Below are 57,671 nucleotides of genomic sequence, written 5' to 3'. Positions count from 1 at the left end.
GCATCCAGGCGCTGTCGCGCTCCTACTACGGCAAGATCATCCCCAAGGAGCACGCCAACGAGTACTACGGCCTGTACGACATCTTCGGCAAGACGGCGAGCATTCTGGGCACGTTCCTCGTCGCCACGACCACGTCCCTGACCGGCAACGCCTCGCTCGGCGTCCTGTCGATCGCGATCCTGCTCGTGGTGGCGTTGGTCTTCCTCACCCTCCAGAAGGACCCCACCAAGACGGTGTGAGGTTCGGCCCACGCTCCATTGCATTGCCCGTATCATGGAGCATAAAGGAGGTTGCAATGACGGAACGGGAATCTCGCGCGATCGGTGTAGCCGAAGTCATCCATTCCTCGCATCTGGAAGGCGGTGACGTCACGCCCGGTTTTCTCACCGACGCCCGCGACTATATCAAGGAGAAAATCGATGTACGGGAACTGCTCAATCGCACCCGCCGCCGCTACGGGTTGAATATCGCATGATCGATTAGGATGCGCAAAACCGCAAGTACACAGGTGTCCACCTACGCCCCTGCATCCGATTACGCGCCGATACGCTAGGAACCGTTTGGGGAAAAATCACCAATCCGACCGGAAGGCGGGGATGCCGATGCACGACGACACGAAGGACCGGCCGCGATACGGCCATATGCTCGGCGGACACCTGACGCTGGACGCGATCGTCTCGTTCCCGATCAGTCTGCTGGCCGCGTGGCTGGGATTGCGGCTCATCGCGCACGCCGCGTTCGACGCCGGCGAGCTGGCCGCATCACTGGCGATCACATGGCTGGGCGTCTCGCTGATCGACTCGCGTCTCGACTACGAACTGCGACGGGCGACGAACCGCACCGCACCGCCGATGCCGTGGCCGATGGTCGCCGTCAAGATGGCGCTGCCCTTCGCCCTGCCGTGGCTCGCGCTTCTCGCGACCGTATGGCATGCGGACATGGCGACCGTCGCGGCAGCGAGCGTCGCCGCCGGAGCGATCCGCCTGGCGGAGATCATCGGCCTCGAACGACCGTGGCGGGGCGAGGATCAGGAGACGGTCGACCGGCGGCGCCGGGAGCTGCAACGCATCACCCGCGAGACGGCTGAGGAGATCCGCGAGGAACGGCAATCCCGTACCGACACCTACGACCCCTATAACCTGCGCGGCAAACGGTGAATCGCCGTTCCTGCCCCCTCATACTTGGGATTCGTGAGAAAACGGCGAATCGACGCCCATGCAACCAACGGTTGCGCCGTGGTCGCGGCATTGTCCGGTTGCGTTTCACCATGGCAACCGCAAGATGGTGGCGAAAGCGGCGCCACCGTGCCACAGTGGGATCATCGTTCGGACACGACGATCCGACACCACCGACCAGAGGGGATGATGACGATGACTTTCCGCACCAATCTGCAGACTCTGCGTGCAAGGCGCAACATGACGCAGGAGCAGCTGGCCATGCTGCTCGGCGTTTCGCGGCAGGCGATCTCGAAATGGGAATCCGAGAAGGCGTACCCGGAAATGGACAAGCTGCTGGCGATCTGCGACCTGTTCGGCTGTACGCTTGACGATCTGGTGCTTGGCGACGTGGATCGGCCGGCGGCCCCCATGGGAACGACCGAGACCGCCCCGACCATCGCCGATGAGTCTCGCACGGTCGTACAACGGGAGGATGCTCCGACCGCCCCTCTGCCGAAGGACATCACCGGATACGACGCCCACCGCCTCCGATTCTCGATGCTGATCGCATCCGGCGTGACGGCGATCATCGCATCGGTCGGCGTCGCCAACCTGTTCGACCCGGAATATTCGATCATCGGCGTCAATCCGCTCAATGACTTCCTGATGTTCGTCTGCATCTGCGTGGGCGTGATCATCGGACTGGTTCTGTTGGTCCCGGGTGCCATGATGCATGCCGCGTTCAGACGGAATCACCCGTATGTCAAGGACTTCTACACCGAGGATAACCGCCGCAGGGAATCCCGGCTTCTGGCATGCGGCGTGGTCGCGGGCGTGGCGGCAATCCTAATCGGCATCGCGGTCGTCGTATACATGGACGAGGTGCGGGAGGTCACCGCGGGATGGCCGAACGCGGTCATGCTGCTGCTGTCCGCGGCCGCGGTGTTCGGATTCGTCTACTGCGGCATGCGGTACACCATGGTGAACATCGACGGCTACAACAAGGAAATCGAGCGGAGCCGGCGTCAACGTTCCGGTGACGCGCCGCAATCCGTGAAACTGTCCGGGGCGTTGAGCGGCATCATCATGCTCGTCGCCACGATCGTCGGTCTGACGCTGCTGTTCCTCGTCCCTGGGTCGCTGTTCTGGATGTCATGGGTGATCGGCGGTCTGCTGTGCGCCGTCACCGGAATCATCGTCGGCCTGTTCAAGGATCATGTCGACAAGTGAACGAACGGAAGCCACGGGCGGGACACTACGCATGGTGATGCTGTTCCTCCCCTCCCTTCATGAGGATCCGACGCAGGCCGGACCTCAAGGCGCCAACGGTACGCATTGCATACGTCATCGCGTTCCAGATTATACCGTCTGATGCCAATGATCTGTGTCCTGCGATACGGGATGCGAATACGGGGATACGGGGATACGGGGATACGGGGATACGGGGATACGGGGATGCTAACGATTAGTGGGTAGGTCGCAAAACAAAGTCACAGTACTGGCAACCTAGTGTCCGATAAGACACAACCCGATAAGACACAACACCGTCCATCTCCTGAAACGCGACGACAACCACTCAGCAGCCATCAATCGCGCCCTTGTTCATCGATGGCATCGATGAACAAGGGTCTTCGCCAGTCTGTGCGGCGAGAAGTCAGGCTTCGGCGTTGTTGCAGAGCCTTCCCATATGCGGGATATGAGAGAGAGTTCGCCTTGAGCGGGTTGGTTTCCATCACATGCCGGGTTCGAGCCCACCAACATACGCCTTCCCCCACCGCCATCAGTGTCTTATCAGACACCGGCCTGTCATTGGCCCCAAGAAGCATCATCACCATTCTCCGTAGCGGTTGGAAACACAAGCTTCTCGCAGCATTCATATCCATGAGCAATACGTAGGCAACGCCTTGCCGTTCCGGCACTACACTGGGAGGGACGGAACCGGGCGGGATACGCCGGCGCGATACGCGCGCACGATACCCTGTGGGGTTCCGTGAGTCGAACGTCAGTCATCAGTCATAAGGAGGCTGCCATGATCGATCATGTCGGATTGTTTGTCAAGGATGCGAACGAGCGCGCGGACTTCTATGAGAAGCTGCTGGCGCCGCTGGGATACGCGAAGAAGCACGAGTTCCCGGGCGCGGTGTGTTTCGAGAGCGCCGAGGACGGCGACAGCGTGTGGCTGGAATCGCCGAAGGACGGCGCCCCGGTCGTGCCGACGCATCTGGCGTTCCGCGCCGCGGACCAGGATGCAGTCAAGGCGTTCCACGCGGCCGGCCTCGAGGCGGGCGGCACGGACAACGGCCAGCCCGGTCCACGTCCGAACTACGGCCCGACCTACTACGCGGCGTTCATCCACGACCCCGACGGCAACAACATCGAAGCCTGCCTGCAGTAGGCACGGCAGGCATCCCACGGAAGCGGCGTATGAGACGGACGGATGCGCCCGTCCCATACGCCGACGATGCCGCCATCGGCACGTGAGCGCCCCCTCACCCGGGAACCGGATGAAAACCGGGCGAAAACCGGGCGAAGAGCACTCACTCCCACACGTCGAGGCGACGGTCCTTGTAGAAGTATTCACGGTCCTTCTCGCCGATCTCGCGCACGGCCTTGCACGGCACGCCGTACGCGACGGTGTTCGCCGGGATGTCGTGGCTGACGACCGATCCGGCGCCGATCACGCTGTTGTCGCCGATGGTGACGCCGGGCAGGATCGTCACGTTCGCCCCGACCCACACGTTACGTCCGATTGTGACCGGAATGCAGTACACGTAGTGGTGTTCGCGCAGGACCGGCAGCAGCGGATGCCCAGCGGTCGCAATGACGACGTTCGGCCCGAACATGCAGTAGTCGCCGATGGTGATGTCCGCGTCGTCGACGCAGGTGAAGTTCACGTTGCAGTAGACGCCCTTGCCCATATGGACGTGCGCGAACCCCCAGTTGGCATGTGCCGGCGTCTCGACGTGGCATCCCTCGCCGATCTCGGCGAACATCGCCTTGAGCAGCCGCTCCTTGCCGTCCACGTCGGTGGGATGGGTGCGGTTGAACTCCCACAGCTTCTCCTGGCATTCGAGCTGTCCGTCCATGATGTTCGGATCATCGTAGCGGTACGGCAGTTGCGCGGTGCGGCGCTCGGCGTTGGTGAGTTCGGTCATGACACTCCATTTTCCTTTATCGACACAGCGCAATAATCACCATGATGTTTGCGTTATCATTCTATGCCGCGCCGGAACGTCGCGCAATCCGGGAGGGGGCAACGGATACGGTCAGCCCCGGCATCGGGCACCGGCCCGACCGCGCGCCGCACACTCACGCACGGACGCCCGGACCATCGGACGCTCAGTCGCTCAGTCCAACGGCAGCACGGTGGTGGGCGATCCGGCATGCAGCGTCAGGCACCGGACCGGTTCGCCGTCAAAGGCGATGCGGAACACCGTCAGATCGTCCGACACCTCGTTCGCCGCGATGACGACCCGTCCGACCGCGCACAGATGCCGGGGGAGACTGCCCCCGCTGGACACGCCACGCCCACGCCATCCAGGCTTGCCGGCATCGGCGAGACGATGCAGTCGCGATCCATCCCAATGCAGCGCGACGATGCGTTCGGAACCGCGCAAACCCACGTAAACCATGCCGGATTCCGCGCCACGGTCCACGCCGGAGGCTCCGTCACGGCCCACACCGGCGATTCCATCAAGGTCCGCACCACCCCGGCCGTCACCGCCATCCGGCACGAAGGCCAGCGACGCGGCCTGATCGCCATCGTCGCCGCCCAGGTCGACGGTGTCGAGCACCCCGATGCCGCCCGTCTCCGGCTCGCCGCTGCACGGCCCCAGCACCGTGACCGTATCGCCCCATTCGCCGACGACGGCCACACGCCACGCGCCGTCACGCGAGGGCAGCAGGTGCATGTCTCTGGGACCAGTACCCGGTGCGAACACCACCGAGCCCACACGCACGAGCACGCCATCCCGCCAACGATGCACATGGATACGATCGGCGCCCAGATCGGTGCTCAGCACGCGGCCGTCGGGCAACGCGAGCGCCCAATGCGCATGCGGCCCCTCCTGCGCCGGCAGCGGACCATGCCCCTCGCCGTGCAGCACCTGCGCCACCTCGCCCAATCCGCCGCCGTCACCGATCGGGAACACGCAGACGGCCCCGCCGACATAGCATGCGACGATCGCGTGCCTCGCGCCGCGGTCGTCCACGGCGACCGTCACGTGCGTGGGCCCGGCACTGGGCACGGGCACGCGCGACACCAATTCGAGCCTCGGCTCGCCGCCGACGCGGGTCAGACGCAGCGCGGCGAGTTCATCGCTGTTCTCCAGCACCGCGTACACCATGTCGCCGTCCCGCTCCAGCCATGAGGGCGACGGCAGGTCGGACAGCAGTCCGGCGCGTTCCAGCGAAACCCCGGGCACATCGGCGGCCGCATGGATCGCAGGGCCCGCATATCCCGCCGAGTCGGCCGAATCCGCAGAATCCGTACGCCCCATATGTCCCGCACGCCCTACGTAATCCGCATGACCCGTATGTCCCAAGTGCAGCACATACCATTCGATCCCCGGGCTGTGGGACCCCTGCAGGGCGCCGAATCCGCCCACCAGCACGTCGATGTCTTCGCTCATGCCCTCCAGTGTAGGGACCGCCGGCGGCAGGATGCCCCTAGCCGACGCGTGCGAGATGCGTCGATCACGGCAGCAGCAGCGGACGCAGCGTCTCCTCGCCGACGAACCGGATGCCGGTCAGGCCGGACACAGCGGCGGCCGCCGCGTCCGCGTTGCGCTGCTTGTCGTCGACGAACGCCGCATGCGTCGGGTCGACGCCGAACCGTGCGATAGCGCGACGGTAGATCTCCGGGTCCGGCTTGTGTATGCGTTCGGCGCTGGAGACGACGACGCCCTTGAGGACGTCGAGTGCCGGGAACAGTTCGCGCGCCGCATCGACGTATTTGACGGTGAAGTTGGTCAGTCCCCAGCAGCGCACGCCGGCCGCGTCGAGGTCGCGCAGCAACCGCGCCATGCCGGGCAGCATGCCGGCGAGCGCGAGTCGCTGCCGCCGGAAGTACGTCGCGAACGCGCGCAACCGCACCGCCACGTCCGATTCATCCGATACATCCGATTCGCCAGATACGCCGTTCCCGCCGACGATGGCGCGTCGCGCCTCATCCCCGCCGACGCCATGATGTTCCGCGTAGTCGGCGAGGATCCGTTCCTCGTCCCAGCCCAGGTCGGACAGCTCGTCGTAGTGCCAGAATCCGTAGGGGTCGTCGCGGTCGAACAGCCGGTCGAGCACGTCGTCGGGGAACAGCCCCGCGACGGCCCGGCGCGGCCGCCAGTCGACCAGCACGTCGCAGAAATCGAAGATCACGTCGTCATAGGCGAACACGGCACTCATACGCGCCACTGTACGCCACGGCGTGTGCGCGAACGGACGGTCTCTCGGGAACCGGCACGGGAGGCCCTTCACTCGCCTGCGATTCCGCCGTTTTCGGCGCCTCCGTCCACGCACCCGCCCATATGAAGAGACCTGTCTCGAAAAGACGAGACGCGATGCTATGGTGTGATGCCGTCAAATACGGTGCCCGTCCCAAGTGATTCACGAAATCGACGGAGGGTCGCCACCTGAAATACCGCGTCTGCGGTCGACGTCGACCGGTCGAACCGTTTCGAACGCCGCAGCAACGTGGTGATAGTCCGGAACCACATCCGAAAACCGCATCATCCAAGGAACGAAACCATGAAATACACCGTCATCGGCGCGGGAGCCATGGGCCTGCGCTACGGCATCCTGCTGCAGGAGCACACCGACGCGCACGTCGACTTCATCGACACCTGGCAGCCGCACATCGACAAGATCCGCGAGCAGGGCGGCGTGTACGTCAGCCGCGACCATGAGAACCGCCGTCTCATCCCCATCAACCTGTACACCCCGGAGGAGTACGAGGGCGATCCGGACGTGTGGATCATCTTCATGAAGCAGATGCAGCTCGAGGAGATGCTGGGGCGCTGCGCCCACCTGTTCAAGGACCATCAGGTCGCGTTCAGCGCGATGAACGGCTGGGGCCATTTCGAGAAGATCGCCCAATACTTCCCCGAGGACCGCATCTACGGCGGCACCGCGCTCGTCGCCACCGTGCTCAACGGCCCCGGCGACGTGGACTTCATCGGCAAGTCCGGCGCCGGCACGATGCACATGTGCGCGATGACCAACGAGGTGACCGACATCGAGCAGGCCATCTTCGCCGACTTCCAGCAGGCGAACCTCAACCCGGAGATCGCCGACGACTTCAAGGGCATGTGCATGGCCAAAATCGTGTTCAACTCGGTGGTGAACACCCTGTGCACGATGTACCAGATCACTATGGGCCAGTTCATCAGCTATCCGGGCGCCCGCGACATGGCCATGCAGCTCATCAACGAGGCGTACGACGCGTGCGACCGCGCCGGCATCAAGCTCATCAACACGCGCGCCGAGGAGCTCGAGTCCGTCGACTACGTGAGCCGTACCGGCAACCCCCTGCACTACCCGTCGATGTACCAGGACATGAGCCGCGGCCGCAAGACCGAGGTCGACTACATCAACGGCTACATCGCCAAGCTGGGTCGTGAGAACGACTACGTGTGCCGCACGCACGAATTCCTCACCCACGGCGTGCATCTGGCCGAGCTCGCGTTCCAGTACCACCATCAGGGCGAGTGACGGCCTGACGTTCCATCCTTCCGATGGCGGACGAACCGGCCGCGCGACGGTCCGGTAATACGATGCGCGTACCATGCCGGACAATGGTCCGGCATGACCGTCGGACGTCAGGGAACGGAGGGACGACATGACGTATGCGCAGGCGCTGCTGGGGTTCGCGCTGGTGGCCGGTTCGATGGCGCTGCTGCCCGGACTGGACATGATGATGGTGGTCAACGAGACCATCAATTCGACGCGTCGACGCGGCATCGCCGCTGCCTGCGGCATTTCGTTCGGCGTGCTCGCATGGGCGGTGGCAGCCGCCGTTGGCCTCGCCGCGCTCATCAACGCGTTCCCGCTCGCCTACGATGCGATCCGCCTGTTCGGCGGTGTGTACCTGTTGTATCTGGCGCTCAGTCTCGTCCGCCGCCCGCGGAGGAAGGCGTCCGACGCCGCGGCTGCCGATGCCACGGCTGCGTCCGCGACGCGGACCGTCCCTCCCGTACGTTCCGTCGATGCGTCCGACGCGTCCGATGCATCCGATGCGTCCCGCGGCCGCCACGCGGGTTTCGGCACCCCCATCGTATCGTCGTTCGTGCGTGGGTTCCTCACCGACCTGTTCAACCCGAAGATCGGCGTGTTCTACATCGCCGTCATTCCCCAGTTCCTCGTGCCTGGGGTGGACCATCTGCGGATGGGCGTCTCGTTGGGGCTCATCCATTTCACCGAGAGCATGCTGGTGCTCATCACTCTCGCCTGCATGGCGGCGTTCTTCGCCGGCAAGCTCAGGTCGGAGCGGTCACGCCGCGTACTGAGCCTGGTGTCCGCCGGCATCATGGCCGTGCTTGGTGGCGTGACCATCGCCGACGCGGTGCGCAGTCGTCTCGCCGCGTGACCGTCTCGCCGCGGTCGCTTCGATTCCGCGGGTCCGGTCGTCGCCGTGCGGATACGCGAAGACCCGCTTCCGATTCATGTCCCGGTCAACGAGGCATTGTCGGATGCGGGTCTTCACACCGCCGGACGGTGATGCCGGAATCAGGCGTCCTTCTGGCTGATGAGCAGCAGCACGCCGCCGATGATGTTCAGGAAGATGAGGTCGCACACGCCGAAGGCCACGGTGTTGGGCTTCGTGCCCTTGTAGATGCCCCAGCTGCGCAGGGTCATCGGAATGCCCCATGCCAGCGGGATGAGCAGCCAGCACGTGGCGAGGACGCTCAGCAGGTTGAAGATGAAGGCGACCATGCGCAGCGTCTTGTCCGAGCTGGACATGGCGTACGTGGCGCCCGGGGCGATGGTCGTCGCCGGAGCGGCCTGCGCGTAGCCGGCCTGCGCGGGGGCGGCGGCCGGCTGCGGGGCGGCGCCCTGAGCGGGAGCGGTGTTGGCCGTCCACTGGTTGCCATCCCAATAACGAAGCTGCGAAGCGTTGCCGGACGGATCCGGATACCAACCGGGCTGTACTGCGGACATAAGAACCCTCCTTGAAGTACGACGCCCTCTTCTTCGGCGCCTGTTGTCACGTACGGCATTACGTATCTGTCGACGTAATGCATACTGTAGTCGCCGGAATGTCGCATTACCGTCTTTTTCCCATCCCGCAACGCCGAATTCATCCCACAACCGCGCTCAGACAGCGCGCCGCCCGCATGCCGATGCCGCGGACGCGTCCCACGCGTATACTGTTCGGGGCCGCGCAAGGCCGCCGGCCGCAACGAACGTGCGCAAGCAGGAGAAGACCAGAGGGAAGCATGAGCCAACCCGACCATGACACCGCATCCGTCGACGCGACGGACGAACCGAACCAGACCGCCGCCGCATCGCCGGCATCGACGACGGCATCGTCGAACACCCCGGACGCGACGTCCACGGACCATCCGGAACGCAGACACGCCCTGCACACGAACCTCAAACGCGGCATGGAATCGCGCCACCTGCAGATGATCTCCCTGGGCGGCGTGATCGGCACCGGCCTGTTCCTGAGCTCCGGATACACCATCCAGCAGGCGGGCCCCATCGGCACGATCCTCGCATACGGCATCGGCGCGCTCATCGTATACCTCGTGATGCTCACGCTCGGCGAACTGTCCGTGGCGATGCCGGTCACCGGCTCGTTCCACGTGTACGCGGAGAAGTTCATCGGCCCGGCCACCGGATTCGTCATCGCCATCCAGTACTGGCTCACGTGGACGGTGGCGCTCGGCAGCGAGTTCACGGCCGCGGGCCTGCTCATGCAGCGGTGGTTCCCGCACACGCCCACATGGATATGGAGCGCGGCGTGCATCATCCTCATCTTCACGGCGAACGCGCTGTCCGTGCGGTTCTTCGCGGAGGCGGAGTTCGTGTTCGCCTCCATCAAGGTGTTCGCGATCTGCGCGTTCATCGCGATCGGCCTGCTCGCCATCTTCGGCATCATCCCCATCGCCGGATACACGCATGCGCCCATGTTCGGCAACCTCGTCAAGGACGGCGTCTTCCCGAACGGCTTCATGCCGGTGTTCGCCACGATCCTCACGGTGAACTTCGCGTTCTCCGGCACCGAGCTCATCGGCGTGACCGCCGGCGAGACCCGCAACCCGGAGGTGGCGGTGCCGAAGGCCATCCACACCACGCTGTGGCGTCTCGTGCTGTTCTTCATCGGCTCGATCACGGTGATGTGCGCGCTGATCCCGTGGCGCCAGGCGGGCGTGGGCGAAAGCCCGTTCGTGCTCGTGTTCAACTCCATAGGCATCCCGTACGCGGCGGACATCATGAACTTCGTGGTGCTCACGGCCGTGCTGTCCGCCTCGAACTCCGGCCTGTACGCGTCCACGCGCATGGTGTGGTCGATGGGCAACGAAGGCATGATCCCCCGCTGGTTCGCGAAGACGAACCGTCACGGCGTGCCGATGCTGGCCCTGTGCGCGGCCATGGCCGGCGGCCTGCTCGCCCTGCTGAGCTCGGTGGTCGCGGCCTCCACCGTGTATCTGGTGCTGGTGGCGCTGTCCGGCCTCTCGGCCGTGGTGGTGTGGATCGCGATCGCGTACTGCCAGATCGCATTCCGCCGCAAATGGGTGGCGTCCGGCCACTCGGCGGACGAGCTCGTCTACCGCACGCCCGGATACCCGTACACCTCGTGGGGCGCGTTCATCCTGTGCACGGCCTCGTTCCTGCTGGTGTTCTTCGACAAGGAGCAGCGGTTCGCGCTGGGCGCGGAGCTCGTGTTCATCGCGGTCTGCTACGCGGCGTACTTCCTGCAGCAGTGGTGGCGTCGCCGTCACCCGGTGGCCGAAGTCCAGCTGCCATAGGGCGGCGGCGCATACGCGTTGTCCGTCACGATGTGCATCGCGCCGGACAACGTGACGGACACCATTGCGGGCAGCCGCATATGTAGCGCAGGATGAACAGCACGCGACGCTGCGATGAAATCCGTCACCCACGCGGAGAGCGGCCCGCGGACGCTCCGTACACTGGGGAACCGTGAACATCATCGCGCCACCGTCGCCCGCCGGAACCGACGGTTCCTCATCAGACGAGGCCGTCGGCCGCACGGAGGCCGACGCGACGTTCGGACGACGTCTCCTGCGCGTCCTCGTCGTCAGCGAATCGTCGCTGGAACAGACGAACGGCGTGTCCGGCAGCATCCGACACATCCTCGACCGGTTCGCCGAACGCGGGTTCGACGCGCGCGTCATCGCACCGGGACCGGCGCCGGAAGGCGGCGCATACGCGGGATATCCCGTCGAAGAGACGCCGTCGTTCCCGATCCAACGGTTCAACGTGGCGGTCACGACGAAATCCTCGGTGATCCGCGACATCCTCGATGGGCCGAAACCGGACGTCATCCACGTCGCCGCGCCGATCTCGAAACTCGGCCATGCGGCGCTCATCGCAGGCGACGAACTGCACGTGCCGACCGTCGCCATCTACCAGACCGACGTGGCGCAGTACGCGCGCCGGTTCGCACGCGAAGCGGTGACCGGCGAGAAAGGCGTGGACGGCACGGCACCGTCCGCAGCCGAGCGTTCCGCAGCCGACCGTTCCGCATCGAAGAAGGACGCCGACAGCGCCTGGCCCCGGCATACGAAATGGCTCCGGCGCATCGGCAAGGCGGCCGGGGAACAGGCGGAACGCATCGTGGCGGAACGCATGGCCCGCATGCACAATCTCGCCACCATGACGCTCGCCCCCACCGAGGATGCGCGCGACCGGCTCGAATCGTTCGGCGTGGACCCCGACCTCATCCGGCTGTGGGGCCGCGGCGTGGACACCACGCTGTTCTCCCCCACGCGCGCCGACGACCCGCAGGCCCGCGCATGGCATCGGGAATGGAGCGACGACGGGCGGCTGCCGGTCGTCGGGTACGTGGGCCGGCTCGCCCCGGAGAAGCAGGTGGAACGCCTCGTCGCGCTTGATGGGCTGCGCATGCGGCTGGTCGTGGTGGGCGGCGGCGTGAGCGCACGGGAGCTGCGCAGACGTCTGCCGCACGCGGTGTTCACCGGCATGCTGCACGGACGCGACCTCGCCGACGCCTACGCGGCGCTGGACGTGTTCGTGCACACCGGTGCGGAGGAGACGTTCGGCCAGACCATCCAGGAGGCGATGGCGAGCGGACTGCCCGTGGTGGCGCCGGCGAGCGGAGGCCCGCTCGACCTGGTGGACGAGGGCAGGACCGGACTGCTGTTCGACCCGCACGACGAGGACGACGCCGACCTGCACGACCGCGTGGGCAGGCTCATCGACGACGACGCGCTGCGGCACGGCATGGGGGCCGCCGGACTGGAAGCCGTCCAAGGACGCACCTGGCCGGCGATGGTCGACCGGCTCATCGACTACTATCATCTCGCCATGGAGCTGCGCATGGCGCAGGACGGATGACCGCGTTCCGCGGGGTTGGGAGGCCGATATGACCGGTCGGATCAGTGCATGCCGCTTCGGTGTGGTCATGCTGCGCATATTCTGGTGGACGACGCTGGTGTTGGGGCTGGCGTTGGCGGTCACGTTGGCGACGCTGCTGACGGTTTCATGGCCGACGTCGTGGGGCGACGGCTGGCCCGCATGGACGATCGCGCTGGTGCTGGTGTTCCTGATTGAATCGGTGGTGTTCTGGACCGGCATCATCACCGTGTATCTCACGTCGGTGCAGTTGGGGTTGAAGATTCGCGTGATCGGCATCCTGTGCGGCTGGATTCCGATCGCGAACCTGGTGGCGCTGCATCTCATCATCCGCACCGTGGCGGAGGAGGTGCGATTCGAATCGGCGAAGGAGCGTCTGGACCGTTCGCGTGCGGCGGCACGCGTGTGCGCGACCCGTTATCCGGTGCTGCTCGTGCACGGCGTCTTCTTCCGCGACACGAAGGCGCTCAACTATTGGGGCCGCGTGCCGGCGGAGCTGGAGCGCAACGGCGCGACCATCTATTACGGCGAACACCAGTCGGCCGCATCCGTCGCGGACAGCGCGCAGGAGCTGACCGCGCGCATCCGCGGCATCGTCGAGACGACCGGCTGCGGGAAGGTGAACGTCATCGCCCATTCGAAGGGCGGACTGGACATGCGCTATGCGATCGCCCGCTGCGGTGCGGGACGTTGGGTGGCGTCGCTGACGACCATCAACACGCCGCATCGCGGTTGCGGGTTCGCCGACTATCTGCTGACGAAGATCCCGGCCGGGGTGCAGCGGCGTGTGGCGTCCGCCTACAATGCGGCCGCCTCGCATCTGGGCGACAAGCAGCCCGATTTCATGGCCGCCGTGCATGACCTCACGCAATCCGGGTGCGCCCGGCTCAACGGGGAGATCGGCGACGGCGCGCTGCTGGCGCAGGGTGCGGCCGCGGCCGCCCGGCCCACGTTCCCCGGAACGCCGGCGGGCACGCCGACGTGGCCGGCACCCGGCACGGCCGTCCCTCAGGTCGTCCCGACGGCGGTCACGCCGGTCACACCGTCGTCCTCCATGACCGTCGGTTCCGCCGCGTCGCACGACGACCCGTTCGCCGGCATCGTCTGCCGCAGCGTCGGCTCGAAGCTGGCGCACGCCACGACCGGCAAGTTCCCGTTGAACTTCACGTATCCGCTGGTGAAATGGTTCGACGGCCCAAACGACGGCCTGGTGTCGTTGCCGTCGTTCCCGTGGGGCGAGAGCTTCACCTGGCTGGAGCCGAACGGCGTGCGCGGCATCTCGCACGCGGACATGATCGACCTGAACCGCGAGAACATCCCCGGATTCGACGTGCGCGAGTTCTACGTGCAGCTGGTGGCGGATCTGAAGCGTCGCGGATTGTAGGGACCGCGGGGTGCGTCGCCGTTCTCGGCACCGCCCCTTGTCGTCCGTCCGGTCCATCCGGGTTTCCTTGCGCTGGGAACATCTCAGCGCAACAAATCCCGGCAGTCGACCGGAATCCCCGGGATTCCTTGCACTCAATCAGTCTCAGCACAAGAAAACCCGGGGCTCTCGGCACAGGCAGAACGAACCTCGGTCTATGAACGACGCCGGAACGCAAAAGGCCACCGCTACTGCGGTGGCCTTGACGGGTGGGCGATGTAGGAATCGAACCTACGACCCCTTCGGTGTGAACGAAGTGCGCTAGCCGCTGCGCCAATCGCCCGTGCATATTGAATTGTCAGGTCGAAAAACAAAACCGGCAGTCACCTGCCGGCCGCTATTCGAGTGGGCGATACAAGATTCGAACTTGTGACCCCTTCCGTGTCAGGGAAGTGCGCTAGCCACTGCGCCAACCGCCCGGTTGTCGTCAGCCGGCGAACCGGCTTTCAGAGAGCGGACAACGGGACTCGAACCCGCGGTCTCAACCTTGGCAAGGTTGCGCTTTACCAACTAAGCTATGTCCGCAGTGCTTCGTGCGAAGCAACAGGTGGAAAAGATACGCGGTTTTCGTCGACCATGCAAATCGCGGCGCGTCGTCGGCGTGTCGCACACAACGAAACGCAACGGCACGACGGCTTCCGTCGCGTTATACCGCCATGTCACACGATTACAATGGGGCTGGTTGAAGCCTTGCACGACGGGGAGGTGACGATGGCCAACGTATTCGATTATGTGAAGCGCGAGACGCGGCAGCTCACCGACCCCGACGCGCCGTTCAACGAGGTGGATGCGCTCGTGTTCGCCTCCCTCGCCTACGAGGACGTGGCGCGCATCTCCCCCACGCTGTCGCTGGCGGACGACAAGGCCGTCTCGTTCGCCGCCCGTCTGCGTGCGTTCCGTCCGCGCCATCCATGGATGTGGGTCAAGGGCCTGGTCGACGAGCCGTTCCCCTCGATGACGCTCGTGGAGGCGAACGACGCGCTGCACCGCGGCGACGACGTCGCGCGCGAACCGTCGGACGACGACGCACAGGAACCGGAATCGGCCGGCACGGACCGACGGGCCGACGGCGCGGCGACGCACGACGTGGAGATGGTCGGACTCGCCGACCCCGAGGAGACGCACGCGTTCTTCCGCGCCGTGGCCGAATCGCCGCGTTTCGCCGCCACACGGCTGGGCGCGGTGGTGGAACACGTGAATCCGGGCGAACAGACGCAGTTCGCCGCCATGACGTTCCGACTGCCGGACGGCCGCGGCTGGAACGGACGCCCGCTCGCATCGCGCGCAACCGGAACGCAGGACGGAGAGTCGCGACACGGATGGCCGCATCGGAACGTGGACCCGACGCGCGGCGGCACACTGGTCATCGCGTTCCGTGGCACCGACGACTCGCTCATCGGCTGGAAGGAGGACTTCAACATGTCCTTCCAGTATCCGGTGCCGGCGCAACGCGCGGCAAGCGCATACCTGGACATGGTGGCGCGCCTGTGGAAGGGCGACATCGTGCTGACCGGGCACTCGAAGGGCGGCAATCTGGCGGTGTACGCGGCGATGAACGCCGACGAGGAGGTGCGGCGCCGCATCCGACACGTGTATTCGCTGGACGGCCCGGGATTCCCACCGAACGTGGTGACGTCACGCCAGTATCTCGCGACGCAGCCGATGGTGACGAAGATCGTGCCGAGTTCGTCGATCGTGGGGCAGATCTTCGAGACACCGGAGCCGTGCCGCGTGGTGGCGTCCGATTCGGACGGCATCATGCAGCATTTCACGTTCTCATGGCAGGTGGAGGGCGACCATTTCGTGGCCGAACCGGATCTGGCCTCAAGCTCCCAGCTGTTCAACGAGTCGTTGAACGCGTGGATGCGCGATCTGACGGTGGAGCAGCGTGAGCGTGCGGTGGACGCGTTGTTCGCGGTGCTGCATGCGAACGGCGCGACGACGTTCTCCGAGGTGATCGCAGGCTTCCCCGGATCGATTCCGGCGATGGTCGCCTCGATGTTCGGCCTGTCCGCGCAGGACCGCCGTCATCTGCTCGAGGCGACGGCCATCCTGGTCAAGGCCGCGATGGCCCGCGGACCCCGCGGACCCCGTAGCGGCCGATAGCCGCGGAAGCCACCCGCTTGGCGCGAATTCCGGACGCTGGCGAACGTCTCCTTATTGGTTATACTGTCTAGACAAGCTGTCTAGACCGACGCCATAAACGATAATCACAAGGAGGAGCCATGCCACGCCCACGCAGGGATTCGACCATCCCACCCGCCAAGGAGCGCATGGAGAGCGCGTTCTGGAAACTGCTCGGGGAACGCGAATACCGACACATCACGGTCACCGACATCGTCCGCGACGCCCAGGTGAACAGAAACTCGTTCTACTACCACTTCTCCGGGCTGCCGGAACTCGCCGACGCCGCCATCCTCACCGAAGTGCGCTCGTCGCCCCTCGTCCAGGACGTGCCGGACCCGGATGCTGACCCGCAGCTGCAATGGCGCAAACGCATCACCCATTTCATGAACTCGCCGCGCGAACGGGAACGCCTCGACCGACTGGCGCTGCTCGCCGGCCCGCACAGCTCCCCCGAGCTCATCGAGTCGCTGCGTGATTTCGCGCGCATGTCGCTCATGCAGATGCTGGAGCTGACCGCCGACGACCTCGATCTCAAGACCGACCTGACCATCGACTTCTCCGTGGGCGGGCTGCTCGCCATCCTGCACCGCTGGCCCGAACTGCGTCAGAGCGTCTCCATGGACGACCTGCTTAACGAGGACATCGCCGTGCTCGCCATGGGCATGTACATGTCCATGTCCAAGGAGAACATGCTCGCCTACTGGAACCGCATCTTCAACAAATAGCGGACGGGCGACGGGACACGGCAGACCGACGGACCGGTGGCGGACGGTCCGGACGCATGCGCCGACGCGACCGGGACCGGTGGACGCACGCGTCGCGGAAGGAACCCCGCAGAGCCGGCGCAGGCGCACGGACCGTGCATCGTTCCCAGTGCTGTGCGGTTTCTCACAGGGATGAATCGCGCGCGGGTGATGGCGTTTCCCGCCCGGGCGCGGAATGATGGAAGCTATGACGAACGACGATTCCACACGGCAGCTCTTCGACATCGCGGACATCCCCACCGTCGCCCCCATGGCCTGCGGCGCCTCGCACACCGCACACCACGCACGGCTCCGGAGCGACGACGCGAAAGCCGGCGCCACCACCGCGGACGCGGCGGCGGCCGCGCCCACGCAGCGCACGGAACCCCCGCGCACACGCACCGAACACGACTGCATCGGCGAGATGGAGGTGCCGGCGGACGTGTATTGGGGCATCCACACGCAGCGCGCCATCGGCAACTTCCCGGTCTCCGGCATCACCGATTCGCAGCATCCGGAACTCATCCGCGCCTACGCGACGGTCAAACGCGCCTGCGCGTCCGCGAACGAGGAGCTGGGGCTCATCGACCCGGACAAGGCGCGGTTCATCCGCGAGGCGTGCGTGGAGATCGAAGGCGGCAAGCTCGCCGACCAGTTCCCGGTGGACGTGATGCAGGGCGGCGCCGGCACCTCGTCGAACATGAACATGAACGAGGTGATCGCGAACCGCGCGCTCGAGCTCGCCGGGCATGAACGCGGCGACTACGCGTACATCCACCCGAACGACGACGTCAACGAATCGCAGTCCACGAACGACACGTATCCGGCCGCCTGCAAGCTGGCTCTCATCGACGCGCTGCACCCGCTGAGCGAATCCACGAAGGCGTTGGCGCAGGCGTTCCACGACTTGGCCGACAAGCACATCAACGACGTGACGATCGGCCGCACGCAGCTGCAGGACGCCGTACCGATGACGTTCGGCCAGGAGTTCCACGCATTCGCCACGCTGCTCAAATCCGATCTGGCCGCCTTCGAACGGCTCGTGCCGCAGCTCGCCCAGCTCAACCTCGGCGCCACCGCCATCGGCACCGGCATCTGCGCCGACCTCCGGTTCCGCAAGGCGGCGACCGCGCATCTGGCGCGCATCACCGGCCTGCCGATCACGGCGGCGCCCGATCCGGTGGCGGCGATGACCGACATGGGCGCGTACGTCTCGACCTCCGCGGCCCTGAAGAACCTCGCCGTGCATTTGAAGAAGGCGGCCGACGACCTGCGTCTGCTCAATTCCGGCCCGCGATGCGGCTTCAACGACCTCGACGTACCGGCCCGTCAGGCCGGGTCGAGCATCATGCCCGCGAAGGTGAACCCGGTGATCCCGGAATGCGTGAACCAATGCTGCTTCATGGTGTTCGGCATGGACGTGACCGTGAACTGGGCGGTGGCGGAAGGCCAGCTGCAGCTCAACGCCTTCGACCCGGTGATGGTGCACGAGCTGCTCACCGGCATGGCGTTGCTCACCAACGCGATGGACGTGTTCCGCACGAACTGCGTGGAGGGCATCGTGGTGCACACCGAGGTGGGACGCGCGCACGCCGAATCGACGCCGTCGATCTCGGCCGCGCTCAACCACTACATCGGCTACGAGCAGGGTTCGGCGATCGCCGCGGAGGCGGTGCGCTCCGGGCGCACGGTGCGCGAGGTGGCCGGCGAGATGACCGACCTGCCGGCGGACCAGCTGGACGAGATCCTCGACCCGGCGAAGCTGGCGCGCGGCTTGGGCCAGACCTGCCGCGAGCACATGGTGTGAGGTGTGAGCACACGGGCGCGCACAACGCCGCCCCCGTCTTCCAGCCGGAGCCGTCCCCGCGGCGAAGCCGGCCTCGACCGGAAGACCTTCACCGCTTCTTCTCCGGAGATTTCCGGTAGATATGTACCGGACGCCCAGCCGCACGGTTATCGTGGACCGTATGAACGATTTCCAGACGACGATGCTTGACTGGCTCCGGGCGAACAGCGGCAAACTGATCCTGCTGATCATCGTGTTCGCCGCCGCGTGGGCGGCGGACCGCATCCTGCGGCGCGTGGTGCGCAAGGTCCTCGACAATTCACAGATTCCCAGCGCCTCAATCTTCGTGAACCTCATGCGCGTGGTGGTGTGGTGCGCGGCCGCCACGGTGGTGCTGCAACCGGTGTTCGGCATCAACCCCACCACGCTGGTCACCGCCCTCGGCATCGGCGGCGTCGCCCTGTCGCTGGGCCTGAAGGACACGATCGCGAACGTGATCGGCGGGTTCGGGCTCATGCTCGGCAGGGTCATCCAGCCCGGCGACCTGGTGTCCATCCAGGGCGTCACCGGCACAGTGGTGGACATCACGTGGCGGCATTCAATGATCGAGACCCGCGGCGGCGACCGCATGGTCATCCCGAATTCGATCCTCAACACGGCCTCGCTCACCCGACTCACGCCGGTGAACGAGAGCATCGCCACGGTGCCGTTCACGGTGAAGGGCAGCTGCGACCCGGACGAGGTGAGCCGGGACATGATCCGGCGTGTCGAAGCGGGTGCCGCGGACGTGATGCGCCCGGAGAACCCGCCGCTGGTGAAGTTCACCGGATTCTCGCCGTACGGCGAGGAGGGGCAGATCCTGGTGTTCGTGCGGGACGGCATCCTGCTGTCCACCGCGCAGGACAAGGCGGCGCGGGCCATCGCCACCGCCGATTATCTCGTCAAGGACGGCGGCGCCTCGGAATGAGCCGTCCGGCCCGTATCGGCTTATACGGCGAGAACCATTCAATCGGCATCGTCCGATACGGTGCGGTCCGGGCGACGTCGCCCGGACCGGAAGCCGTCAGCCGAAGGTCAGGATGCCCATCTGCCACAGGCCGAGCACGATGGTGAGCACCGTGTAGACGATCATCGCCGGGTTGAGAAAGGCGATTCGTACGCCTTGCCAGCCCGGCAGCCGTTCCGGCGGATCATAGAATTCGATGGAGCGCCAGTTGCGCGCAAGCAGCACGACACCGCCCACGGCCACGGCCATCAGCGCGAAGCTGTACAGGAGAACACCGATTATGCCCGGATTGGCCTGCGCCGCCGCCATCATCTCCTGTTCGGTCATCGTCCCCTCGGCAATCCGGGACGTCTGATCCCCGGCCAGGGACATCACCAGCGGCGCCACCAGCGCGCCGTTCGTGTTGAGGATCATGTGCATGGCCACCGAATACCGCAGCCGGCCGGTACGCATATACACGTACCCGAACACCAGTCCTATGCCGAACGCATAGAAGAACTGGAACAGGTTCATGTGGAACAGTGCGAACGCGAACGCGGACAATGCGATGGACGTGCGCTCACCGTATCGCCGCGTTCGGTCGATGAGCTGCCTGCGGAACATCCATTCCTCGAAGAACGGCGCGATGAGCACCATGAACAGGGCGTTCACCCAGATGTCGCCGTTGGCGATGAGGTCGTTGATCCGGTTGGTGGCGGTGCCGCCGGAGATGATCTTCGACAATCCGCTGCCGATGAGATTGCCCGCCATCATGATGGGGAAGCAGACAGCGAGCATGGTGAGGAAGCGTCGCACGTCCAACGGGAACTGTCTGACCTTGAGGACGGGCACGCGCGCGAACACCAGCATGGACAACGGCATGGCCACGCAGTAGAGCGGCACGCCGGAGACCGCCAACGTCACCCAGACGGGCGCCCCATCGGGGAAATACGGGTCCAGCAGGCCGCCGATCACCATGCCGAGTCCCACCCATACCGCGATGACCACGCACAGGCCCACGCCGATGAGCACGAACCGGCGGTGCGCCTCGAAGAGCGAGGCCCCGCCGGCACGTCCGGCGTTTCCGTCGCCGGGACGGCCGGGACGGCCGGGTTGTAGTCCCTGCGGCGGCTCCGGGGGTTGCCCCATCAGCCACAGTCCCGAATCGGATTGGTAGGTCTGCTCCTCCGGCACGTCGAACCGCGGCGGCATCCGTCCGGGGGCCTGCGGCCGCCCCGTCTCCGGCTGCGGCGACTGCGGTCCTTCCGACTGCGGAGCCCCCGATTGCGGCCCATTCTGCGATTGCGGCCTGTCCTGCGGCCCCCATGGCTGCGGCGTCTGTCCACTCATGACACCCAGCTTACGGCATGCCGGCGGGCGGCCCGGCCGTCGGAAAGCGGGACCGGCGGAACCGGCCCATCATGTCGCAGCCGGCCCATCACGTCGCAGCCGGCCCATCATGTCGCAGCCGGCCCATCACGTCGCAGCCGGCCCATCACGTCGCAGCCTGCCCATCACGGAGGAACCGGCGAGACGACAAAGCCGTCGGACCGGAGCATGACCATCACTCCGATCTGACGGCAAGCCTGTCGGTTCCGGAAACGAACCGACCGCACAATCGGCCGACGAACGACGACCGGCGAACCGGCCGAAGCCGAAGGCCGCGCCTTCAGCAGGCGAGCGCGGCGACGGCGCGAGGCGTGACGACCACCTCGTCACCGGGGGCGAGCCCTTCGGGCAGCTCGTTGGCGGGCAGCTGCACGGTGACCTTGAGGCGTTCGCCCTTGTTCCAATGCACGAACTCGTCGCTGGAGACCACGCAGTCCACGCGGGCCACGGCGCCAAGGAAGTGGATGACCTCCACGCGGGCGCGCTCACCGGTCGCAGGCGCGCCGGCGGCACCGGCAGCGCCGGTACCGTCCACGCGCGCCAGCGCGATGTTCTCCGGACGCACGAGCACCGCCACCGGATCACCCTTCTTGGAGCCGGGCAGCAGCGGCACGCGCTGGCCGAACACCACGGCCTCCTCGCCGTCGGAGACGCCGGGAAGACGGTTGGTGAGACCGATGAACGTGGCCACGTATTCGGTGGCGGGACGACGGTAGAGGTCCTGCGGGGCGGCGATCTGCTCGATGCGCCCGTGGTTCATGACGCCGACGCGGTCGGCCACGGCGAGCGCCTCCTCCTGGTCGTGGGTGACGAACACGGTGGTGGTGCCGGTGTTGAGCTGGATGCGGCGGATCTCATCGCGCAGCTGCACGCGGACCTTCGCGTCGAGCGCGGACAGCGGCTCGTCGAGGAGCAGCACGCGCGGCTTGATGGCGAGGGCGCGGGCGAGGGCGACGCGCTGCTGCTGGCCGCCGGACATCTGCTGCGTGTACTTGCCGGCCTGGTCCTTGAGGCCGACGAGTTCGAGCTGCTCCATGGCGATGCGGCGGCGTTCCGCCTTGCCGACGCCGCGCACTTCGAGCCCGAATTCGACGTTCTCGACGGCGGTCATGTGCGGGAACAGCGAGTAGGCCTGGAACACCATGGCCATGTCGCGCTTGTTGACGGGCACGCCGGTGACGTCCTGGCCGCCGACGAGGATGCGGCCGCCCTGGATGTCCTCGAGTCCGGCGAGGGAGCGCAGCGCGGTGGATTTGCCGCAGCCGGATCCGCCGAGGAGTACGACCATCTCGCCGGGCTTGATGTCGAGGTTGAAGTCGTCGAGCGCACGCTTGGTGGCGCCCGGGTAGATCTTGACGACGTCCTGCATCTGGATGCCGCCTCCACGCGTGGTGGAGTCCTTGAGCAGGGCCTTGGCGGCCGCGGTCACATCGTGGCCGTGGACGCCGTCGAGCGTGGCGTTCGGGTCGTTCTTGAACGCGTCCTCGTCGGTCTTCGGGGCCGTCACATTGTGTTCTGCAAGAGACATGGTGGTTTACTTGCCTTCCTTGGATTTGGCAACGCGCTCGGAGATGAGGTCGAGCGCGACCAGCAGCACCACGCCGAACAGCAGCGCGAGCAGCGACATGGCGGTGGAGATCTGGGAGTTGGACTGGCCGAGCTGGTAGAGCGCGACCTGCAGGTTCATGCGGCCGAGCAGCGAGGCCACGGTGTATTCGCCGAGCACGACGGCGATGGAGATGAAGCTGGCGGACAGGATGGACTGCCACAGGTTCGGGATGATGACGCGGAAGAACACCTTGGGCCAGGACGCGCCGAGCGAGCGCGACGCCTCGACCAGCGTCTTCACGTCGATGGAGTTGAGGCCGACGGCGATGGCGCGGAACGCGAACGGCATGACGAGCACGACGTACGCGAAGCACAGCCAGATCGGGTTGGTGTTGAGCAGCGAGGAGCTGAGCCAGCGGTAGATCGGACCGAGGCCGACGACCAGCACGATGGCGGGGATGGTGAGCGGCAGGGTGGCCACCCATTCGATGGCGCGTTCCAGCGCCTTGGAGCGGATGTGCACGATCACCATGGTCGGGACCATGAGCAGCAGCATGAGCACGACGGTCACGGCGCACAGGGCGAGCGAGGCGCCGAGCCCCTGCCACAGCACGGTGAGGTCCGCGCCGAGCGACTCGCCGTTGCCGGTGAAGATCGCGACCCACGGGGCCAGCGACCAGCGCCCGGACAGCGGATGGCGCAGCGTGAAGACGAGCATGGAGATGAGCGGCACGAACAGGAACGCCAGCGTGAAGAACAGGATGACGAACTTGATGACGCTCTGCCGGCGCACGCGCGCGGCGCGCAGCTGCGGCGGACGCTCCCCTGTCGGCTCAAGCGTTTCGGTTGATTTCACGGCTTCGTTCACTGCCAACGTCCGGCCCTCTTTTCCACGGCATGGCTCAACAGCATGACGATCGCCACGACGACGATCATCGCGAACGCCAGCACCTGGGCGAAGCCCTGCTGGTTGGGGTCCATCTCGTTGCGCATGGCGCCCTGGATCATCAGCGGCACGAGGATGGAGCGCTGGGAGAACAGGGCGGCGGCGGTCGCGTACGCGGAGAACGCGGAGGCGAACAGCAGCAGGAACGCGGAGATGAAGCGGGGCGCGAGGATCGGCAGGGCCACGCGCGTCCAGTATTGGACGGTGTTGCCGCCGAGCGACTCGCACGCCTCACGCCACTGCGGGCGGATCGAATCGACCGCGGGCAGGAAGATGATGATCATCAGCGGGATCTGGAAGTAGCAGTAGACGGTCACGAGGCCCGGCAGGGAGCTCAGCCAGTTCGGGTTGACGGTGAGGCCCGTCATCGTCTTGATGAGCATGGTGCCGATGCCGTTGATGCCGATGGTCGCGATGAACGCGAACGCGAGCATGACGCCGCCGAACTGCGCGAGCACGGACGAGATCGCGGAGATCATGCGTCGCAGCAGGCCGTTCGGCTTGGCGCCGATGACGAGCGCGTAGGAGGCGAGGCCGCCCACGACGGCGCCGATGACGGACGACGCGACGGACACGACGATCGACGTGACGAACGCCGCGATGGTGTTCGGTTCGGTCAGTTTGCTGAAGTTGGCGAGGGTGAAGCCGCCGTCACGCGTCTGGAACGCGCCGATGACGACGATGATGGTGGGGGCGAGCAGGAAGCACGCCGTGTAGGCGAAGAACGGGAGCGTCACCATGAAGGTGCCGAGCTCCTTGCGGTGCTTCGCCAGTGTGGAGGAGGTAGCCGACGGGCCCGCCGGCCTGGTGGCGGCGGACCCGTGCTGTGCGATTGCTGCGGTCATGGCTTGTGATGCCTTGATTGCGGATGCGCTGGACGCTGACCGTCAGTTGCCGATGGTCTGGTCCCAGTTGTTCTGGAGCCATTCGGTGATGCGGTTGGCGTCGTCGTTGCTGTAGCTGACCGGCTTGCCTTCGATGGTGACGGCGTCCTTGAGGGTCGCCTGGTCGACGGTGCCGTCCTGCTTCATGGAGTCGAGGAGGACCGGGTTGGCGCCGCCCTTGAACCACAGGTTCTGGGCTTCGGCGGTGTACAGGTACTCCTCCCACAGGCGGGCGGCGGCCGGGTGCGGCGCGTCCACGTTGATGGCCTGGTTGTAGTAGCTGACGACCTGGGCCTTCGGGAAGGTCTTGTACTCCCAGTTGACGCCCTTGCTCTTCAGCTCCTTCTTGTAGGAGGCCTGGTTGTAGGTCCAGTCCATGACGACGCCGGTCTGGCCGGAGTCGATGGTGCCGTTGGTCACGTCGACGGTGGTGAGGTTGCCGGCGTCCTTGAGCTTCTTGAAGAAGTCGAGGCCGGGCTGGAGGTTCTTGGTGTCGCCGCCGGCCAGCTGGTTGACCATCAGGTAGCCGTTGAAGGCGGCGCCGGCCTCGGCGGGCTTGCCGTTGAGGGCGACGGTGCCGGCGAACTTCGGGTCGAGCAGGTCGTTGAGGCTCTTGATCTCGCCGTACTTGTCCTTGTTCCAGCCGATGGACATGATGCCGGTGTAGTCGGCGTAGTAGGCGCCGTTGGCGTCCTTGTTCTCATCCGGGATCTTATCCCAGGCCTGCACCTTGTAGGGGGCGAAGGCGCTGGTGGAGGTGGCGGCGATGGACTGGCCGACGTCGAACACGTCGGGGGCGGCGTCGGTGCCCTTGTTGGTCTTGGCGGCGTCGAGCTCCTCCTTGGAGGAGGCGTTCGGGTTGAGCTCGGTGATCTTGATCTTCGGGTACTTCTTCTTGAAGGTGGAGATGACCTCGCCGTAGTTGGACCAGTCGTGCGGCAGGGCGATGACGTTCAGGGCGCCTTCCTTCTCGGCGGCCTTGACGAGGTCGTCCATGGTGCCGAAGTCGGCGAGCGACGTGGCCTTGGCGGACTTCTGGTCGACGGTGACGGCCTTGCCGGTGGAGGCGTTGCCGCCATCGGAGGAGGCGTTGCTCGAGCCGCAGGCGGCCATCGAGAACGCGAGCACGCCGGCGATGGCGCCGGCGGCGATCTTACGCATGTTCTTCATTGGGATCCTCTTTACTCAACTGACCTCTAGGGAGTCGGGGCTTTCATTCGCGCTGTATTCACGCGGCCCGTAATTCCAAGGCAGAACGCTACGGCCGTTATCCGTCGCGACATCGACGTCCCGGTGAACTCCGTGCGACGTTGCGCGAAGCATTGATGAATTCGGGGAAACTATAGATGAATTGCGACGTGGACTGGAATATGGGCTGCGACGTCTACGTCGTTTTCACCGCCTTGCGACGACGACGGACGACGTGGCCGTGTGGGGAGGCACCGATACGACGAGGGGACGGTTCCATTCGTCGGACCGCCGCATCGCACGCCGAAAACGCCGTCGGCCCTCCCGCCCGCGACATACGGACGGAAGGGCCGACGGCCCGCGCACGACGTGCGCGGGAGACGACGTACGCAAGACGCGGAACGACTAGCGCAGCACCCCTTCGATGAGACGCGTGATGAGCTCGGTGTAGCTCACGCCGGTGGCGTCCCACGCCTTGGGGTACATGGAGATCGGCGTGAAGCCGGGCATCGTGTTGATCTCGTTGACCATGACGGTGCCGTCGGGCTGGACGAACGTGTCCACGCGGCTCAGGCCGGCGCCGTCCACCGCGGTGAACGCGCGGCGCGCCACGTCGCGCACGTCCTCGAGCACGCTGACGGGCAGGTTGGCCGGCACCTCCACATGGCTGGCGGAGGCGTCCATGTACTTGGAGTCGAAGTCGTAGAACTGGTCGTCGTCGTTGTGGTCGAGCACGATCTCGCCGGGCCAGCTGGCCTCCGGCTCCTCGCCGGGACGCGCGGCGAGCACGGCGCATTCGATCTCGCGCCCGTCGATGCCCTGTTCGATGAGCACTTTCCAATCGTGCCTGCCGGCCTCCACGATGGCCTTGCCGAGCACTTCGGCCTGCTCCTCGCGGGTGGAGGCCTCCTCCACCTTGGTCACGCCGAAGCTGGAGCCGGCGCGGGAGGGCTTGACGAACAGCGGGTAGGCGAGCCCGGCCTGCTCGACCTGGGCGAGCGCCTCCTCGGGGCGCACGGTGCGCGCGTCGACGGTCACGCCGGGCGCGGTGGGGATGCCGGCGGCGTTGAGCACGACCTTCGTGTAGTGCTTGTCCATGCAGGCGGCGGAGGCGAAGACGCCGCAGCCCACGTACGGCACGTTCATCATCTCGAGCAGGCCCTGCACGGTGCCGTCCTCGCCGTACGGGCCGTGGAGCACGGGGAACACGGCGTCGACGTGGCCGAACGGCTCGAGCGTGCCGTCGGCGTTGCGGGCGAAGAAGCCGTCCTGGCCTTCCGCCACGTCGAGGACCACGTCGCGCGACGTCGCGGTCCGTTCGACGACGGGCAGCGCGCCGCCGTCGAGGTTCCAGCCGCGCGGGTCCTCGCCGTCGACGATCCACTTGCCGTCCTTGGTGATGCCGACCGGAATCGCCTCGAACCGGTCGGTGTCGAGCGCGCCGAGCACACCGGCCGTCGAGATGCAGGAGATCGAATGTTCGTCGGCGCGACCGCCATACAGCACCACGATGCGCTTCTTGGCCATGTTCCTACTTGTTCCTTTCGTCGCCGGCATGGTCCGTGGACCGTGCCGGCCGGCCGGTTGCTCCCCGTCCGTTGTCCGTTGTATCCGTTTGTCCGTCGTCGATTATGGTCCGCGGGAGGACGTCGGTCCACCGCGCGGGGGTTATCTCCACAGTTCTCCCCGCCTCCCCACGGCCGGAGGCATTGCGTACGGCCGGCGGCGTAGGGGTGACGGGGAGTGCGGGAGGGCCTACTCGGCGGTGATCTCGCGGCCGAAGAGCTGGGCGAGCATGTCGGCGCAGGAGATGCCCTCGTCGAGCACGCGGCTCATCGCGTAGGCGAGCGGCGTGGGCACGCCGAGCTCCTTGCCGAGCGCGACGACGGCGCCGGTGGTGGGCACGCCTTCGGCGACGCCGTTGCTCACCTTCGTGGCCTCCTCCTTGCTCAGGCCCTTGCCGAGGTTCGCGCCGAACGTATAGTTGCGGCTCAGCGGGGATCCGCAGGTGGCGATGAGGTCGCCGACGCCGGCGAGGCCGGCGAAGGTCTTCGGGTCGGCGCCGGCGGCCTGGCCGAGCGCGGTGAGTTCGGCCAGGCCGCGCGTCTCGATCATGGCGGCGGTGTTCTCGCCGTAGCCGGCGCCGCGGGCCATGCCCACGGCGAGCGCGACGACGTTCTTGAGCGAGCCGCACATCTCGAGGCCGATGACGTCGGTGGTGACGAACGGCTTGAAGTAGTCGGTGGTGCAGGCCTCGGCGACCTTGGTCGCGTTGTCGAGGTCCGCGCAGCCGACGACGGTGGCGGAGGGCTGGCGCAGCGCGATCTCCTTGGAGAGGTTCGGGCCGGAGATGGCGGCGAAACGCTCGGCGGGCAGGTCGAGGGCCTCGCGCACGACCTCGTCCATGCGCTTGTTGGTGTTGCGTTCGATGCCCTTCATGAGGCTCACGACGATGGCGTTCTCCGGGATGAGGCCCTTGAACTCCGCGAGGGCGACGCGCGCGAACTGCGCGGCGATGGCGACGACGACGATCTCGGCGTCCTTGACGGCCTCGGCGCGGTCGCCGGTGGCGGTCATGTTGTCCGGCAGGTGTTCGATGAACGGCAGACGCACGTGGTTGCGGTGGTTGTCGCGGATGCCTTCGACGATCTCCGGTTCGATGGCCCACATCGTCACGTCGTTGCCGGCGTCGGCCAGCACCTGGCCGAAGGAGGTACCCCATGCGCCCGCGCCGAGTACCGTGATTTTCCTACCCATGATTATGCCTCCGTTTCGCATGAGGTACTGCTGTGTCTGTTGCTTCGTCTATTGCTTCGCGACTGTTGCCATGCTACTCGCCGCTCACGCCGATTCGATCGGCCTGCGGCTCATGGTGCGGTAGTCCCAGTAGCCTTCCTTGGGGAATTCCTCGCCACGAATCTCCTCGAGGAGCTCGTTGAGTCGGATGAACATGCGCCATTTGAGGGTCTCGACGGCGTCCGCCGGCGGCTCGTCGCCCCAGGAGTCCATGTCCTCGAGCAGGTCCGAGTAGTCGAGCTGGTGGTCGTAGCACATGACGACGTTCTTCCGCGGCCACGGCCACCAATGGTTGATGGACGCGGCGCCCCAGGTGGCGGCGCAGAACAGCGGCACCTGGCGTCCGAGCCTCCGGGAGGCTTCGAGCGCGATGTAGGCGGCGCCCTCCTTGATGCTCATCACCCATTTCTTCGGGTCGCGGGTCACGGTGCCTTCGGGCCAGACGGTGAGCGGCCTGCCGGAGGTGAGGATGTCGATGGACGTCTCCTCGATCTGCTTGGCCTTGCCGGAGTGGCGTTGGACCGGCTGCATGCCGACGATCTGGAACCATTTGCCGATGATGGGCCATTTCGCCATCTCGGCCTTGGCCATGTAGCGCGGTCGGCGTCCCATGTGGAACAGGCTGGCCATCGGCACGAACACGTCGAACATGGTCACGTGGCTGGCGGCGGTGATGAACGGGCCGGTTTCGGGGATGTTGTCGAGCCCCCAGGCGCGGGTGCGGCAGCTCGCGTTGAACACGACGTCGACGCCTTTGAGGAGGCGCTTCGTGCCCTTGGGGTTCTGCGCATTGATCTCCGGGATGTTGGCCTTGCGGTTGGGGCCGGTCGGGAAGTCGCGCATCGGGTCGACGAGATGGTGCTTCTTCGCGAGTTCGGCGACGCGCGCGTCGCTCAGGGGTTCGACCGCGGAGCGCGGCGACGGTTTTCCTTTGGATGCCATGGGCCTTATTGTACGTTCGCCCCCTACCGCGGTTCGCCACTATACATACCGACCGACGGTATGTATAATCAGGGGCAGTGCGATCGGGACATCCACGCGAAAGGAGACCTCCATGGCACGCAACGCGCATCCCGAAGTGACGGAACGGCGCATCCTCGAAGCGGCGCGCGACCTGTTCCTGGAGAAGGGATACGAGAAGACCACGATCCAGGACATCATCGACCGTCTCGGCAATCTCTCCAAAGGCGCGATCTACCACCATTTCAAGTCGAAACAGGAGATCCTCGACCGGCTCACCGACCTGGACTGGAAGGACAGCCGGAACGCCGGGGCCGGGATCATGGCGCGCGGCGACCTCAACGGATTGGAGAAGCTGCGCACGCTGTTCAGGACCGCCATGTCCAACGACGCGCACAACCAGCTCAACCGGATGTCGATCCCGTCCCTCGACGATCCGAATACCCTGACCTCCAATCTGAGATTCTGGTCCGAGGAACTGCCCAAATACTGGCTGCCATTCCTTGAGGAAGGCGCACGGGACGGCTCCATCCCGACCGCATATCCGCAGGAGGCGGCGGAACTGCTCTCGCTGCTGACGAACTATTGGCTGCTCCCCCACTTCCATCCCGCCACCCGTCCGGAGCTGCGCCACCGCATCGAATGCCTTGCCACGATGCTCGAGGCGATCGGCGTGCCCGTCCTCGACACGGAGCTCATCGGGCTCATGACCGATTTCTATATGGCCTATGGCGACACGGACTACGGCGACACGGATGCCACGGGCGTCCCGAGCGACGCGAACACGAACACCGTCCGGGAATCCTTGCACTGAGACACCGTCAGCACAACAAAACCCGGAAACCAGCCCAATCAACCCGAACGATACAAACACCACCCGGGAATCCTTGCACTGAGACACCCTCAGCACAACAAAACCCGGAAACACCACACCAACCCCGGGAATCCTCGCGCTGAAAGACCCTCAGCACAACAAAACCCGGAACCGCCAACCGCCAAGGAACCACCATGGCCACACCAACCACACCACCAACCACAACACCGCAGCGCTCCCCGCTCATCTCCCGCGACTTCATTCTGTTGGTCGCCGGCCAGGGCATCTCCCTGTTCGGCAACCTGATGCTGCGTTTCGCGATGTCGATGTGGGTGCTCGACGAGACCGGCTCGGCCACCGTCTTCGCCTCGATCCTCGCGGTCTCCATCGTCCCGACCATCATCCTCTCCCCGTTCGGAGGGGTCCTCGCCGACCGTGTGAACCGCCGCACCATCATGGTGGCGCTCGACGCGGTCTCCGGCGTGCTGGTGCTCGCAAGCGCGATCCTCTTCGCCGCGACCGGCTTCAATATGGTCGCCATCGCCGCGATGCAGGTGGCCCTCGCCGTGCTCGGCGCGTTCGAGACGCCGACGGTGCAGGCGGCGCTCCCCCAGATGTTCCGCGCACACGGCCAGGCGGTGATGCGCCAGGCGATGGCCGTCGTCAACCAGGTGCAGCAGCTCGGCTCCCTGCTGCCGAGCTTCCTCGGCGGCGTGCTGTACGCGATGGTCGGCATCCGCCCGATGATGGCGATCACGGTCGTGAGCTTCGCCGCGGCCGCCGTGCTCGAGTGCTTCATCCGTCTCGGCGCGCCGGACCGCGGCGACGAGGAGGCGCTGCCCTCCCCCGTCGAGGACCTCATGGCCGGGTTGCGGTTCCTCACGCACGATCGCCCGAACGTGTTCCGCCTCGCTCTGTTCGCGGCCGGACTGAACTTCATCGTCATCGGCTATTCGGCGGTGGGATTCCCCTACACGATCCGCACGGTGCTCGGATTCGACTCGACCGTGTACGGCGTGGCCGACGGCCTGGTCGGCATGGCCGGGGTGGCGGGCGCGTTCATCGTCGGCCTGTTCGCCTCGAGGCTCTCGATGCGGCACATGCCGACCGCGCTGCTCGCGTTCGCGCTGACGCTGGTCCCGCAGGGCATCGTGTTCCTGCTGCCGGTGGGCGCATGGACGAAGCTCGTCACACTCATCGGATTCACCTGCCTGATGATGGTCTCGAGCTGCTTCACCAACCTCATCGCCGTCCCGGCGATCCAACTGAGCACGCCGGAGGCGATGACCGGCAAGGTCATGGCGATGTTCGGCGCGCTGTGCATGTGCGCGCAGCCGCTCGGCCAGATGGCGTACGGCTGGGCCTACGACCGCCTCCCGGTCGCCGCGGTCGGCATCGTCAGCGCCGCCGCGATCGGCCTGTTCGCCGTCATGATGACTCCCCTCGCCAGGCGCTTCGAGGCATAGCGGAACGGCTCCCCGCGTGCGCGGGGAGCCGTCATATGAATCGCGTGCGGATCAGCTGATAATCAGGCGGTCAGCCGACCAGCCAATCAGCCAATCAGTCAATGTCGGCGCCGAGCTGGTGCAGCTTGCCGCGGAAGTCGGCGTAGCCGCGGTCGATGAGTGAGATGCCCTGCACGTTGGACGGGCCCTTGGCCGCAAGCGCCGCGATGAGGTGCGAGAAGCCGCCGCGCAGGTCCGGCACGTCGATGTCGCGGCCGGTCAGCGGGGTGGGTCCGAAGATGACGGCGGAGTGCTTGTAGTTGCGCTGCTGGAAGCGGCACGGCAGGGAGCCGAGGCATTCGCGGTACAGCTGGATGGTGGCGCCCATCTGCACGAGCGGCTTGGTGAAGCCGAAACGGTTCTCGTACACGGTCTCGTGCACGATCGACAGGCCGTTGGCCTGCGTGAGGGCCACGACGAGCGGCTGCTGCCAGTCGGTCATGAAGCCGGGGTGGACGTCGGTCTCGATGGCGACCGGGTGCAGGTCGCCGCCCGGGTGCCAGAAGCGGATGCCCTTGTCGGTGACGTCGAATTCGCCGCCGACCTTGCGGAACACGTTGAGGAAGGTCATCATCTCCGGCTGCGTGGCACCCTTGACGAAGATGTCGCCGTGCGTGGCGAGCGCCGCGGACGCCCAGGAGGCGGCCTCGATGCGGTCGGTCAGCGAGGTGTGCGTGTAGCCCTTGAGCTCCTTGACGCCTTCGATGCGGAACGTGCGGTCCACGTCCACGGAGATGATCGCGCCCATCTTCTGCAGGACGGCGACGAGGTCCATGATCTCCGGTTCGATGGCCGCGCCGGACAGTTCGGTCTTGCCTTCGGCGAGGACGGCGGCGAGCAGCGTCTGCTCGGTGGCGCCGACGGACGGGTACGGCAGGTGGATCTTCGCGCCCTTGAGTCCGTTCGGCGCGGTGATGTGGATGCCGTCCTTGTGTTCCTTGTCGACGTTGGCGCCGAGCTTGCGCAACGTCTCCAGATGGAAGTCGATGGGGCGGCCGCCGATGTTGCATCCGCCGAGCGCCGGGATGAACGCCTCGCCGAGACGGTGCACGAGCGGTCCGGAGAAGAGGATCGGGATGCGGGAGGAGCCGGAGAGGGTGTCCACGTCGGCCACGTCGGCCAGCTGCACGTGGGTGGCGTCGATGGTGACGACGCCCTTGTCGCCGTCGACGTCGACGTCCACGCCGTGCAGGCGCAGCAGGTCGGAGACCACGTGCACGTCACGGATCTCGGGGACGTTCTTCAGGACCGACTTGCCCGGTGCGAGCAGCGCGGCGACCATGGCCTTGCTCACGAAGTTCTTCGCGCCACGCACCTTGATCGTGCCGTTGAGGGGCTTGCCGCCCTCGACGTGCAGCACATCGTTCTCGATTTCTCCCACGACTACCTCTTTCGGTTCTCTTGCCTGCCCCGCCGGCTGCGGCGGACCTCGAAACACTATATGACAGTGTGCCATATGGCATGTGCGAACCCGGTGAAAACCGCGGGTTGAGGCCCGCAGCGTAATCGGCCGGCCGCCATCCGGCCGCCACCCGACAGCCTCCGACAGTTCCCGGCAGACACCCGGACTCATCCCCGACCATCATCCTGTTCCGCCACCCGACCTCCACGCCTGTGACCCACGTCACACTTGCATGCCCGCACCGCGCGCCCGGGCGCCCCTCCCACCCCGCTTTGCTATCGTGAGGAGGCAGAGGTGAACGCTCACAGGAGGCAAACGGAGACTCCGCAACGGGAGCGTCGCCCGGACAACAACGCAAAGGAGCATTATCCATGACCACCGTCGCCATCGTCGGATGCACGCACGCCGGCACGTTCGCCGCCACGTCGATCCTCGCCGAGCATCCCGATTGGACCGTCCACGTCTTCGAACGCAACGGCACGCTGTCGTTCCTGTCCTGCGGCATCGCACTGTGGGTGGGCGACCACGTGTCCGACCCGAAGAAGATGTTCTACTCCTCCCCCGAATCTCTCGCCCAGGCGGGCGCGACCATGCACATGCGCACCGACGTCACATCCATCGACGTCGCAGGCCACACCCTCACGTACCGTCCGGTCGACGCGGCCGAAGACGCCCCGGCCGAGACGCTCGCGTTCGACAAGCTGGTCGTCACCACCGGTTCACGCCCGGTGATTCCGCTGATCCCCGGCATCGACAGCCCGCATGTGCTGCTGTGCAAGAACTGGGACCACGCCATCGCCATCAAGGAGAAGGCGAAGGAGGCGAAGTCCGCGGTGGTGATCGGCTCGGGCTACATCGGCGCCGAGATCGCCGAGCAGTTCAGTCTCAAGGGCGTGCAGACCACGCTGGTCGACGGCCTCGACCGACCGCTCGCGAACAACTTCGACAAGCGGATCACCGACCAGGTGGCCGAAGCGTTCGAAAGCCACGGCGTCACGCTCGCGTTGGGCCAGAAGGTCACCGCCTTCCGCGACAACGACGACGACACCGTCACCGTCGTCACCGAAAAGGGCGAGTACACGGCCGAGATGGCGATTCTCGCGGTCGGCTTCCTGCCGAACACGGACCTCGTCAAGGGGCAGGTGGACATGCTGCCGAACGGCGCGATCGTCGTCGACGACTACATGCGCGCCTCCGCGCCGGACGTGTACGCGTGCGGCGACTCGGCGACCGTCTTCTACAACCCGACCGGCCAGCACGACTACATCCCGCTGGCCACGAACGCCGTGCGCCAAGGCCTGCTCGTCGGCCGCAACATCGAAAAGCCGACCGTCAAGTACCTGGGCACGCAGGCGACGAGCGCCGTGCAGCTGTACGACCTCTCGCTCGCCGCGTCGGGCCTGACGCAGGCGGGCGCCGAACGGCGCGGCCTGACCGTGCGCGAGACGGAGCTGACCGAGGACTACCGTCCGGACTTCATGCTCACCACCACGCCGGTCACGTCGATCCTCACGTGGGACCCGGAGACCCGCAAGGTCAAGGGCGGCCAGTTCTGTTCGAAGGCGGACATCTCCGGCGCCGCGAACGTCGTCTCGATGGCGATCCAGGCAGGGTTCACCATCGACGAGCTCGCGAACGTGGACTTCCTGTTCCAGCCGAACTTCGACAAGCCCGTCTACTACGTGGGCGCAGTCGCGATGAAGGCGGCCGCCGAGGCCTGACGGCCGCGACGCCGGCCTGACCTCAGGCGGCCTTGATCTCGCGGGCGAGGTTCGCGTTCCACATCGCGCCGGTGGCGGACATCACGCTGTCCGCGCCGGCGCTCCTGTACGCCTGGTAATCGGCCGGCGTCACCACGCCGCCCACGCCGTTGATGGCGAAGTCGAGGCCGAGCCGCTCGCGCAGCGCAGCGAGACGACGGACCATGTCGAGGCCGGCGCCGCGGATCGCGTGGCCGCACACGCCGGACCGGTCGCGCCCCTTGCCGGGGAGCGCCTGGTTGCCGCGCGCGTCCACAAGACGCGCGGAGATGGTGTTGATGGTGCTGAAGCCCTGCACGGTGCCGCGTTCCACGGTGGAGCGGACCATGAGCTCGAGCGCCGCGTCGTCGGGGATGTAAGCGAGCTTGACCATGAGCGGGGTGTCGCCGATCTCGTTCTTCACCGCCTCGGCGATGCGGCCGACGAGCTGCGGATTGTGGCACAGCAGCACGTTGTGGCCTTCGTTCGGGCAGCTCGTGTTCATCACCATGAGCTTCGCGCCGGTCTCCTTGACGAGCCGCGCGGTGGTGGCATGGTCGGCGATGTACTCCTCCTCGGTCATGCCGTCCACGCGCGACCCCTGGAAGCCGGGGACGAGCACCTGGCCGGGACCGGCCGCCGCGATGGCGCGGAACATGTCCGGCTGCCACACGTCCGGATCCTGCGAGGGCACACCGAAGCTGTTGGAGATGGAGATGGGCGCCTCGTAGTTCGTGTCGGCGAGCACGCCCTCGTCGAGCTCGTCGCTGCCGGGCGTGAGGGAGCCGTCCGCAGACTTCGGATGCACGGCGAGCACGTTCGGGAACGGGTTGCAGCCCCATGCGCGCGAGCGCACGGTCTTGTAGGTGGCCAGGTCGAAGCCCATGCGGAACGCGGCCGTGGTGTAGCGGCTGTTGAGCAGCGGGCCGGCGGGGATGCCGAACGCGAGGTTCACCGGCACGCCGAGGAACGCATCGGCGGGGGCGGCGGAACCGTCAGCCGCGGCGAAATCGGCCGCAGTCGATGCGCCGGCCGCGGCGGAATCGGACGTAGACGCGCCGGACGCATCCGCCGATTCGCCGCGCAGCGCCTCGCCGAACAGGCCGAACGGCCCCTCCTCATAGTTCTCCTCGTACGTGCGGTTGACGTCGTAGAACGGCTGGAACTGCTGGGTCATCGTGCTCTCCTTCTCGGCAGGTTCTCGGCAAGGCATTCCCGGCCGCGCGCCGGTTGGGGCGGAAGGCCGGCATGGTATGGGAATCGGGGACCCTTCCAGCATAAACCGCACGCCCGCATGACCCGCGGCCGCGTCGAGCCGCACCGAGCCGCGTACGCCGGACCGCACGCCAGCCCGCGTCGAGCCGCACCGAGCCGCGCACGACGGCCCGCACGCCAACCTGCGTCGGACCGCACGCCCGCACCTGCGCACGCAACCCGCCGACCGCACCGAGCCACGCACGCAACGCGTCGACCGCTACGACATCATGGCGGTGACGAACGAGTACACGGCCTGGGCGCCGTTGAACAGCGCGAAGCCGATGAGCGTCCACGAGGCCCATCCGGCGAACGCGCCCGGCACGCGGTTGGCGCGCACGTAGGCGCCGATCCGCTTGCGGTTGAGGACGAGCACGACGATGGAGACGACGATGCCGAACAGCATCGTGGCGATGGCGTAGATGGTGTAGCCGGTGTCGTCCAGATAGGTGGAGGCGAGCGTGTCCATCACTCCGGCGAGGATCGCGTTGTTGAAGAAGTGCAGTGCGATGGACCACACCAGCGAGTATTCCATCGCGAGATACCCCAGCAGCAGTCCGGAGAGCGCGGCGAACACGCCTTGCACGATGTCGCCGTGGAAGAAGCCGAACATGACGGCCGAGGTGATGATGGCGAAGTTCTTGCCGAGCGGCTTCAACGATTTGAGCAGCACGCCGCGGAAGATCATCTCCTCGCAGATGGGGGCGAGCAGGCACACGTACAGCCACATGCTCACGGTGGTCATGGATTCGTCGATGCTGTCCGAGGTGGGCGAGGCGAGGTCGGCGCCGAGCAGGGCGAACAGGAGCTGGATGAGGGTGATGACGCCTTGGACGCCCATGGCGAGGCCCATGAACGCGAGCGCGGTGGGCACGGTCATGCGCCGTCCGCTGCCGTACTGGCTCATACGGCCCTTCTGGTCGGGTTCGCCGTAAGTGTCGAGGTGGGGGCCGCCGAGCCAGTATTCGCGGGTGAAGATGTCACGGTGGCGCACGATGAGCAGGAATCCGACGGCCGTCACGAGGGAGGCGATGCTGAAGACGCCGTTCCAGCGCGAGAATTCGGCGTCGCTCATGTCCTTGCCGGCGTACAGGACGGTCATGACGACGATCTCGGAGATGAGGGCGCCCGCGTACATCATGCCTTCGTAGGCGAAGGTGACGCCCATGGCGCGGTTGACCACGGCCCTGCGCCATTTGTTGAGCATCCTGCGCGGGTCGATGGGCATGGCGAACGCCGGGCGCGCGTACGCGGTCTGCGGGTATGCGACCTGCGGATACTGCGTCTGCGGATACGCGACTTGCGGATACGGCATCTGTGCGTACGCTGGTTGCGGATACGCGACTTGCGGATATGCGGCCTGTTGGTATGTCGCCTGCGGATACGTCGAGTGCGCGTACGCGCCTTGCGGGTACTGCGGCGCAGCGCCCTGTTGCGGGTATTGCGCCGCGGCCGTCTGCGTGTACTGTGACTGCGGGTACTGCGGCGCTGCGGTCTGCGGATACACGCCTTGCGGGTATGGCGACGCCGCGGCCTGCTGTGGGTGGGCCGCCGGCTGCGGGTACGCGCTTTGCTGCGGATAGGCGGCCGATTGCTGCGGGAACGCCGCGACCTGCGGATACGGTTCCACTGGAGGTTGGATGGCCGGCTGTACGCCGTAGCCGTAGGGTTCCGCCGCATGCGGAGCCGCCGCCTGAGGGTAGCCGGCCGACGGCGCGTAGACGCCCGGTTGCCCGTACGGTTCCGGCTGTGGGATCGTGGCGCCTTGCGGCTGCATCGGCATCTGTTCCGGATATGCACCCGTCTGCGGATGCGATTGCGGGTAGGCCTGCGGATATTGCGGGACCGCCTGTTGCGGATATCCGGCCGACGGCGCGTATCCGCCCGTCTGCTGCGGATAGGCCTGGGGATACGCCGGTTCCTGCGGGCCCACCGGCTGTTGCGTCGTCACCGGCCGCTGCGCCATCGGCTGCATCGCCGGCTGTGGTTGCGTGTATTGGCCGGGATTGCCCTGCGGCTGCGGTTCGTTCGTCGTCATGGCTCCAGCCTACGCGCGTTTCTGCATGTCGTCTGGATGTTCCCGGATTGTTGCGCCAACGTTCATGGACGACGAACGGTCCGCCCGCAACCCCGAATGGGGATGCGGACGGACCGTTCATGTCATGCCGTGGTCCCGGCCGAAGGCGTCACGCCGTACGGCCGGGACGGTGTCGTCACTGCTCCTTGCGCTGCTTGACGACGATGAGCACGATGACCGCGATCACGATGAGCACGACGGCCACCGCGATGATGATGGCCACGTTGGAGCCGGTCTTGGACAGCTGCTGCTTGCCCGTGTCGGTCTTGTCGCTCTGTCCCGGCTGCGGCACGAGGGTGCCGTTGTCGGAGACGGTCACGTTGGCGGTGAGCTCGTAGTCGGTGCCGGCGATGGTGGCGACGCCCTTGACCTGGAAGCTGCCGGCCTTCGCGTACGCGGAGGCCGGGATCTCGTTCCAGGTGGCGGGTTCGCTGGTCACGGTGCCGTCGGACCACACGACCTTGACGGTCGTGGGCAGCTGCGGCGCCTTGCCCTTGCTCGTGGTGACGTCGACGATCTGCTCGACGCTCTTCACGGTGGCCTCGGTGACGGTCACGTGCGCGGTGACGGTGTAGACGTTGTCTGCCACGGTGGCGGTGCCGGTCACGTCGAACGTGCCGGCCTTGGCCAGCTGTTCGGCGGTGATGGTACTCCACGTGATGTCGGCGTCGGTGACGTCATGGTTGCTCCACGTGACCTTGAGAGTCTTGGGCAGGCCGGGCTGCACGCCCACGTTGGTGGACACCTCGACATCCTTCGTGTCGACGGAGCTGACGGTGGCGGCCTTCACCACGACGGTGACGCTCACCGGCAGCTTGCTGGTCTTGGTGACGCCGTTGACGGTGTACGTGCCGCCCGTGCGGTCGTTCCACTTGTCCTTGCCGAAGGCGTCCCAGGTGATGTCCTCTTCGGTGTCCTTGCCGTTGTCGCTCCAGGAGACGGAGGCGGTCTTCGGGAAGGCGGGTTCCGTGCCGGAGTCGACGGTGATGGTCTTGTCGCCCTTCACCGCGGCGGACGTGGCCTTGGCGCTGCGGATGGTGACCTTGACGCTCACGCCCTTGTCGTAGCCCTTGATCTCGCCCTTGACGGTGACGGTCTTGTCCTTGCCGGAGCGGTTGGAGAAGTCCACACCGTCGGTCTTCCACGTCACGGCGACCTGGCTGTCGTTGCCGTTGGAAAGCTTGGCGGTCAAGGTGGCCGGCAGGTTCGGCGTCTGGCCGGCGTCGACGGTCTTGTCCTCCGGCGCGGTGACGGATTCGATGGTCGCGGCGGTGACGGTGATCTTCACGGTCACCGTCTTATCCGGGTGTCCCTTGATCTCACCGTTCACCGTGACGATATCGCCGGCCTTGTCGAACAGGTCCTTGAAGTTCTCCGGCTCGTTCCAAACGATGTCCTCGCTGGTGGTCTGGCCGTTGCTCCACGTGACGTTCGTCTTCGCGGGCAGCGTGGGCGGGACGCCTTCCGTGGTGGAGAAGTCGCCCGGGTTCTCGACGGATTCGATGGTGGCGGCGTTGACGTGCACGGTGAACGTCACGGCCTTGCCCCAGCCATCGACGTATCCGGTGGCGTCCACGGTGTGCGCGGTGTGCGGCTTGTTCCAGCCTTCCGGCAGGGTGAGGGCGATGTCGGCGCGCGTTTCGGTGTCGCCATCGTTCCATGTGACGATGGCCTTGCCGGTCACGGTGGGCGTCGGGTCGCCGTCCTTCACCGGGTCGACGGTGATGGTGTCCGAGGTGGCGTTGACACCGGTGATGACGCGGGCCTTCACGGTGACCTTGACGGTCACGGTGAGCTGGTTGCCGTCCTTGTCGAGGAGCGGGTTGCCGGTGGCGCGCGCGTTCACGGTGGTGTCGAGCACGGTGCCGGTCACCTCGAACGTGCCTTCATTCGCGTACTTGGAGGCGTCGATGGTGCCCCAGTCCACGGTGTTGGTGGTGGTTGGAGCCGTCGGTGTACGTGACCTTGGCGTTGATGTCGTCCAGCTTCGGCGCGGTACCGGCGATGGTCTCGACGGCGTCCTTGGTGGCGGTGGCGCTGTCCGCGGCCGGGGCGGTCACGGTGATGGGCAGCATGACTTTGGCGGTTTGGCCGTCGTTGGAGGCGGTGCCGTTCAGAGTGAACGTCTTGTCGGCGGTCTGGTACTGGTCGTCACTGATGGTGTCCCACTTCACGTCCGCGGTACCGGTCTCGCCGTTGGACCAGGTGATGGTCGCGGTCTTGGGGAGATTGTCGGTCGGGTTGAGGCCGGCCGGGGTGCTCAGCGTGTCCGGGGTCACGGTGGCGGTGGTGATGGTCGCGTGCGTGACGGTGACCGTGATGGTCACTGTCTTGTCAGCCTGTCCGTTGACCACGCCGGTGAAGGTCTGCGTGCCGCCCTTGAGGGCTTTCCACAGGCTTTCGGGCACGGAGGCGGGCGTCCACGTCACGGGCACCTTCACGTCGGTCTGGCCGTTGCTGAGGTTGGCGGTGACTTTGTCGGGCAGCTTCGGTTCGGTGCCGGAGACCACGGTGATATCCGCCGGCTTGGTGAACGTGGTGACCGTGGCCTCGACGACCTTGACGGTCAGCGTGACGGGCTGTCCGGCCGCGGTGCCGTGGAAGGTCTTCTCGCCGAGCTGGTCGAACGTGGCGTCGGCCGGGTCTTCGCCCGTGTTCCACGTGATGGCCTCATCGGTCGTGTCGCCGTTGGACCACGTTACCTTGACGGTGGGCGGCACGTTGGACGGCTTGCCGCCCTGGACGACGGTGAGGGCGGCCGGCTGGGCCACGGCCTTGACGGTGGCAGCCTCGACGGTCACATGCGCGGTGACGGTGGCCTTGGTGCCAGCGATGGTGCCGGTCAGGTCGTAGGTGCCGCCGTTGCGGTCCTTGTACTGGTCGCTAGTGGTCCAGGTGATGGCGGGTTCGGTCTCGTCGCCGTTGGACCAGACGATCTTGCCCTTGTCGGGCAGCTGCTTCGCCGGATTCGTACCGGACGGGGTCGTGACCTTCAGCGAGGTGGTGCCGTCGGCAAGCGTGGCGCTGGTGACGGTGGCCTCGGCCACGTTCAGCGTGAGCGTGACGTCCTGCTTCCAGCCGTCGACCTTGCCCTTGATGGTCACCTGATGGGCCGTGCGGGGCTGGTTCCAATCATCCGGAATGGCATTCCACGTGACCGGCACCTGCGCGGTGGACTTGTCGTCGTACGTGGCGGTCACCGTAGTCGGCAGGTTGGTCGGCTTCTCGGTGCCGGAAAGCACATCCAGCGTGGCGCCCGAAACGCCGGTGATGGTCTTCTTCGGCGCATACTCCTGCAGCGCGTCCTCGACGCTCTGGGTCTTGCCCTGGGCGGACTTGCTGTTGCCGATTTCAAGGACAGTGATGGTGACACCATCCTTCACCGCCACAGCGACGCCGGCGATGTCAGCCAACGGGCTGACCTCAGTGAGATAGTGCCCGTATCCCTGACGCCACTGCGCCAACTCGGAAGCGGAAGCGTTCGGATGCTCAATCTCATAGTTAAGCTCGCTATACCAGCTATCCACCGCATTACCGGACAAGCCGCCAGCACTGGTCCACGACCATGCCAAGGCTTCCGGACCAAAGAACGTGGTCCCGGACTGGTATTTATCTGAATCCGTCAGATTGTATCCGCTTCCCGTAGTGCACTGATTGGGATAACGACGATCCGCACATGCGTACCAGCTGGGCTTGCCGTTGTACATGTTCTTGTGAGCATCCAAATCGCCAGTGGCGATCAATTCGTTCGCACGAGTCTGTGCCCACTTCATCATGTCCGAATTGACATTCAGGGCGCCAACGGCACTGCCATCCGCTGTATCCGCGGCAATATTGGACGTGCTGTAGCTATTGGTGTTGTTATCGGCGTTCATGGCCGCCGCAATCTGCGCGTTCGTCAGCGGACGACGGTTCTTATTCGCACGCAGCTCGTTGAGTTGCTGCATGTACTGCAACGCCTGATAGATGTTTGCGTTCGAAGTGGCATCCGCACCGACCTCGTTCGAGCCGGCCGCCTGCGCGGGGAGGGCGCTGAACAGCATGGCGGCGCTGGCGAGCGCGGCCACGATTCCTCCTCCGATGCGCTGTGCGAGTGTTCTCGACATCCTTCTTCTCCCTACTGTGGGCTGTCGCGCGGGCTCCAGCGTTCGGGCATGGCTCCGCGCGTCCTTCCTATACAAGGTCATCAGTATAGGAGCCGCCCCCGAACTACGCCCCCGAACGGCGCACCCCCGAACGGCGCGGTTCCGCTGTTTCCATCACATCATCCGCACACTGGCCTCACTCCGATCGCGCATTCCCGGACGCGACCGCACATCATCGCCATACGGACGGCGGTCCGGCATCCGGCCATCCACAGACGTCCCGTACGATGGAACCAATCGCACACGAAGGGAACCTCGATGACGAACGCATCGCACACCACAGGGGACACGCCGGAACCACCCGCACCCGCCGCTTCCATCGCGTCCTCGCCTTCCACAACATCGTTGACGTCGACCACCGCACCCGACGCGGCGACGGCCGGCGGCACCGACGCAATCGCCGACGCACCCACCGCCGCCGACCCTTGCGCATGGCGGCCGCTGCCGGCGCGCATCCGCACAGTATGGCTGGTGAACGAAGCCATCGTCTGCGCCGCCTGGCTGGCCGCCTGCGGCATATTCACGGCCATCTGCATGGCGAACCACTGGTGGGGCTTCTGGACGCAACTCACGGCCGGGCTCGCCACGGCCTACGCGGTGCTCGACCTCGTCACGCAGCCGTTGCAGTCGAAATACCTGTACGCGTTCACCCGGTTCCGTCTCGGCGAGCACGATCTCGCCACACGCAAGGGCTGGCTGTTCCGCCGTTCCACCACCACGCCGTACAACCGCGTGCAGCATGTGGACACCCGGCAGAATCCGGTGCAGCGCCGGTTCGGTCTGACCACGGTGGTGGTGTACACCGCCGCCGACGAGCATGAGATCGCCGCGCTCGACACGGCCGAGGCGGAGCGCATGGTCGCGCTGATCGCCGTCCGCGTGGCTTCGGCGAAGGAGGACCTGTGATGGCGACGCCGCCCTGCGACGCCCCCGCCGCCGCCGATCCTTCCATCCCGGCATGGCGTCGCCTGCATCCGGCGGCGTTGATCGTGGGATTGGCCAAGTCGGTGCGCGGCACGGTCGGCTGGTTCGTCGCACTGCTGTTTCTGATGCGCCGGCACCTGTCCGCGCCGGTCATCGCCCTGCTGTTCGTCGCGGCGATCGCGATATCGCTCGCCCTGCCGCTGGTCGACTGGCTCACCACACGCTACCGGTTGGAGGCGGACCGGCTGTCGTTCCGGTCGGGACTGCTGTTCCGCAAGCAACGCATCATCGCCTACGGGGCGATCCATGCAATCAACAGCGTCAGCCCGTTCTATCTGCGCCCGTTCTACGTCATCAGCCTGAGCGTCTCGCCGGTCGGCGCCGACGCGGACATCACGCTGCCGGCCGTGCCCGCGACCCTGCAGACCGAACTGGAACGGCTGCGGGCGCACGCGCGCGACGACGCGGACGCGGCCGCCGCGTCGTCGTCCATCCCCGAGACGACACGGACCGAGACGATGCGTACCGAGACGACGACCACGGAAGCGAGCGCAACCGGAACCTTGCCGGCGCAGGCGAAACCGTCGTCGGAGACGGCACCTTCCGCCGACACCTCCCCCACCGCATCCGTCATCAACTCCCCCACCGCGACCGCCACGCAGCCCACGCCCGCGACCCGCGTCTTCCGCGCATCCACGGCGGACATCCTCCTGTTCGCCGTCACGGACATCGGATTCCTGGCGGCCGCGCTCGTCATCTACGGATTCGTGCAGCAGGTGCAGGACCTCCTGCCGGACGGCATGGTCGACGCCGCCGAACATGCGATAGGCGACGCCGTCATGCGGGGCGTGGCGTCCGGCGCGGTCTCGATCGTCCTGATGATCCTGGCGTGCGTGCTGGCGCTGACGGCCGTGAGCATCGCCACGTCGCTGCTGCGGTTCCACGGGTTCGAAGTGTGGCGGCGCGGCGACGACCTGATGGTGGTGCGCGGCCTGTTCACCCGCCGCACCACCACGATCCCCGTCGGCCGCATCCAGACGATCGTCGTCCGCCGGTCGGCCCTGCGACGCCCGCTGCGCCTCTGCTCCGTGCAGCTCGGGCTCAACGCCGCGTCCAACGACGGCGACGTCTCGTTCTCCGCCAACGTGCTGCCGGTCATCGGTCTGCGACGCGTCGCGCCGACGCTGCGCGCGATGCTGCCGGAATGGGATTGGCCGGCCGACGTCGCCATGCGACGTACCGGCCGCGGCCTCGTCCGCTATTACGTGACGGTTCCGGCCGTCACGACCCTTGCCGCGACGGCCGTCGTCGGCGTCGGCGCGGCGGCCACCCACGCATGGCCATGGTGGGCGGCCGTCGTCCCGCTGGCCGCCGGACTGTGGTGGACGTCCTGCCGATGGCTGAAGGCGCGTACGGAAGGCTACGCGATCCTGCCGGACACATCGGCCGCGGACGGCGGGCACGACGAGAGCGGCGGCGACGCCACGGGAGGCCACGTCGCAACGGATGGACGCGACGGAAACCCCCATGTCGCATCCCGACGCATCATGCCGCATCGCATCATGACGTCCGGCGCGCGCGGCTGGGGGCTGTTCACACTGCTCACGAGACGCGCACGCGTGCAGTCGGTGACGCGGTCGACCACGTTGTGGCGTGAACCGCGCGGCGTCGAAAGCCTGCGGATGTCGCTGTTCGTGATGCACGGCATCGACGAACTGCGACTGCGGTTCCTACGCCGCGACGACGCGGACGCGCTGGAACGCTGGTTCGAGGGCCGAAACGACGAAACGCTCCCCTTCCGTACGGAGGGGGAGCGTCCACACGCGGCTCGACACGTCAGATGATGCCGCGATCGGCGCGGACCCTACCGGAAGCCCACCGGGCTTCCGCCGGCCGACCCCGTCAGATGATGCCGCGATCGGCCAACGGGCCCGGTCCGGCAATCACGGACTCGTCTGCGGCGAGACGCAACATCGGCCTCACCGCTGCCGCGGCTCGGCGCGGACCCTGCTGGAAGCCCACCGGGCTTCCGCCGGCCGACCGCGTCAGATGATGCCGCGGTCGGCCAACGGGCCCGCCCAATCATCCTCGGGCTCACGGGCGGAGGCGACGGGCTCCTCCGGCAGGTGCTTCGCAGGCAGCGTCTTCGGCTTGAACGGGAACTTCTCGGCGCGCATCTTCTCGTACGCGGCGATGTCGTCCTCATGCTGGAGCGTCAGGTCGATGTCGTCATAGCCGTTCATCAGACGCCAACGGGTGTAGTCGTTCACCTCGAACGGCAAGGTCACGTCGCCGCAGGTGACCGTACGGTCCTCAAGGGAGACGGTCATCGGACGGCCCGGCTCCTCCTCCAGCAGCTTCCACAGCAGTTCGACGCTCTCCTGCGGCATGATCGCCGCAAGCACGCCGTTCTTCGCGGTGTTGCCGTAGAAGATGTCGGCGAAGCTCGGCGCGATGACCACGCGGAAACCGTAGTCGTGCAGCGCCCACACGGCGTGCTCGCGGGAGGAGCCGATGCCGAACTCGGGGCCGGCCACGAGAATCTGGCCCTTCGCGTACTCCGGCTTGTTGAGCACGAACTCCGGGTCGCGGCGCCACGCGTAGAACAGGGCGTCATCGAAACCCGTCTTGGTGACGCGCTTCAGGAACACGGCCGGGATGATCTGGTCGGTATCGACGTTGGAACGGCGCAGCGGCACGCCCACGCCTGTCAGAGTGGTGAGTTTTTCCATGATATTGAAATCCTTTGCGTCCTAACAGGTCCCGGTCACAGGTCGGCGGGGCTGGAGATCGTGCCGCGGATGGCGGTGGCGGCGGCCACGGCCGGCGACGCCAGATGCGTGCGAGAACCCTTGCCCTGACGGCCCTCGAAGTTGCGGTTCGACGTCGAGATCGAACGCTCGTTCGGCACAAGCTTGTCCGGGTTCATGCCCAGGCACATCGAGCAGCCGGCGTTGCGCCATTCGGCGCCGAAGTCCTCGAACACCTTGTCGAGGCCCTCGCGCTCCGCCTCGAGACGCACACGCGAGGAGGCGGGCACGACGAGCACGCGGTGGATGTTCTTCGCCTTGTGATGGCCCTTCATGATCGCGGCGGCCTGACGCAGGTCGTCGATGCGGCCGTTCGTGCAGGAGCCGATGAACACGGTGTCCACGGCGATGTCCTTGATGGGCATGCCGGGCTTGAGACCCATGTAGTTGATGGCGCGTTCCGCGGCGGCGCGCTTGGTGGCGTCGGCGATCTCCTCCGGCACCGGCACGTTCGCGGTGATCGGCAGGCCCTGGCCGGGGTTCGTGCCCCACGTGACATACGGACCGAGCTTGGTGGCGTCGATGTCCACCACCTTGTCGAACACGGCGTCGTCGTCGGTCTTCAGGGTCTTCCAGTATTCGACGGCCTTGTCCCACATCTCGCCCTCCGGCGCGTGCGGACGGCCCTTGAGGTATTCGAACGTGGTCTCGTCCGGGGCGATCATGCCGGCGCGGGCGCCCGCCTCGATGGACATGTTGCACACGGTCATGCGCTCGTCCATCGTGAGGTTGCGGATCGCCTCGCCGCGGTATTCGATGACATGGCCCTGGCCGCCGCCGGTGCCGATCTTCGCGATGATCGCGAGGATGATGTCCTTCGCGGTGGCGTCCTCCGGCAGCTTGCCGTTGACGTTGATGGCCATCGTCTTGAACGGCTTGAGGCTCAGCGTCTGCGTGGCCATCACATGCTCGACCTCGCTGGTGCCGATGCCGAACGCCAGCGCGCCGAACGCGCCGTGCGTGGACGTGTGCGAGTCGCCGCACACGATGGTCATGCCCGGCTGGGTGAGGCCCAGGATCGGGGCGAACGCGTGGACGATGCCCTGGTCGGCGTCGCCGAGCGGGTGCAGGCGCACGCCGAACTCCTTGCAGTTCTTCTCCAGCGTGCTCAGCTGCAGGGCGCTCGTCTTGTCCGGATTCGGACGGTCGATGTCCACCGTGGGCGTGTTGTGGTCCTCGGTGGCGATGAGCTGATCGACATGGCGCGGCTTGCGGCCGGCCAGACGCAGCCCCTCGAACGCCTGCGGGCTGGTGACCTCATGCATGAGCATCAGGTCGATGTACAGCAGGTCGGGCGCCCCATCGCTGCCCTTCCGTACCAGATGATCGGCCCAGACCTTCTCGGCCAGTGTCGTTCCCATGGGAAATTCCTCCTGTTTTCTTGGCGCCAGGTATTGTGTTTGCGCCTTGTTCGTGGTATTAGCGTAGAGGCTCGGGTTGGGGGCGAGCATGCCCCGGCCGGATTATGAGATGTGGGCGGGCGGCGCTTGGATTCGCTTGGAATCACGCCGAAACCGGCCGCGGCGGCACCCATGGCGGCGCCGTGACAGCGCGTGGTTCGGACGGGCTTCGGAGGAGGATTCCGGGCCAGACAACGATGGGAACGCGCACATGTTCCACGAATCGGTCATCGTCCGGCGCACGGCGTTCGCCTCGTGGTAAACTGCCTCGATTTGCCATTTCACTATGTGAGATGGTATAAACGGGAATCATGACTTCAATGCACTCAGACACCGCTGTGGCCGAAGAGCCGTCAGCCACGCAGGAAGCGACCGACGACCAGACCACCGCTACGCCCGATCAGAATGACGGCGAAGTGCATTCCGGCGTCGGCGTGCTTGACAAGACCGTGAAGATTCTCGATGCGCTCGAGACCGGTCCCTCCACTCTCGGCCAGCTCGTGGCCGCCACCGGACTGGCCCGACCCACCGCGCACCGTCTCGCCATCGCGTTGGAACGCCACCGTTTCGTGCTGCGCGACCAGCACGGCCGTTTCGTGCTCGGCTCCCGCTTCGCCGAACTGGCCGCGGCCGCCGGCGAAGATCGCCTGCTCACCGCCGCCGGCCCGATCCTGCAGACCCTGCTCGATCGAACCGGCGAATCCGCGCAGATCTACCGCCGTCAGGGCGACCAGCGCGTGTGCATCGCCGCCGTGGAACGCGCCTCCGGCCTGCGCGATTCCATCCCCGTGGGCGCAATGCTGTCCATGGAGGCCGGATCCGCCGCGCAGATCCTGCTCGCCTGGGAGGATTCCGACCGCATGCATCAGGGCCTGCGCCACGCCAAGTTCAACGCGACCAAGCTGGCCGCCGTGCGCAAGCGCGGCTGGTCCGAATCGGTCAACGAGCGCGAGGAGGGCGTGTGCTCGATCTCCGCGCCGATCCGCAACGCGTCCGGCCAGGTCATCGCCGCCATCTCCATCTCCGGCCCGTCCGGCCGCATGGGCAACGCGCCCGGCCGCCGCTACGCGCCGTTGGTCATGGCCGCCGGCAAGTACCTCACCGAGGCGCTCATCAAGGCCTCGTCCGGCCGCTGACCATTCTCGTCAGGTCGGCTTGCAACGTTGGCCGTTGCCGTCATTACGATGATTACGACCAACGCCACGGACATAATCACGTTACGAGGGGTGTCTTCCGCGCTTGGAAGACACCTTTCTTCGTTATCAGGGGTGCCTCTCCGCCCCATCCCGGGGTATCATACCCTATTCCGTCTTGATATTCCGCCATTCCCAACATGGTGATACTTCGAGGTCTACCCCTCGCAACGCGGTTGGATGTCCGGAAAGGCCTCAATGTACCCCACGTAACGCAGTCAGCGCCCCGACCGGTTCCGCGCGCACCGCAACACACCCAGCATTCCTCGCCCAGTTCAGCTGAACAGCCCCTTGAGCTGGCTCCACAGGCTGGGCTTGCGCAGCAGGTCGTCGCCCTCCCCCTCCTGGGGAGGCTGTGCGTTGAGCGCGTACGTGTACGCCTTCTTCGAACTGGGCTTGCCGACCAGTTCGCCGAACTCCAGCAGCTGCGTACGCGGGCGGTACGGATGCCGGATGTCGAATTCGATGAGGCGGGCCGCACGCTTGGCCGGTGCCGGACCATACGAGCCGAACCCGCACGTGGGCGCGGCGGCCATGAGCACGCCGCCCAGTTCGCCGACGAAACCGTTGCGATGGTCGTGTCCGGTGGCCACTCCTATATATACGTACGTATCCGTCTCATGCGCGTGTGCGGCCGACGGTGCCGACGCCGAGGCGTCCGGCGCATCCGACATTCCCGTCGTACCCGACATCACCTGCTCGCCATCGGTCGTACGGCCATCATCGGCGGCGCGCCCCGAGCCGTCCCCGCGCAGGATTGCGAACTCCTCCGAAGCGTCCGGGCAACTGATGCCTTCGCCCAGATAGCCGCCCGGCTGCACCTTGCTCTCGTCCAAGACGTAGTAGTGGGCCGCATGCGCGCGATACCCCTGCATGGCGTAGGGCGTGGTGGACGAGACCGGCTTGAGCAGGTCGTAGTATTCCGGCAGCGGCATGTGCTGGAACACCGCGGATCGGGCGCCAATGAGGTCCGGCACCGCGCGCAGGAACTCCAATGCCCCGCTGTCCGGCCCGGAGAAGCCGCCGCCGTGCGCGTAGTCGCCCGAATCGAGAACGACGAGCCCCAGCACCGTGCGCTTGTTCTCCTGATCGGACACGGGCAGGGCGAACGTGCCGGCCGCGTGCGGGTAGACCACTTGGTCATGCAGGAGCGCATCCGCGGGCAGCACGTGGGCTTCGGCACCGGGCTCGGGGTTCACGCATCCGGGGAACGACCGGTAGATGGCGTCGAGCTCCGTGTTGTCCAATCCGCATTGGAAGTCGTGGTTGCCGTAGGTGACGGCGAACGGCACGCGGCGGGAGGTCAGCGGTTCGAGGAACCGGGCGATAGCGCCGCGGACGAGCTCACGGGTCTTCCCGAGCGCCGCTTCGGCGTCGTCCGGATCGTCGTATTCGCGCGGTGCGCTCCACCGGCGTTTGCGGAACGTCTCGGCGAAGGCGGGATCGTAGCCGGCGATCTGGTTGCCGGTGAACACCACCAGATCCGGACGGACGGCGTCGAGACTGGCTTCGATGAGTCGGATGGTGTCCTTGGCGACGTTCGGTCCGTCCTGGATGTCGGCGAGCTGAAGCACACGGAATTTGCCGGAGTGATGGAATTGCAGACGTCCCAATCTGGCGGACACGGACAGGGGACGGGTGTCCCCCGCCTCCGCCGGCCTGATCCTCGGCTTTGAAGACATGCCCTCGGGCGCGCGTTGTGTTTCCGTCATAGCTCCTACTGTAATGCGACAGCCCCCGGGAATCCTCGCACTGAGGCAGTGTCAGCACAACAAATCCCGGACAACCCGGACAACCCCCGGGATTCCTTGTACCGAGGCAGTGTCAGCACAACAAATCCCGGATATTCCGACCCATCTCCGGGAAACCTTGCACTGAAACACCGTCAGCACAACAAATCCCGGAAATGGCCGACGGGACGCCTCGTCACCCCGATGCCGGTGTGTCATGGGCCTGAGAACAAGAAAACCCTCGCTTTCGCGAGGGTTTTCATTGGCTGGGGTGCCTGGACTCGAACCAAGAATGGCTGAACCAGAATCAGCTGTGTTGCCAATTACACCACACCCCAATTGGGCTGGCGTAACAACTCCAAGGAGTTGTCCGTCGTACCCCCAACCGGATTTGAACCGGTGTTGGCGCCGTGAGAGGGCGTAGTCCTAGACCGCTAGACGATGGGGGCTTATTCACTTTTCAGTGGCTGCTCGGCGAACCGCGCAACGAGTGATTAATATACGCGGGTACCCGCAGGTACGCAAATCACGGCGTGTCGCCAGTATTTCCAACGGTTTCAGACCCCATGAACCATTGGCCCCACACCGGTTCCCACGAAATTCCGCCGCCAAGAACTCCCCCGACGCATAGTTCCCGTCGTCATCCCGAACGAAATCACGGCATACTCCACCATCAGCGTCAGATCTCCGCCAACCTTGGCACGGAAACGCCGCTCGACACCCACCAGCGTCACATCCCAGCCAAGCCCGGCACGAAAACGCCGCTCGACACCCACCAGCGTCACATCCCAGCCAAGCCCGGCACGAAAACGCCGCCCGACACCCACCAGCGTCAGATCCCCGCCAACCATGGAACGGAAACGACGCCCGACACACATCGGCGTCACATCCCAGCCAAGCCTGGCACGAAAACGACGCCCACACCCATGCCAGCGTCGCATCTTTGCCAAGTCTGGCACGGAACAACCTCCAAACGCCCCCGCAGCGTCAGATCCCCGCCAACCATGGAACGGAAACGACGCCCGACACACATCGGCGTCACATCCCCGCCAACCATGGCACGGAAACGCCACCCATCCCGGCCTGACGGCCCGCCCGCCGCTCGACCCCCTCCATCCGGACACGGCGACAACGCGAAGAACCCCGGCTCGATGAGCCGGGGTTCTTCCTGTCCGTACCCCCAACCGGATTTGAACCGGTGTTGGCGCCGTGAGAGGGCGTAGTCCTAGACCGCTAGACGATGGGGGCTTGAGTTATCCGCTGCGGCGTGAACCGCAACGAGTGGTTAATATACGGGAACATTCCACCGGCGTCAACCACGGCGTGTCACATCGTGATTCCTTGATTGACAGCACCTCGCCACCGTGGCAGAAACCAGCGCCGCAATCCCACCTGCGCTCATACCGCGGCACCGACGCGCGAAGTCCATCACCCCGAACGACAGGAGGGCACCCGCCCAACGGCGGATGCCCTCCTGATGCACACGTAGCCGACGCACACGTGGCGATCACTCCGCGGCAGACCGCGGCCGATCACCACATCACAGGTGCTCGCGCAGCCCCTTGAGACGAGCGAGCGTCAGATCGCGGCCGACGATCTCCATGCTCTCGAACAGCGGCGGGGAGACGCGGCGGCCGGACATGGCGACGCGCACCGGGCCGAAGGCGAGGCGCGGCTTGTATCCGCCCTCCTCCACGAGCGCCTTGTTGAGCGTCTCATGCAGGGTGTCGGTCTTCCAATCGGCTTCGGAGACGCCTTCGAGCGCGGCGATCGCAAGGTCGAGCACGGCCGGGGCGGAATCCTTGAGCTGCTTCCTCGCGCCGTCGTCCGGCTCGATGTACTCGGCGGTGGACAGCAGGGAGCCAACCATGCCGGCGACCTCGCCGAGCAGACGCACGCGGGTCTGGACGAGCGGGGCGGCGGCGGTCAGGATCTCCTGCTCGCGCGCGGTCAGCGCATCCCACGAATCGGCGGAGACGACGCCGTCGCGGTGCAGGTACGGCACGGAACGGTTGAGGAAGTCCTGCGGCTCGAGCATGCGCACGTGCTCGGCATTGATGGAGATGGCCTTGTCGAGGTCGAAGCGGGCCGGGTTGGCCTTGACGTCGCGCACGTCGAACTTGGCGATCATCTCGTCCATGGAGAACACGTCGCGGTCCGGGGCGATGGACCAGCCGAGCAGCGCCAGGTAGTTGAGCAGGCCTTCGCGGATGAAGCCGGCGTCGCGGTGGTTGAACAGGTTGGACTCCGGGTCGCGCTTGGAGAGCTTCTTGTTGCCCTGGCCCATCACGTACGGCATGTGGCCGAACAGCGGCATCTGCTTGGCGATGCCCAGTTCCATGAGGTAGCGGTAGAGCACGATCTGGCGCGGAGTGGAGCTCAGCAGGTCCTCGCCGCGCAGCACCACGTTGATGTCCATCATGGCGTCGTCCACCGGGTTGGTGAGCGTGTACAGCGGGTCGCCGTTCGGGCGGACGATGACGTAGTCCGGCACGGAACCGGCCTTGAATTCGATGGTGCCGCGGATGAGGTCGTCGAAGGCGATGTCCTCGTCGGGCATGCGGATGCGCAGCGCGGGCTTGCGGCCTTCGGCGCGGAAGGCGGCCTTCTGCTCTTCGGTGAGGTCGCGGTCGTAGCCGTCGTAGCCGAATTCGGCCGGGCGGCCGGCGGCGAGGTTGCGTTCCTTGATCTCCTCCGGCGTGGAGAAGGATTCGTAGGCGTAGCCGGCTTCGAGCAGCTTGGCGGCGACGTCCTTGTAGATGGCGGTGCGCTCGGACTGGCGGTACGGGCCGTGGGGGCCGCCCACTTCGATGCCTTCGTCCCAGTCGATGCCCAGCCAGCGCAGGGATTCGAGGATCTGGTTGTAGCTTTCCTCGCTGTCGCGCTGGGCGTCGGTGTCTTCGATGCGGAAGACGAGCGTGCCGCCGGTGGCGCGCGCCTCGGCCCAGTTGAACAGGGCGGTGCGGATCATGCCGACGTGCGGCGTGCCGGTCGGGGACGGGCAGAAGCGGACACGGACGTCCTTCGGCAGTTCAGGCTTGTGGTTTTTTGCGTTTTCGGTTGCGTTTGCAGCTTCGGTCATGGTTCCCTATTGTGCCGCGCAAGGGCGACGGCCCGCGCCGTGCCGACTTCCGTCGTCACGATCCGTCCGCGTCGATGGACACCGATGGCCGACGACGGGCGACGACGCCGTTCCAGCGCCGCGCCGACGCCGCTCCGGCGGGTGATATGTTCCGTTCCGCGGGAATGTGTTGGATAATGGCCATGTATCCGCGTCTTCGAAAGGGGAAGATCGTCATGAGCACACCGAGCAACGTGCCGCTGCCGCCGAATCCGGGGTATGGCGCAGACGGACAACAGCCCGAGCAGTACGCGCAGGGGAACCAGCCGTCCCAGTACGGGCAGGCAGCGCCCGCCGCACCGGAATACGGTTCGACGCCGGCCTACGGCGAGACACCGCAATACGGCCAGTACGGCGAGCAGCCGCCGGCACCGCAGTACGCCCAGACAGCACCCGCGGCACCGGAATACGGTCAGGCGGCGCCGGCCTATGAGCAGCCGGGGCAGGTCTCCTACGACCAGGCCGCGCCCGCGCCGGAATACGGACAGGCCTCCGCCCCCGCATACGGCGCGGTCCCGCAGTCGCCGCAGCCCGAGCAGCCCGGCGTCTGGCAGGCGGCTCCCTCCGCCGGCTACGATGCGTACGCCGCGCAGCAGCCCGGCGTTGCCGCCGCGGCCTACGCGGGCAACGGCGAACCGACGCTGGACCAGCCGTACTACGGCTGCTCGCTGCCGGAGGCGTTCCTGCGCTTCTGGAAGAAGTACGCCACGTTCTCCGGCCGCGCCTCCCGTTCCGAGTTCTGGTGGTGGGAACTGATCGCGTCACTGGCCACCTTGCTGTTCTTCCTGCTGGACTTCGTCACGCGCGACAACGCCGCCAACGGATTCGTCTCGTTCCTGCAGATGGCGTGGAGTCTCGCCATCCTCGTGCCGTCCCTGGCGCTCGCCGTGCGTCGTCTGCATGACACCAACCGCGCCGGCTGGTGGCTCGCCATCTTCTACGGCGTGATGTTCGTCGGCTACATCGTCCTCATCGTGGGTGCCGGCGTGGCCATCTTCAGTGGTCTGGGCTACGGTCTGGGCGCCGGCGACGGTTACGGCGCGGCGGCGGCCGGCGGCGTCGTGGCCATCGTCATCGGAGGATTGCTCGTGCTGGTGCCGAGCATCGTGTGGCTGGTGTTCATGGTGGGCGGCCCCAAGCCGGAAGGCGCCCGATTCGACAAGCCTTCGCAGCGGTACGGCACCCCGGTCAACGCGTACAACCAGCCGTACGGCGCGCCCGCGGCGCCGGCTCCCGGCGCACCGTACGGCGCTCCGGAGGCGCATGGCGCCTACGGCAACCCGTATGAGGCCGCCCCCGCCCCGTACGCCGATCCGAACGCCGCGGGATACGGCGCGGCCCAGCCGGCTGCCCCGGCAGGTACCACCTACGGCGAACAGCCGGCGACGACGCCTGTATACGGCGAACAGGCCCCGGCCTATGGCGCCCCGACGACGCCGGAATACGGCGCTGCTCCCGCCGCATCGGGCGTCCCCGCCTACGGTGAGCAGCCGGCGACGTCGACGTACGGCGCCGCGCCCGTCCCCACCTACGGCGAACAGCCGTCGGCCGTTCCATCCGTGCCGCTGCCGACGACGCCCACCGCCGCCTCCGAACCGGCCGCCACGCAGGAGCCGGCCCAGACGCCGTACGGACAGGACAACCCGTACCAGAACGGCGCCAACGCCTGACCGATACGAACGCAATGAACGACGAGGCCCGTCCCGCTGGAACAGAGCGGGACGGGCCTCGTCGTCGGGTCAGACCCTGCCGACCACGCCGAGCGCGTCGAGCGCAAATCCGGCGGGACCAACGGATGCCGTACGGAAGACCACCGTGTGACGGCCGTACTCCAAGCCATCCAGACGGAACTCGCAGCGCAGCGAACCGTTCGTCGCGTGCACGGGCGCGGCGGACCGAACCTGCTTCCCGTCGACGAACACGTCGAGACGCGCGGAGCCGTCGGACGGCCCGAACAGGTCGACGCCGGTGCCGTCGAACGTCAGCGCGACCGACGCGCCGGCCGAAGCGGCGCGGGAGATCGTACGCAGGTACGTGAACATGCCCTGGCCGTTGTCGTGCGTCCACGGACCGGCATACCGCAGCACCTCGGAGCCGTCGTCCCACGAACGCATGTGCATGTCGTCGATGAGCTGGTCGTAGTAGGGCGCGTGGCCTTCGACGCGCTCCACCTTGAGGTTGGAGAAGCGCACGTGGTCGAAGCTCGTGCCGAGGTTCACGCGGCCGGCGGACTGCAACGCGTCGTCGGACCAGATGGCGACCTGCGCGCCGTTGACGAACACGGTGGCGGTGGTGCCGGCCACACGCAGCGTGATGGTGTTCCACGCACCCGCACCCGGCGTGAACGGCGTCGTGCCGGCTTCGGCGGCACGCTTGCGCAGGTCCTCGAGATGACCGCGACGCACCTCGTTGCCGAAGTTGCGCAGCAGCCAGATGCCGTCGGCGCGGATCTTGAAGTCGACGCCGCAGATGTCGGTGGTGAACTTGTTCCCGCCCATCTCGCGGGCGCCGACCACCACGTAGGGCGCGCGGCCCGGGTAGTCCTCGAACTTCACGTCGACGGAGACCTGGTAGTCGGTCCAGCGCATGTCGCCGATCGCGGTGCGCGGCTCGCCCTCGATCCACGCGTTGCCGGCGTGGTTCCAGTCGATCTGCTGGCGCAGCACGTGGCCGCGTTCGGGGTCGGGCACGATCTCGAACGCGCCGTTCGTGTCCGTGGTGTAGCGGGCGGTCGCGCCGGACGCGCCGCCGCGAGACTCCAGATAGTCCTCGTCGGCCAGCGCGTCATGCTTGAAGACCTGGACCGGCTTCTCGTCCTCGTAGCGGAAGTCGTCGGCGTACAGGACGCCGCCCTCCGGATCGACGTCGAGCACCGGGCGGACGGCTTCGGCGGTATGCGGCAGATCATATTCGTAGCCGGGCTTGGGCGTGTAGCGGCCCTCGCATGTCTCGCCTGAACGGTCGGCATCGTCGTCGGCGGCCGGGCCGAACGTGTCGAGCGTTGTGGCGGTGACGATGCTCCACGGTTCGACGGTGAGCGTGTACGTCACGACGGCGTCGTTCTCGCGCGTCTCGGCACGGCCGTCCGTTTCGGCCGGATACGCGGGCGGCACCACGGTGAGCGGACGACGGTAGTTCGCGTCGTACGGTTCGCCGGCGGCCGCGTCGGCGGCTTTGGTGACCCACACCTGCAGCGGCTTGCCGAACGCCTTCAACGCATGCCCGGTGGTGATGACGTACGTCTTCGGACGGGCGGAATCGTTGACGATGACGGTGCTGAAGTCCTCGCCGGTCGGATCGGCGAGGGTCAGGTAGGAGGGTTCGCCGTGGCGGGCCCCGTTGACGGGGTTGTTGCCGCCGACCTCGCTGCCGGACGCGGACGGGATGGCGCGCCAGATGCCGTCGACCTCGGTGCCGTCGTTGAGCCGCGGGAAACCGAGCTTCGCGAACTTGGTGAAATGCTCGAGCACGGCGCAGCCGGCGTCGTAGTACATCCAGCCGCTCCACGGGTCGCGGGCGGAGATGAGCTCCTTGGACGCGTACTCCATGTTCTCGTAGCAGGAGCCGATGGCCGGCTGGTAGATGGCGTGCGTACGGCGGGATTCGACGAAGCCCTTGATGAGGGTGTTCGCCATCTCGAGGGCGCTGCCTGAACCGCCGATGCCGGTGCCGGTGCGTTCGCCGAGGCCATCGTCCATCGTGTTGTTCGGACGGTCGGCGGAGTTGGAGAACGTGGCCTGCGCCTCGGAGTTCCAGATCTCCTGGTCGAATTCGCCGGCGAGACGCTTGAAACTGTCGTCCGGATCGTCCTCGACGGAGTAATGGTAGGAGGCCACGTCCATGGCCTCGAGGTACTTCGGATTGGCGATGATGTCACCGCCGAACGTGCCGGTGACCTCCTCGTCGGAGGTGATGACCTTGATGGCGTGGAACATGTCGCGTTCCTCGTCGCTTGCGAAGCCGGCGTTCGGGTCGTCGGGGCCGTTGCCGATGAAGCCCTCCGTGTCGGTGTGGACGCGGTGCGCGAAGTCCGCCACCCAGTCGAGGTCGGCGGTGCGCTCGTTGACGTCGG

General features: G+C 66.4%; 44 protein-coding genes and 6 tRNA genes (2 of these 50 cut by a window edge). 21 read left to right on the top strand and 29 right to left on the bottom strand.

What is annotated here, in order from left to right; translation table 11 throughout:
* From JS531_RS01920 to JS531_RS01900, 5 genes are all read left to right on the top strand, one after another.
* A protein-coding gene (locus JS531_RS01920; RefSeq protein ID WP_214311883.1) for an MFS transporter crosses the window boundary here: on the top strand, positions 1 to 239 show its final stretch. The gene continues 1,063 nt to the left of window position 1, outside the view; only the last 239 of its 1,302 coding nucleotides appear in the window; its start codon lies beyond the left edge, outside the window; the stop codon is at positions 237 to 239.
* Positions 240 to 295: 56 nt separating this feature from the next.
* The gene (locus tag JS531_RS01915) at positions 296 to 475 is read left to right on the top strand and encodes an antitoxin VbhA family protein (protein ID WP_214311881.1); all 180 of its coding nucleotides are present in this window, start codon (positions 296 to 298) and stop codon (positions 473 to 475) included.
* Positions 476 to 602: 127 nt separating this feature from the next.
* Positions 603 to 1,157 (top strand): hypothetical protein, encoded by a 555-nt coding sequence (locus JS531_RS01910; protein WP_214311879.1) that lies wholly within the window; start codon positions 603 to 605, stop codon positions 1,155 to 1,157.
* Positions 1,158 to 1,370: 213 nt separating this feature from the next.
* Positions 1,371 to 2,387: a helix-turn-helix transcriptional regulator gene (locus JS531_RS01905; RefSeq protein WP_214311865.1), complete on the top strand. Its 1,017-nt coding sequence runs from the start codon at positions 1,371 to 1,373 to the stop codon at positions 2,385 to 2,387.
* Between the two features lie 799 nt (positions 2,388 to 3,186).
* Positions 3,187 to 3,552: a VOC family protein gene (locus JS531_RS01900; RefSeq protein ID WP_214311863.1), complete on the top strand. Its 366-nt coding sequence runs from the start codon at positions 3,187 to 3,189 to the stop codon at positions 3,550 to 3,552.
* A 142-nt stretch (positions 3,553 to 3,694) separates the two neighbouring features.
* Here the strand turns inward: JS531_RS01900 and JS531_RS01895 are convergent, their stop codons facing one another.
* The 3 genes from JS531_RS01895 to JS531_RS01885 all read right to left on the bottom strand — a co-directional run bounded on the left by JS531_RS01895 (position 3,695) and on the right by JS531_RS01885 (position 6,557).
* The gene (locus tag JS531_RS01895; RefSeq protein WP_214311861.1) at positions 3,695 to 4,312 is read right to left on the bottom strand and encodes a sugar O-acetyltransferase; all 618 of its coding nucleotides are present in this window, start codon (positions 4,310 to 4,312) and stop codon (positions 3,695 to 3,697) included.
* A 192-nt stretch (positions 4,313 to 4,504) separates the two neighbouring features.
* Positions 4,505 to 5,788, bottom strand: coding sequence for a beta-propeller fold lactonase family protein (locus tag JS531_RS01890; protein ID WP_217625614.1), 1,284 nt, complete (start codon positions 5,786 to 5,788; stop codon positions 4,505 to 4,507).
* A gap of 64 nt (positions 5,789 to 5,852) precedes the next feature.
* Complete coding sequence (locus JS531_RS01885) at positions 5,853 to 6,557, bottom strand: HAD-IA family hydrolase (protein ID WP_214311859.1); 705 nt, start codon at positions 6,555 to 6,557, stop codon at positions 5,853 to 5,855.
* 342 nt (positions 6,558 to 6,899) lie between these two features.
* Between JS531_RS01885 and JS531_RS01880 the strand changes: the two genes are divergently transcribed.
* Positions 6,900 to 7,862, top strand: coding sequence for a ketopantoate reductase family protein (locus tag JS531_RS01880; protein ID WP_214311857.1), 963 nt, complete (start codon positions 6,900 to 6,902; stop codon positions 7,860 to 7,862).
* 127 nt (positions 7,863 to 7,989) lie between these two features.
* Positions 7,990 to 8,736 carry a LysE family translocator gene (locus JS531_RS01875; protein ID WP_214311855.1) on the top strand — a complete coding sequence of 249 codons (747 nt, stop codon included), beginning with the start codon at positions 7,990 to 7,992 and terminating at the stop codon, positions 8,734 to 8,736.
* 140 nt (positions 8,737 to 8,876) lie between these two features.
* Here JS531_RS01875 and JS531_RS10940 read toward each other — a convergent pair whose 3' ends face one another.
* On the bottom strand, positions 8,877 to 9,308 hold the full coding sequence (locus JS531_RS10940) for a DUF2510 domain-containing protein (RefSeq protein WP_240541984.1): 432 nt from the start codon (positions 9,306 to 9,308) through the stop codon (positions 8,877 to 8,879).
* Between the two features lie 278 nt (positions 9,309 to 9,586).
* On the opposite strand from JS531_RS10940, the gene JS531_RS01860 reads away from it, so the two are divergent.
* From JS531_RS01860 to JS531_RS01850, 3 genes are all read left to right on the top strand, one after another.
* Positions 9,587 to 11,122, top strand: a complete 1,536-nt coding sequence (locus tag JS531_RS01860) for an amino acid permease (protein ID WP_346427748.1) — start codon at positions 9,587 to 9,589, stop codon at positions 11,120 to 11,122.
* A 172-nt stretch (positions 11,123 to 11,294) separates the two neighbouring features.
* Positions 11,295 to 12,692 (top strand): glycosyltransferase family 1 protein, encoded by a 1,398-nt coding sequence (locus tag JS531_RS01855; protein ID WP_214311853.1) that lies wholly within the window; start codon positions 11,295 to 11,297, stop codon positions 12,690 to 12,692.
* Between the two features lie 28 nt (positions 12,693 to 12,720).
* Entirely contained in the window at positions 12,721 to 14,094 is a 1,374-nt protein-coding gene (locus JS531_RS01850; RefSeq protein ID WP_214311851.1) for a triacylglycerol lipase, read from the top strand.
* A gap of 249 nt (positions 14,095 to 14,343) precedes the next feature.
* Here JS531_RS01850 and JS531_RS01845 read toward each other — a convergent pair.
* From JS531_RS01845 to JS531_RS01835, 3 genes are all read right to left on the bottom strand, one after another.
* Positions 14,344 to 14,416, bottom strand: a tRNA-Val gene (locus tag JS531_RS01845).
* 63 nt (positions 14,417 to 14,479) lie between these two features.
* Positions 14,480 to 14,552: transfer RNA gene (locus JS531_RS01840), tRNA-Val, on the bottom strand.
* 33 nt (positions 14,553 to 14,585) lie between these two features.
* Positions 14,586 to 14,658: transfer RNA gene (locus JS531_RS01835), tRNA-Gly, on the bottom strand.
* Between the two features lie 186 nt (positions 14,659 to 14,844).
* On the opposite strand from JS531_RS01835, the gene JS531_RS01830 reads away from it, so the two are divergent.
* The 4 genes from JS531_RS01830 to JS531_RS01815 all read left to right on the top strand — a co-directional run bounded on the left by JS531_RS01830 (position 14,845) and on the right by JS531_RS01815 (position 19,756).
* Positions 14,845 to 16,239 carry a DUF2974 domain-containing protein gene (locus JS531_RS01830; protein ID WP_214311849.1) on the top strand — a complete coding sequence of 465 codons (1,395 nt, stop codon included), beginning with the start codon at positions 14,845 to 14,847 and terminating at the stop codon, positions 16,237 to 16,239.
* Between the two features lie 119 nt (positions 16,240 to 16,358).
* Entirely contained in the window at positions 16,359 to 16,985 is a 627-nt protein-coding gene (locus JS531_RS01825) for a TetR/AcrR family transcriptional regulator (protein ID WP_214311847.1), read from the top strand.
* A gap of 226 nt (positions 16,986 to 17,211) precedes the next feature.
* A complete protein-coding gene (locus JS531_RS01820; RefSeq protein ID WP_276313095.1) occupies positions 17,212 to 18,810 on the top strand; it encodes an aspartate ammonia-lyase in 1,599 nt (532 codons plus the stop codon).
* 160 nt (positions 18,811 to 18,970) lie between these two features.
* Positions 18,971 to 19,756 (top strand): mechanosensitive ion channel family protein, encoded by a 786-nt coding sequence (locus JS531_RS01815; RefSeq protein ID WP_214311845.1) that lies wholly within the window; start codon positions 18,971 to 18,973, stop codon positions 19,754 to 19,756.
* Between the two features lie 96 nt (positions 19,757 to 19,852).
* On the opposite strand, the gene JS531_RS01810 is transcribed toward JS531_RS01815, so the two are convergent.
* The 8 genes from JS531_RS01810 to JS531_RS01775 form a co-directional block, all read right to left on the bottom strand.
* On the bottom strand, positions 19,853 to 21,124 hold the full coding sequence (locus JS531_RS01810; protein WP_214311843.1) for a CPBP family intramembrane glutamic endopeptidase: 1,272 nt from the start codon (positions 21,122 to 21,124) through the stop codon (positions 19,853 to 19,855).
* Between the two features lie 319 nt (positions 21,125 to 21,443).
* Complete coding sequence (locus JS531_RS01805; RefSeq protein WP_214311836.1) at positions 21,444 to 22,691, bottom strand: ABC transporter ATP-binding protein; 1,248 nt, start codon at positions 22,689 to 22,691, stop codon at positions 21,444 to 21,446.
* A gap of 6 nt (positions 22,692 to 22,697) precedes the next feature.
* Positions 22,698 to 23,585, bottom strand: coding sequence for an ABC transporter permease subunit (locus JS531_RS01800; RefSeq protein ID WP_214311834.1), 888 nt, complete (start codon positions 23,583 to 23,585; stop codon positions 22,698 to 22,700).
* Complete coding sequence (locus tag JS531_RS01795; protein WP_214311832.1) at positions 23,576 to 24,502, bottom strand: ABC transporter permease subunit; 927 nt, start codon at positions 24,500 to 24,502, stop codon at positions 23,576 to 23,578. The genes JS531_RS01800 and JS531_RS01795 overlap by 10 nt, the downstream gene beginning before the upstream one ends.
* A gap of 42 nt (positions 24,503 to 24,544) precedes the next feature.
* On the bottom strand, positions 24,545 to 25,711 hold the full coding sequence (locus tag JS531_RS01790; RefSeq protein ID WP_214311830.1) for an ABC transporter substrate-binding protein: 1,167 nt from the start codon (positions 25,709 to 25,711) through the stop codon (positions 24,545 to 24,547).
* A 423-nt stretch (positions 25,712 to 26,134) separates the two neighbouring features.
* Positions 26,135 to 27,256, bottom strand: coding sequence for a D-alanine--D-alanine ligase family protein (locus JS531_RS01785; protein ID WP_214311828.1), 1,122 nt, complete (start codon positions 27,254 to 27,256; stop codon positions 26,135 to 26,137).
* A gap of 228 nt (positions 27,257 to 27,484) precedes the next feature.
* A complete protein-coding gene (locus tag JS531_RS01780; protein WP_214311826.1) occupies positions 27,485 to 28,486 on the bottom strand; it encodes an NAD(P)H-dependent glycerol-3-phosphate dehydrogenase in 1,002 nt (333 codons plus the stop codon).
* An 84-nt stretch (positions 28,487 to 28,570) separates the two neighbouring features.
* Entirely contained in the window at positions 28,571 to 29,467 is an 897-nt protein-coding gene (locus JS531_RS01775; protein ID WP_214311824.1) for a lysophospholipid acyltransferase family protein, read from the bottom strand.
* 112 nt (positions 29,468 to 29,579) lie between these two features.
* Here JS531_RS01775 and JS531_RS01770 point away from each other — a divergent pair, with 112 nt between their 5' ends.
* Both JS531_RS01770 and JS531_RS01765 read left to right on the top strand, forming a co-directional pair.
* Positions 29,580 to 30,299, top strand: coding sequence for a TetR/AcrR family transcriptional regulator (locus tag JS531_RS01770; RefSeq protein ID WP_214311822.1), 720 nt, complete (start codon positions 29,580 to 29,582; stop codon positions 30,297 to 30,299).
* 194 nt (positions 30,300 to 30,493) lie between these two features.
* Positions 30,494 to 31,765: an MFS transporter gene (locus JS531_RS01765; protein WP_214311820.1), complete on the top strand. Its 1,272-nt coding sequence runs from the start codon at positions 30,494 to 30,496 to the stop codon at positions 31,763 to 31,765.
* A 94-nt stretch (positions 31,766 to 31,859) separates the two neighbouring features.
* Here the strand turns inward: JS531_RS01765 and murA are convergent, their stop codons facing one another.
* On the bottom strand, positions 31,860 to 33,185 hold the full coding sequence (gene murA, locus JS531_RS01760; RefSeq protein ID WP_214311818.1) for a UDP-N-acetylglucosamine 1-carboxyvinyltransferase: 1,326 nt from the start codon (positions 33,183 to 33,185) through the stop codon (positions 31,860 to 31,862).
* A 392-nt stretch (positions 33,186 to 33,577) separates the two neighbouring features.
* Between murA and JS531_RS01755 the strand changes: the two genes are divergently transcribed.
* Positions 33,578 to 34,927, top strand: a complete 1,350-nt coding sequence (locus JS531_RS01755) for an FAD-dependent oxidoreductase (RefSeq protein WP_214311816.1) — start codon at positions 33,578 to 33,580, stop codon at positions 34,925 to 34,927.
* Between the two features lie 22 nt (positions 34,928 to 34,949).
* Here the strand turns inward: JS531_RS01755 and JS531_RS01750 are convergent, their stop codons facing one another.
* The 4 genes from JS531_RS01750 to JS531_RS01735 form a co-directional block, all read right to left on the bottom strand.
* Positions 34,950 to 36,122 carry a diguanylate cyclase gene (locus tag JS531_RS01750; protein WP_214311809.1) on the bottom strand — a complete coding sequence of 391 codons (1,173 nt, stop codon included), beginning with the start codon at positions 36,120 to 36,122 and terminating at the stop codon, positions 34,950 to 34,952.
* Positions 36,123 to 36,419: 297 nt separating this feature from the next.
* The gene (locus JS531_RS10935) at positions 36,420 to 38,237 is read right to left on the bottom strand and encodes a CPBP family intramembrane glutamic endopeptidase (protein WP_240541983.1); all 1,818 of its coding nucleotides are present in this window, start codon (positions 38,235 to 38,237) and stop codon (positions 36,420 to 36,422) included.
* A 175-nt stretch (positions 38,238 to 38,412) separates the two neighbouring features.
* Entirely contained in the window at positions 38,413 to 40,203 is a 1,791-nt protein-coding gene (locus JS531_RS10930; RefSeq protein WP_214311807.1) for an Ig-like domain-containing protein, read from the bottom strand.
* A complete protein-coding gene (locus JS531_RS01735) occupies positions 40,163 to 42,382 on the bottom strand; it encodes an Ig-like domain-containing protein (RefSeq protein ID WP_214311805.1) in 2,220 nt (739 codons plus the stop codon). Before JS531_RS01735 ends, JS531_RS10930 begins: the two co-directional genes overlap by 41 nt.
* 297 nt (positions 42,383 to 42,679) lie before the next feature.
* Here JS531_RS01735 and JS531_RS01730 point away from each other — a divergent pair, with 297 nt between their 5' ends.
* Together JS531_RS01730 and JS531_RS01725 are read left to right on the top strand one after the other, a co-directional pair.
* Positions 42,680 to 43,327 carry a PH domain-containing protein gene (locus JS531_RS01730; RefSeq protein WP_214311803.1) on the top strand — a complete coding sequence of 216 codons (648 nt, stop codon included), beginning with the start codon at positions 42,680 to 42,682 and terminating at the stop codon, positions 43,325 to 43,327.
* Positions 43,327 to 45,189 carry a PH domain-containing protein gene (locus JS531_RS01725; protein ID WP_214311801.1) on the top strand — a complete coding sequence of 621 codons (1,863 nt, stop codon included), beginning with the start codon at positions 43,327 to 43,329 and terminating at the stop codon, positions 45,187 to 45,189. The genes JS531_RS01730 and JS531_RS01725 overlap by 1 nt, the downstream gene beginning before the upstream one ends.
* Before the next feature lie 201 nt (positions 45,190 to 45,390).
* On the opposite strand, the gene leuD is transcribed toward JS531_RS01725, so the two are convergent.
* Positions 45,391 to 46,077 carry a 3-isopropylmalate dehydratase small subunit gene (leuD, locus tag JS531_RS01720; protein ID WP_214311800.1) on the bottom strand — a complete coding sequence of 229 codons (687 nt, stop codon included), beginning with the start codon at positions 46,075 to 46,077 and terminating at the stop codon, positions 45,391 to 45,393.
* A gap of 35 nt (positions 46,078 to 46,112) precedes the next feature.
* Complete coding sequence (gene leuC, locus JS531_RS01715; protein WP_214311799.1) at positions 46,113 to 47,516, bottom strand: 3-isopropylmalate dehydratase large subunit; 1,404 nt, start codon at positions 47,514 to 47,516, stop codon at positions 46,113 to 46,115.
* 350 nt (positions 47,517 to 47,866) lie between these two features.
* Between leuC and JS531_RS01710 the strand changes: the two genes are divergently transcribed.
* Positions 47,867 to 48,691 carry an IclR family transcriptional regulator gene (locus JS531_RS01710; RefSeq protein ID WP_236034364.1) on the top strand — a complete coding sequence of 275 codons (825 nt, stop codon included), beginning with the start codon at positions 47,867 to 47,869 and terminating at the stop codon, positions 48,689 to 48,691.
* Between the two features lie 332 nt (positions 48,692 to 49,023).
* Here the strand turns inward: JS531_RS01710 and JS531_RS01705 are convergent, their stop codons facing one another.
* The 6 genes from JS531_RS01705 to gltX form a co-directional block, all read right to left on the bottom strand.
* Positions 49,024 to 50,460, bottom strand: coding sequence for a metallophosphoesterase (locus JS531_RS01705; protein ID WP_214311798.1), 1,437 nt, complete (start codon positions 50,458 to 50,460; stop codon positions 49,024 to 49,026).
* A gap of 281 nt (positions 50,461 to 50,741) precedes the next feature.
* Positions 50,742 to 50,816: transfer RNA gene (locus tag JS531_RS01700), tRNA-Gln, on the bottom strand.
* Between the two features lie 38 nt (positions 50,817 to 50,854).
* Positions 50,855 to 50,927 (bottom strand) — tRNA-Glu (locus tag JS531_RS01695).
* Positions 50,928 to 51,035: 108 nt separating this feature from the next.
* A complete protein-coding gene (locus tag JS531_RS01690; RefSeq protein ID WP_214311796.1) occupies positions 51,036 to 51,437 on the bottom strand; it encodes a hypothetical protein in 402 nt (133 codons plus the stop codon).
* 216 nt (positions 51,438 to 51,653) lie between these two features.
* A tRNA-Glu gene (locus JS531_RS01685) sits at positions 51,654 to 51,726 on the bottom strand.
* Positions 51,727 to 52,018: 292 nt separating this feature from the next.
* The gene (gene gltX, locus JS531_RS01680; RefSeq protein ID WP_214311789.1) at positions 52,019 to 53,560 is read right to left on the bottom strand and encodes a glutamate--tRNA ligase; all 1,542 of its coding nucleotides are present in this window, start codon (positions 53,558 to 53,560) and stop codon (positions 52,019 to 52,021) included.
* 215 nt (positions 53,561 to 53,775) lie between these two features.
* Here gltX and JS531_RS11220 point away from each other — a divergent pair, with 215 nt between their 5' ends.
* Entirely contained in the window at positions 53,776 to 55,269 is a 1,494-nt protein-coding gene (locus JS531_RS11220) for a DUF805 domain-containing protein (protein WP_214311787.1), read from the top strand.
* Between the two features lie 69 nt (positions 55,270 to 55,338).
* Here JS531_RS11220 and JS531_RS01670 read toward each other — a convergent pair whose 3' ends face one another.
* Positions 55,339 to 57,671: the 3' portion of a hypothetical protein gene (locus JS531_RS01670; RefSeq protein WP_214311785.1), read on the bottom strand. Its footprint extends 532 nt past the window's final position; only the last 2,333 of its 2,865 coding nucleotides appear in the window; its start codon lies beyond the right edge, outside the window; the stop codon is at positions 55,339 to 55,341.

The organism is Bifidobacterium sp. CP2 (genome assembly GCF_018555635.1).
GTDB classification, from domain to species: domain Bacteria; phylum Actinomycetota; class Actinomycetes; order Actinomycetales; family Bifidobacteriaceae; genus Bifidobacterium; species Bifidobacterium saguinibicoloris.
Note: the sequence above shows the minus strand (reverse complement) of the source record. Positions and strands in the feature narration are given on the sequence as shown.

Coding starts and splice junctions, on each gene's coding strand:
- JS531_RS01915 (WP_214311881.1), top strand. CDS start 296: ATGACGGAACGGGAATCTCGCGCGATCGGTGTAGCCGAAGTCATCCAT.
- JS531_RS01910 (WP_214311879.1), top strand. CDS start 603: ATGCACGACGACACGAAGGACCGGCCGCGATACGGCCATATGCTCGGC.
- JS531_RS01905 (WP_214311865.1), top strand. CDS start 1,371: ATGACTTTCCGCACCAATCTGCAGACTCTGCGTGCAAGGCGCAACATG.
- JS531_RS01900 (WP_214311863.1), top strand. CDS start 3,187: ATGATCGATCATGTCGGATTGTTTGTCAAGGATGCGAACGAGCGCGCG.
- JS531_RS01895 (WP_214311861.1), bottom strand. CDS start 4,312: ATGACCGAACTCACCAACGCCGAGCGCCGCACCGCGCAACTGCCGTAC.
- JS531_RS01890 (WP_217625614.1), bottom strand. CDS start 5,788: ATGAGCGAAGACATCGACGTGCTGGTGGGCGGATTCGGCGCCCTGCAG.
- JS531_RS01885 (WP_214311859.1), bottom strand. CDS start 6,557: ATGAGTGCCGTGTTCGCCTATGACGACGTGATCTTCGATTTCTGCGAC.
- JS531_RS01880 (WP_214311857.1), top strand. CDS start 6,900: ATGAAATACACCGTCATCGGCGCGGGAGCCATGGGCCTGCGCTACGGC.
- JS531_RS01875 (WP_214311855.1), top strand. CDS start 7,990: ATGACGTATGCGCAGGCGCTGCTGGGGTTCGCGCTGGTGGCCGGTTCG.
- JS531_RS10940 (WP_240541984.1), bottom strand. CDS start 9,308: ATGTCCGCAGTACAGCCCGGTTGGTATCCGGATCCGTCCGGCAACGCT.
- JS531_RS01860 (WP_346427748.1), top strand. CDS start 9,587: ATGAGCCAACCCGACCATGACACCGCATCCGTCGACGCGACGGACGAA.
- JS531_RS01850 (WP_214311851.1), top strand. CDS start 12,721: ATGACCGGTCGGATCAGTGCATGCCGCTTCGGTGTGGTCATGCTGCGC.
- JS531_RS01830 (WP_214311849.1), top strand. CDS start 14,845: ATGGCCAACGTATTCGATTATGTGAAGCGCGAGACGCGGCAGCTCACC.
- JS531_RS01825 (WP_214311847.1), top strand. CDS start 16,359: ATGCCACGCCCACGCAGGGATTCGACCATCCCACCCGCCAAGGAGCGC.
- JS531_RS01820 (WP_276313095.1), top strand. CDS start 17,212: ATGACGAACGACGATTCCACACGGCAGCTCTTCGACATCGCGGACATC.
- JS531_RS01815 (WP_214311845.1), top strand. CDS start 18,971: ATGAACGATTTCCAGACGACGATGCTTGACTGGCTCCGGGCGAACAGC.
- JS531_RS01810 (WP_214311843.1), bottom strand. CDS start 21,124: ATGAGTGGACAGACGCCGCAGCCATGGGGGCCGCAGGACAGGCCGCAA.
- JS531_RS01805 (WP_214311836.1), bottom strand. CDS start 22,691: ATGTCTCTTGCAGAACACAATGTGACGGCCCCGAAGACCGACGAGGAC.
- JS531_RS01795 (WP_214311832.1), bottom strand. CDS start 24,502: ATGACCGCAGCAATCGCACAGCACGGGTCCGCCGCCACCAGGCCGGCG.
- JS531_RS01790 (WP_214311830.1), bottom strand. CDS start 25,711: ATGAAGAACATGCGTAAGATCGCCGCCGGCGCCATCGCCGGCGTGCTC.
- JS531_RS01785 (WP_214311828.1), bottom strand. CDS start 27,256: ATGGCCAAGAAGCGCATCGTGGTGCTGTATGGCGGTCGCGCCGACGAA.
- JS531_RS01780 (WP_214311826.1), bottom strand. CDS start 28,486: ATGGGTAGGAAAATCACGGTACTCGGCGCGGGCGCATGGGGTACCTCC.
- JS531_RS01775 (WP_214311824.1), bottom strand. CDS start 29,467: ATGGCATCCAAAGGAAAACCGTCGCCGCGCTCCGCGGTCGAACCCCTG.
- JS531_RS01770 (WP_214311822.1), top strand. CDS start 29,580: ATGGCACGCAACGCGCATCCCGAAGTGACGGAACGGCGCATCCTCGAA.
- JS531_RS01765 (WP_214311820.1), top strand. CDS start 30,494: ATGGCCACACCAACCACACCACCAACCACAACACCGCAGCGCTCCCCG.
- JS531_RS01755 (WP_214311816.1), top strand. CDS start 33,578: ATGACCACCGTCGCCATCGTCGGATGCACGCACGCCGGCACGTTCGCC.
- JS531_RS01750 (WP_214311809.1), bottom strand. CDS start 36,122: ATGACCCAGCAGTTCCAGCCGTTCTACGACGTCAACCGCACGTACGAG.
- JS531_RS10935 (WP_240541983.1), bottom strand. CDS start 38,237: ATGACGACGAACGAACCGCAGCCGCAGGGCAATCCCGGCCAATACACG.
- JS531_RS01735 (WP_214311805.1), bottom strand. CDS start 42,382: ATGTCGAGAACACTCGCACAGCGCATCGGAGGAGGAATCGTGGCCGCG.
- JS531_RS01730 (WP_214311803.1), top strand. CDS start 42,680: ATGACGAACGCATCGCACACCACAGGGGACACGCCGGAACCACCCGCA.
- JS531_RS01725 (WP_214311801.1), top strand. CDS start 43,327: ATGGCGACGCCGCCCTGCGACGCCCCCGCCGCCGCCGATCCTTCCATC.
- leuD (WP_214311800.1), bottom strand. CDS start 46,077: ATGGAAAAACTCACCACTCTGACAGGCGTGGGCGTGCCGCTGCGCCGT.
- leuC (WP_214311799.1), bottom strand. CDS start 47,516: ATGGGAACGACACTGGCCGAGAAGGTCTGGGCCGATCATCTGGTACGG.
- JS531_RS01710 (WP_236034364.1), top strand. CDS start 47,867: ATGACTTCAATGCACTCAGACACCGCTGTGGCCGAAGAGCCGTCAGCC.
- JS531_RS01705 (WP_214311798.1), bottom strand. CDS start 50,460: ATGACGGAAACACAACGCGCGCCCGAGGGCATGTCTTCAAAGCCGAGG.
- gltX (WP_214311789.1), bottom strand. CDS start 53,560: ATGACCGAAGCTGCAAACGCAACCGAAAACGCAAAAAACCACAAGCCT.
- JS531_RS11220 (WP_214311787.1), top strand. CDS start 53,776: ATGAGCACACCGAGCAACGTGCCGCTGCCGCCGAATCCGGGGTATGGC.